This window comes from Agrobacterium sp., from assembly GCF_032092815.1.
Classification (GTDB): domain Bacteria; phylum Pseudomonadota; class Alphaproteobacteria; order Rhizobiales; family Rhizobiaceae; genus Agrobacterium.
Genome location: NZ_DAMDBP010000002.1, coordinates 19926 through 77596 on the forward strand (window position 1 = coordinate 19926; position 57671 = coordinate 77596).

The 57671-nt window shown below is 56.3% G+C and carries 48 protein-coding genes and 2 riboswitches (1 of these 50 only partly in view); of the genes, 22 read left to right on the forward strand and 26 right to left on the reverse strand.

What is annotated here, in order from left to right:
* The 3 genes from RT613_RS01095 to RT613_RS01105 all read left to right on the forward strand — a co-directional run.
* Window positions 1-1371, forward strand: a 1371-nt coding sequence (locus RT613_RS01095; protein WP_313612284.1) for an aldehyde dehydrogenase family protein, incomplete at its 5' end; no start/stop codon positions are given.
* A 164-nt stretch (window positions 1372-1535) separates the two neighbouring features.
* Window positions 1536-2510, forward strand: a complete 975-nt coding sequence (locus RT613_RS01100) for a threonine/serine dehydratase (RefSeq protein ID WP_313612286.1) — start codon at window positions 1536-1538, stop codon at window positions 2508-2510.
* A gap of 220 nt (window positions 2511-2730) precedes the next feature.
* Window positions 2731-2874, forward strand: a complete 144-nt coding sequence (locus RT613_RS01105; protein WP_250984215.1) for a hypothetical protein — start codon at window positions 2731-2733, stop codon at window positions 2872-2874.
* A gap of 79 nt (window positions 2875-2953) precedes the next feature.
* Here RT613_RS01105 and RT613_RS01110 read toward each other — a convergent pair whose 3' ends face one another.
* Window positions 2954-4090 carry a M20 aminoacylase family protein gene (locus tag RT613_RS01110; protein ID WP_409558740.1) on the reverse strand — a complete coding sequence of 379 codons (1137 nt, stop codon included), beginning with the start codon at window positions 4088-4090 and terminating at the stop codon, window positions 2954-2956.
* A 662-nt stretch (window positions 4091-4752) separates the two neighbouring features.
* On the opposite strand from RT613_RS01110, the gene RT613_RS01115 reads away from it, so the two are divergent.
* Entirely contained in the window at window positions 4753-13236 is an 8484-nt protein-coding gene (locus tag RT613_RS01115) for a GH36-type glycosyl hydrolase domain-containing protein (protein WP_313612290.1), read from the forward strand.
* 276 nt (window positions 13237-13512) lie between these two features.
* On the opposite strand, the gene RT613_RS01120 is transcribed toward RT613_RS01115, so the two are convergent.
* Entirely contained in the window at window positions 13513-15273 is a 1761-nt protein-coding gene (locus RT613_RS01120; protein ID WP_313612292.1) for a glucan ABC transporter ATP-binding protein/ permease, read from the reverse strand.
* Window positions 15274-15598: 325 nt separating this feature from the next.
* On the opposite strand from RT613_RS01120, the gene RT613_RS01125 reads away from it, so the two are divergent.
* From RT613_RS01125 to RT613_RS01140, 4 genes are all read left to right on the forward strand, one after another.
* Window positions 15599-16336 (forward strand): LuxR family transcriptional regulator, encoded by a 738-nt coding sequence (locus tag RT613_RS01125; RefSeq protein WP_313612294.1) that lies wholly within the window; start codon window positions 15599-15601, stop codon window positions 16334-16336.
* Between the two features lie 126 nt (window positions 16337-16462).
* Window positions 16463-19924 (forward strand): pyruvate carboxylase, encoded by a 3462-nt coding sequence (gene pyc, locus RT613_RS01130; protein WP_313612295.1) that lies wholly within the window; start codon window positions 16463-16465, stop codon window positions 19922-19924.
* Between the two features lie 121 nt (window positions 19925-20045).
* Window positions 20046-20852 (forward strand): DeoR/GlpR family DNA-binding transcription regulator, encoded by an 807-nt coding sequence (locus tag RT613_RS01135; RefSeq protein WP_313612296.1) that lies wholly within the window; start codon window positions 20046-20048, stop codon window positions 20850-20852.
* A 26-nt stretch (window positions 20853-20878) separates the two neighbouring features.
* On the forward strand, window positions 20879-22054 hold the full coding sequence (locus RT613_RS01140; RefSeq protein ID WP_313612298.1) for an MFS transporter: 1176 nt from the start codon (window positions 20879-20881) through the stop codon (window positions 22052-22054).
* 84 nt (window positions 22055-22138) lie between these two features.
* Here the strand turns inward: RT613_RS01140 and RT613_RS01145 are convergent, their stop codons facing one another.
* Window positions 22139-22741: a cytochrome b gene (locus RT613_RS01145; RefSeq protein WP_313612300.1), complete on the reverse strand. Its 603-nt coding sequence runs from the start codon at window positions 22739-22741 to the stop codon at window positions 22139-22141.
* Between the two features lie 335 nt (window positions 22742-23076).
* On the opposite strand from RT613_RS01145, the gene ispG reads away from it, so the two are divergent.
* Complete coding sequence (gene ispG / locus RT613_RS01150) at window positions 23077-24327, forward strand: flavodoxin-dependent (E)-4-hydroxy-3-methylbut-2-enyl-diphosphate synthase (RefSeq protein WP_313612302.1); 1251 nt, start codon at window positions 23077-23079, stop codon at window positions 24325-24327.
* A gap of 68 nt (window positions 24328-24395) precedes the next feature.
* Window positions 24396-25064 carry an OmpA family protein gene (locus tag RT613_RS01155; protein ID WP_192490513.1) on the forward strand — a complete coding sequence of 223 codons (669 nt, stop codon included), beginning with the start codon at window positions 24396-24398 and terminating at the stop codon, window positions 25062-25064.
* Window positions 25065-25119: 55 nt separating this feature from the next.
* Here the strand turns inward: RT613_RS01155 and hisC are convergent, their stop codons facing one another.
* Window positions 25120-26184: a histidinol-phosphate transaminase gene (gene hisC, locus RT613_RS01160; RefSeq protein ID WP_313612303.1), complete on the reverse strand. Its 1065-nt coding sequence runs from the start codon at window positions 26182-26184 to the stop codon at window positions 25120-25122.
* 1 nt (window position 26185) lies between these two features.
* Entirely contained in the window at window positions 26186-27100 is a 915-nt protein-coding gene (locus tag RT613_RS01165; protein ID WP_313612305.1) for a farnesyl diphosphate synthase, read from the reverse strand.
* A gap of 128 nt (window positions 27101-27228) precedes the next feature.
* On the opposite strand from RT613_RS01165, the gene mtgA reads away from it, so the two are divergent.
* On the forward strand, window positions 27229-27984 hold the full coding sequence (gene mtgA / locus RT613_RS01170; protein WP_409558735.1) for a monofunctional biosynthetic peptidoglycan transglycosylase: 756 nt from the start codon (window positions 27229-27231) through the stop codon (window positions 27982-27984).
* Between the two features lie 4 nt (window positions 27985-27988).
* Here the strand turns inward: mtgA and RT613_RS01175 are convergent, their stop codons facing one another.
* Both RT613_RS01175 and metA read right to left on the reverse strand, forming a co-directional pair.
* The gene (locus RT613_RS01175) at window positions 27989-29011 is read right to left on the reverse strand and encodes an aldose epimerase family protein (RefSeq protein WP_313612307.1); all 1023 of its coding nucleotides are present in this window, start codon (window positions 29009-29011) and stop codon (window positions 27989-27991) included.
* 74 nt (window positions 29012-29085) lie between these two features.
* Window positions 29086-30003 carry a homoserine O-succinyltransferase gene (metA, locus tag RT613_RS01180; protein WP_313612309.1) on the reverse strand — a complete coding sequence of 306 codons (918 nt, stop codon included), beginning with the start codon at window positions 30001-30003 and terminating at the stop codon, window positions 29086-29088.
* Window positions 30004-30101: 98 nt separating this feature from the next.
* A riboswitch (SAM riboswitch) is annotated at window positions 30102-30178 on the reverse strand.
* Window positions 30179-30267: 89 nt separating this feature from the next.
* Between metA and RT613_RS01185 the strand changes: the two genes are divergently transcribed.
* The 7 genes from RT613_RS01185 (at window position 30268) to RT613_RS01215 (ending at window position 38684) form a co-directional block, all read left to right on the forward strand.
* The gene (locus RT613_RS01185; RefSeq protein WP_313612310.1) at window positions 30268-30921 is read left to right on the forward strand and encodes a thiamine diphosphokinase; all 654 of its coding nucleotides are present in this window, start codon (window positions 30268-30270) and stop codon (window positions 30919-30921) included.
* Window positions 30922-30924: 3 nt separating this feature from the next.
* Window positions 30925-32751, forward strand: a complete 1827-nt coding sequence (locus RT613_RS01190; RefSeq protein WP_313612312.1) for an ABC-F family ATP-binding cassette domain-containing protein — start codon at window positions 30925-30927, stop codon at window positions 32749-32751.
* Window positions 32752-32847: 96 nt separating this feature from the next.
* The gene (locus tag RT613_RS01195) at window positions 32848-33240 is read left to right on the forward strand and encodes a VOC family protein (protein WP_313612314.1); all 393 of its coding nucleotides are present in this window, start codon (window positions 32848-32850) and stop codon (window positions 33238-33240) included.
* Window positions 33241-33317: 77 nt separating this feature from the next.
* Window positions 33318-33428: riboswitch (TPP riboswitch) on the forward strand.
* Window positions 33429-33510: 82 nt separating this feature from the next.
* Window positions 33511-34491, forward strand: coding sequence for a thiamine ABC transporter substrate binding subunit (gene thiB / locus RT613_RS01200; RefSeq protein ID WP_313612524.1), 981 nt, complete (start codon window positions 33511-33513; stop codon window positions 34489-34491).
* A gap of 34 nt (window positions 34492-34525) precedes the next feature.
* A complete protein-coding gene (gene thiP / locus RT613_RS01205; RefSeq protein WP_313612315.1) occupies window positions 34526-36160 on the forward strand; it encodes a thiamine/thiamine pyrophosphate ABC transporter permease ThiP in 1635 nt (544 codons plus the stop codon).
* A complete protein-coding gene (locus RT613_RS01210; RefSeq protein ID WP_313612317.1) occupies window positions 36160-36879 on the forward strand; it encodes an ATP-binding cassette domain-containing protein in 720 nt (239 codons plus the stop codon). The genes thiP and RT613_RS01210 overlap by 1 nt, the downstream gene beginning before the upstream one ends.
* A 278-nt stretch (window positions 36880-37157) precedes the next feature.
* On the forward strand, window positions 37158-38684 hold the full coding sequence (locus tag RT613_RS01215) for a M48 family metalloprotease (protein ID WP_409558736.1): 1527 nt from the start codon (window positions 37158-37160) through the stop codon (window positions 38682-38684).
* 123 nt (window positions 38685-38807) lie between these two features.
* On the opposite strand, the gene leuC is transcribed toward RT613_RS01215, so the two are convergent.
* From leuC to rplU, 17 genes are all read right to left on the reverse strand, one after another.
* Window positions 38808-40217 carry a 3-isopropylmalate dehydratase large subunit gene (gene leuC / locus RT613_RS01220; RefSeq protein ID WP_313612319.1) on the reverse strand — a complete coding sequence of 470 codons (1410 nt, stop codon included), beginning with the start codon at window positions 40215-40217 and terminating at the stop codon, window positions 38808-38810.
* 261 nt (window positions 40218-40478) lie between these two features.
* Entirely contained in the window at window positions 40479-41294 is an 816-nt protein-coding gene (locus tag RT613_RS01225; RefSeq protein ID WP_313612320.1) for an amino acid ABC transporter permease, read from the reverse strand.
* A 49-nt stretch (window positions 41295-41343) separates the two neighbouring features.
* The gene (locus RT613_RS01230; protein ID WP_313612321.1) at window positions 41344-42141 is read right to left on the reverse strand and encodes a transporter substrate-binding domain-containing protein; all 798 of its coding nucleotides are present in this window, start codon (window positions 42139-42141) and stop codon (window positions 41344-41346) included.
* Between the two features lie 110 nt (window positions 42142-42251).
* Entirely contained in the window at window positions 42252-42761 is a 510-nt protein-coding gene (locus tag RT613_RS01235) for an RNA pyrophosphohydrolase (protein ID WP_313612322.1), read from the reverse strand.
* 47 nt (window positions 42762-42808) lie between these two features.
* On the reverse strand, window positions 42809-44005 hold the full coding sequence (locus RT613_RS01240; RefSeq protein ID WP_313612323.1) for a divergent polysaccharide deacetylase family protein: 1197 nt from the start codon (window positions 44003-44005) through the stop codon (window positions 42809-42811).
* Between the two features lie 66 nt (window positions 44006-44071).
* Window positions 44072-45400, reverse strand: a complete 1329-nt coding sequence (locus RT613_RS01245; protein WP_313612325.1) for a S41 family peptidase — start codon at window positions 45398-45400, stop codon at window positions 44072-44074.
* A complete protein-coding gene (locus RT613_RS01250) occupies window positions 45390-46796 on the reverse strand; it encodes a murein hydrolase activator EnvC (protein WP_313612327.1) in 1407 nt (468 codons plus the stop codon). The genes RT613_RS01245 and RT613_RS01250 overlap by 11 nt, the downstream gene beginning before the upstream one ends.
* A gap of 101 nt (window positions 46797-46897) precedes the next feature.
* Window positions 46898-47380, reverse strand: a complete 483-nt coding sequence (gene rlmH / locus RT613_RS01255) for a 23S rRNA (pseudouridine(1915)-N(3))-methyltransferase RlmH (protein WP_192490532.1) — start codon at window positions 47378-47380, stop codon at window positions 46898-46900.
* A 161-nt stretch (window positions 47381-47541) separates the two neighbouring features.
* Window positions 47542-47973: a ribosome silencing factor gene (gene rsfS / locus RT613_RS01260; protein ID WP_313612330.1), complete on the reverse strand. Its 432-nt coding sequence runs from the start codon at window positions 47971-47973 to the stop codon at window positions 47542-47544.
* A gap of 102 nt (window positions 47974-48075) precedes the next feature.
* On the reverse strand, window positions 48076-48729 hold the full coding sequence (locus RT613_RS01265; protein WP_313612332.1) for a nicotinate-nucleotide adenylyltransferase: 654 nt from the start codon (window positions 48727-48729) through the stop codon (window positions 48076-48078).
* Window positions 48704-49990, reverse strand: coding sequence for a glutamate-5-semialdehyde dehydrogenase (locus tag RT613_RS01270; protein WP_313612334.1), 1287 nt, complete (start codon window positions 49988-49990; stop codon window positions 48704-48706). The genes RT613_RS01265 and RT613_RS01270 overlap by 26 nt, the downstream gene beginning before the upstream one ends.
* Window positions 49983-51152: a glutamate 5-kinase gene (gene proB / locus RT613_RS01275; RefSeq protein ID WP_313612335.1), complete on the reverse strand. Its 1170-nt coding sequence runs from the start codon at window positions 51150-51152 to the stop codon at window positions 49983-49985. Before proB ends, RT613_RS01270 begins: the two co-directional genes overlap by 8 nt.
* The gene (obgE, locus tag RT613_RS01280; RefSeq protein WP_313612337.1) at window positions 51149-52219 is read right to left on the reverse strand and encodes a GTPase ObgE; all 1071 of its coding nucleotides are present in this window, start codon (window positions 52217-52219) and stop codon (window positions 51149-51151) included. Before obgE ends, proB begins: the two co-directional genes overlap by 4 nt.
* 145 nt (window positions 52220-52364) lie before the next feature.
* Window positions 52365-52958: a GNAT family N-acetyltransferase gene (locus RT613_RS01285; protein WP_313612338.1), complete on the reverse strand. Its 594-nt coding sequence runs from the start codon at window positions 52956-52958 to the stop codon at window positions 52365-52367.
* Window positions 52955-53590, reverse strand: a complete 636-nt coding sequence (locus RT613_RS01290) for a GNAT family N-acetyltransferase (RefSeq protein WP_313612340.1) — start codon at window positions 53588-53590, stop codon at window positions 52955-52957. The genes RT613_RS01285 and RT613_RS01290 overlap by 4 nt, the downstream gene beginning before the upstream one ends.
* Before the next feature lie 128 nt (window positions 53591-53718).
* Window positions 53719-53988 carry a 50S ribosomal protein L27 gene (rpmA, locus tag RT613_RS01295; protein WP_313612342.1) on the reverse strand — a complete coding sequence of 90 codons (270 nt, stop codon included), beginning with the start codon at window positions 53986-53988 and terminating at the stop codon, window positions 53719-53721.
* Between the two features lie 41 nt (window positions 53989-54029).
* Window positions 54030-54344 carry a 50S ribosomal protein L21 gene (rplU, locus tag RT613_RS01300; protein ID WP_313612344.1) on the reverse strand — a complete coding sequence of 105 codons (315 nt, stop codon included), beginning with the start codon at window positions 54342-54344 and terminating at the stop codon, window positions 54030-54032.
* A 333-nt stretch (window positions 54345-54677) separates the two neighbouring features.
* Here rplU and RT613_RS01305 point away from each other — a divergent pair, with 333 nt between their 5' ends.
* Entirely contained in the window at window positions 54678-55118 is a 441-nt protein-coding gene (locus tag RT613_RS01305; RefSeq protein ID WP_313612346.1) for a metallopeptidase family protein, read from the forward strand.
* 10 nt (window positions 55119-55128) lie between these two features.
* On the opposite strand, the gene RT613_RS01310 is transcribed toward RT613_RS01305, so the two are convergent.
* A complete protein-coding gene (locus RT613_RS01310; protein WP_259148994.1) occupies window positions 55129-55335 on the reverse strand; it encodes a DUF1737 domain-containing protein in 207 nt (68 codons plus the stop codon).
* Window positions 55332-56243 (reverse strand): CoA ester lyase, encoded by a 912-nt coding sequence (locus tag RT613_RS01315; protein WP_313612348.1) that lies wholly within the window; start codon window positions 56241-56243, stop codon window positions 55332-55334. Before RT613_RS01315 ends, RT613_RS01310 begins: the two co-directional genes overlap by 4 nt.
* Before the next feature lie 111 nt (window positions 56244-56354).
* Between RT613_RS01315 and RT613_RS01320 the strand changes: the two genes are divergently transcribed.
* From RT613_RS01320 to leuB, 3 genes are all read left to right on the forward strand, one after another.
* Complete coding sequence (locus RT613_RS01320; protein ID WP_313612350.1) at window positions 56355-56591, forward strand: hypothetical protein; 237 nt, start codon at window positions 56355-56357, stop codon at window positions 56589-56591.
* 165 nt (window positions 56592-56756) lie between these two features.
* Entirely contained in the window at window positions 56757-57362 is a 606-nt protein-coding gene (gene leuD / locus RT613_RS01325) for a 3-isopropylmalate dehydratase small subunit (RefSeq protein ID WP_313612352.1), read from the forward strand.
* A gap of 230 nt (window positions 57363-57592) precedes the next feature.
* On the forward strand, window positions 57593-57671 hold the start of the coding sequence (gene leuB, locus RT613_RS01330; RefSeq protein ID WP_313612354.1) for a 3-isopropylmalate dehydrogenase. Its footprint extends 1034 nt past the window's final position; 79 of the gene's 1113 nt are visible here — the first part of the coding sequence; its start codon is at window positions 57593-57595; its stop codon lies beyond the right edge, outside the window.

The following is a 57671-nucleotide window of genomic DNA, read 5'->3' on the forward strand; positions in this document are numbered from 1 at the left end:
AACCCATCCGATACCAATGAAGTTATTGGCCTTTACGCTCAGGCATCTTCCGAAGATGCCCAGTCTGCCATCGCAGCGGCAAAAGCAGCATTCCCGGCATGGTCGCGTTCCGGCATTCTGGAGCGTCACAGCATTCTGAAAAAGACTGCAGACGAAATTCTTGCGCGCAAGGAAGAGCTCGGTGCACTTCTGGCCCGTGAAGAAGGCAAGGTTCTGGCCGAAGGCATCGGCGAAACCATCCGCGCTGCACAGATCTTTGATTTCTTCGCTGGCGAAGCACTGCGTCTGGCCGGTGAGGTTCTGCCGTCTGCCCGTCCAAACATCGGTGTTGAAATCACCCGCGAGCCGCTCGGCGTAATCGGAATCATCACACCGTGGAACTTCCCGATCGCCATTCCGGCCTGGAAGATTGCGCCTGCACTGTGCTACGGCAACACCATCGTCTTCAAGCCTGCCGATCTGGTTCCAGGTTGCGCATGGGCAATCGTTGACATTCTGCACCGCGCAGGTCTGCCAAAGGGCGTTCTGAACCTGGTCATGGGCCGTGGCTCGGTTGTTGGTCAGGCCATGCTCGACAGCAAGGACCTCGCCGGCATCACCTTCACCGGCTCGACCGGCACCGGCCAGCGCGTTGCAGCATCTTCGCTGCCGTTCAACCGTAAGTTCCAGCTTGAAATGGGTGGCAAGAACCCATTCGTCGTTCTTGACGATGCTGATCTCGGCGTTGCCGTTGAAGCAGCTGCCAACTCCGGCTTCTACTCCACCGGACAGCGTTGCACGGCATCTTCGCGTATCATCGTGACCGAAGGTATCCACGACAAGTTCGTGGCCGCCCTGACCGAACGTCTTGCCAAGATCAATGTTGGCAACGCGCTCGACAAGGACACCCATGTTGGTCCGGTAGTTGACGAAAAGCAGCTCAAGCAGGACACCGATTACATCGAAATCGGCAAGAAGGAAGGCGCAAAGCTGGCCTTCGGCGGCGAAGTGCTCAAGCGCGACACCCCCGGCTTCTTCCTGCAGCCTGCGCTGTTCACCGAAGCAACCAATGACATGCGTATTTCGCAGGAAGAAATCTTCGGACCGGTTGCTGCCGTTATCCGCGTCAAGAACTACGACGAAGCGCTGGCTGTTGCCAACGACACGCCGTTTGGTCTGGCATCCGGTATCGCCACCACCAGCCTCAAGCACGCCACCCACTTCAAGCGCAATGCTGAAGCCGGCATGGTCATGGTCAACCTGCCAACCGCAGGCGTGGACTTCCACGTGCCGTTTGGTGGCCGCAAGGCATCGTCCTTCGGTCCTCGCGAGCAGGGCAAATATGCATCCGAATTCTTCACCACCGTGAAGACAGGTTACACGCTGGCATAACTCGTCAGACGACACCAAATAATACGGATCCCCGGCCTTGTGCCGGGGATTTTCGTTTCAGGCCACAGAAATCAAGGTATCTTTTTGCAGTTTCACGGACTGAAAAACCCATTATGGTTTGACTGACCCGCCCTCGCATCAGCCTCACCGAAAAGGAATGCCGCATGACCAATATCGCCATGATTGAAGCCGCACGTCAGCGTATTGGAGATCAGGCCCGCCGCACGCCCCTGCTGTCATCGCCGTTTCTGGACGAGATTGCGGGACGCAAGATTTTCCTGAAAGCCGAATGCCTGCAACGTACCGGATCGTTCAAGTTTCGTGGCGGATGGTCAGCGGTTTCAGCACTTGAACCAGAGATCAGAAGCCGTGGCGTGATCGCCTTTTCCTCCGGCAACCATGCCCAGGGCGTTGCCCATGCCGCAGCCCTGCATGGTGTGCCCTCGGTGATCATCATGCCGGCAGATGCCCCCAAGATCAAAATAGACAATACCAGGGCGTTTGGCGCCGACGTGGTGCTGTTTGACCGCGCCAAGGACGATCGTGATGCGCTTGGCGCACGTCTGGCGAGCGAGCGCCAACTGACGCTGATCAAACCCTTCGACGAACCTCAGGTGATCGCAGGGCAAGGCACGGTCGGTCTCGAAATCGGGGAGCAGGCGGGCGAACTGGGTATCACAAAAGCCGATGTCCTGATCCCCTGTGGTGGTGGCGGCCTGACATCAGGCATTGCGCTGGCTCTGGAGGCCAAGGCACCGGGTCTGACCGCACGACCCTGCGAACCCGAAGACTTCGATGACACCACACGGTCGCTGAAAAGCGGCCAGATCGAACGAAATGCCAGATTGGCCGGTTCTCTGTGTGACGCCATCATCACACCGCAGCCAGGCAACATTACCTTCCCGATCATGAAAGCCTTATGTGGCGAGGGCATTGTGGTGAGCGAGGAAGAAGCCCTGAAAGCCATGGTTCTGGCCTTTACCCGGCTGAAAATCGTGCTGGAACCGGGCGGTTCCGTGGCGCTGGCAGCAGCACTTTTCCACGGCAATGCTGTTTCTGGCGACCAGGTGATCGCTGTTGGATCCGGCGGCAATGTGGAGCCAGAGATCATGCGTGAGGCCCTCTCCAGATATGCCTGACGCTCAGACGGTTTGAAGGGAACGAAACAGCGCGGTGGAACCCGTCTGACGGCACCGCGTTGTTCACGGCAGGAAAGAGACAGGCTTTCTTGGTATGGGCCGATAAAGGCGAGTATTTTTCTGAAGAGGCCGGGTGGTTGAAAATTTATCTCTACACAATTGGTCGAGATAGGATTAATCTTCATTAATAATCGGTAAAGCCACAACGGAGGAGATTACGATGACCTACATGAAGGCAGAAAAAGTGAAGACTTTTTCGACATCGTCCACACCTCGCAGCACATGGAGCAGCACGCTCAACAGTGCACTTGTCGGCGCAAGTTTTCTGTTTGTCGCGGCAGTCGTCTGCGGACTGTTTGCCTGATAATCGCTTTTAAAGGTCCTCCCCCTGACCAAAAAAGGCCAGTCAACCGACTGGCCTTTTTGTTTACCGAGAGAGCGCTTTACGCCTTGAGATAATCTTCGACCAGCTCGGCCCAGAATGCCGTGCCAATTGGCAAGATGTCATCGTTGAAATCATAACGCGGATGATGAAGCGGCGGATCGTTTTCCGTGCGAGCACTGCCGAGGAAGAAATAGGCGCCGGGGCGTTTTTCCAGCATATAGGCGAAATCCTCCGCCCCCATGGACGGACGCGGCATCTCAGCAACATTGTCCTGACCGGCAAAACGTCGTGCCAGGTCAAAGATATAGTCGGTCTCTGCCTTGTGGTTGATGGTGGCGTTATAACCGCGCTGATAATCCAGTTCGACACTCATGCCATAACTTGCCGCCTGGCCTTCCGCGATCAGGCGAATGCGCTTTTCCAGCTCATCACGCACACCGGCATCGAAGGAGCGGATTGTCAGCAGCATTTCCGCCGTTTCAGGAATGACGTTGCTGGCCATGCCGGCATGGAAAGCACCGACAGTAACAACGGCCGACAGCTGCGGGTGAATGTTGCGCGACACGATGGTCTGCAGCGCCATGATGATGCTGGCACCAGCAACAATCGGATCCGAGGCATCCTGCGGTTCGGCACCATGTCCGCCAAATCCCTTGACGGTGATCTTGCATTCATCGACGGCCGCCAGAAGCGGTCCTTCACGCAGGATGAACTTGCCGAAAGGCTGGCCGGGATCATTGTGCAGTCCAAACACCGCATCACAGGGGAACTTTTCGAACAGGCCGTCCTCGATCATGATGCGCGCACCACCGAAATTTTCTTCGGCCGGCTGGAAAATCAGATGTACGGTGCCGTCAAAATTGCGGCGCTCGGCAATGATCTTGGCCGCGCCCAAAAGCATGGCCGTGTGACCATCGTGACCGCAGGCATGCATGACGCCGGGATGTTCGCTGGCATAATCAGCACCGGTTTCCTCATGGATCGGCAGCGCATCAATATCCGCCCGGATACCGACCGAACGCGTGGAGCTGCCATTGCGCAAGGTCGCCACAACACCAGTGCCGGCCAGACCACGCGTCACCTCATAACCCAGCGCAACAAGCTGCTCGGCAACAAAATCCGATGTCTTGAACTCCGAAAGTCCGATTTCAGGAAACCGGTGCAAATGCTGTCGCGTGGCAACCACATCAGGCATGTGGTTTGCAAATTTTTGCGAAACGGAGAATTGTCGCGTCATGATCTGTTTCCGGTTTACTCAGACTTTCGAGAATATGCTGAACAATAGACATCAGGCACATTGAAGCATGAAGCTTTAGCAGCATCCGGACAGGCTTGTAAGGCCTCAACTCGGCCCTTGAATTTCATAAAAGCAATGGGGCAAAAATGTCTTTGCGACCCCGGCCAGGATTTGTCGTGCAAAAGGGCCAAGGCCATTGAAATGATTCAACTCTTGCATCCAAACGCAACAGGTGGCATGGAACTGTAAATGGTCCGGTTTGGTCTTTTGCTACAGGCGGTTAAACGCCCTTACGAGTGAAATGATGATCACGAAGGTAAAACCGGAAAACCATGTTGGCTTGGGGGGAGTTCGCCAGATCGCACGCGATTGCCGGGGCAGTTTGTCCTGAGGAATGTGCTTATCCCAAACGACTGATATTCAACGATTTCCGACACTGCGACCCAAAAATGCCACTATCATGGGAAAGCAGGGTTGTAGTGAATAAATGCCTGTCTGAACAAAAAATCACTATTTTCGTTCAGACTATAGACTGGCCTGCCCAAGCAACGCCGAAAGTCCTTTTTGGTGTTGCGAAGCGGGTAAACAATTAGATCTTTCATCACACAGATTACGAGCCGATGTCCTTCCATATCACGCCGAAAGCCGCCGCCCGTGAAGCCGAGAGCAAGCAGATCGATCACAATGATTCGATCCGCTCTGACTATCTTGCCATGGAGGAGCTGAATGCATATGGCGCCTCCCTGTCGCGGGACGGTGCAAGCGACCTCCCCGGATTCATGAGCTTCGATTTCTTCGCCCGCCACCGGGAGAATGAAAAGGAAATCCTGCGCGTTTACCGGGCCACGGCTGCCGATGTTGAAAACGGCGCAACGATTACACCGGCTGCCGAATGGCTGCTCGACAACCACTACGTCATCGAAGAGGCCATTCAGGAAGTACGGCGCGATTTTCCGCGCCGCTTCTACCGCCAGCTTCCGACCATGCAGGTTGGCGATGTCACCATTCCACGCGTCATGGCGCTGGCCTGGCTTTATGTCGCCCATACCCACAGCACGGTTTCGCGAGAAAGCCTGACGGCACTGGTGGATGGCTACCAGACCACCCACACATTGCAGATCGGTGAATTGTGGGCGCTGCCGTCCATCCTTCGTTTTGTGCTGATCGAGAACCTGCGCCGCATCGCCTTCCGTGTGGATCGTTCGCGCCGCATGCGCCAGAAGGCCAATGAGGTTGCCGACGAAATCATTCGTCTGAACGATCCGGAAGCCTCGGTCGAGGTCCTCAAGCGCATCGACAGTTTTGCCGAGGATCGCACTTTCGCGACCCAGTTCCTTTATCGCCTGCGCAACGGCTCGCAGACCTCGGGTTTTGCCGTTTCCTGGCTGGAAGAACGCCTGATCAGCGCCGGCACAGACGCCGAAGAAGTGATGATGGCGGAACATAACCGCCTCGCCTCCGGCAACGTGACGATGGGCAACATCGTCAAGAGCCTGCGCGAAATCGATGATACCGAATGGTCGGTCTGGTTCGAAGAAGTCAGCCATATAGACAAGGTGCTGCGCGAACATACCGATTACAGCGTTCTCGATTTCGGCTCGCGCAACACCTACCGCAACACAATCGAACTCCTGGCCCGCCGTTCCGGCAAAACCGAAGTGGAAGTGGCGCAGCTGGCCGTCGACATGGTCACGGCAGCGGAAAAAGCCAATGAACACCATCCGCATGTTCCCAATGTCGGAACATTTCTGGTCGGACGTCGTCGCAAGGAACTGGAAGAGGCGATTGGGTATCGCCCCCTGATTGCCCAGCACGTCGTGCGATCGGTGCGCAAGTTCCACTGGATGGCGGTTGCCGTTCCAGTCGTGCTGCTGACCGTGCTGGCAATGACCGTGGCCGGTTGGCTGCTGGGACGTGCCGGCATGGAATGGTACGTCATTCTCGCCTTCCTGTTGATGTTCTCGCTGCCAGCATCCGAAGGTGCAACCGGCCTGTTCAACACACTGGTGACGCTGTTCGTCAAACCGTTCCGGCTGGTCGGATATGAATTCAAGGAAGGCATTCCGCAGGATGCGCGCACGCTTGTTGCCGTCCCGTGCCTGATCACCAACCGCGACAGCGTTGATGAACTGGTGCGCAATCTCGAGGTCCATTACCTCGCCAATCCGCATGGCGCGATTTCATTTGCACTGATCAGCGACTGGCGTGATGCAAAGACCGAGGAAATGGCCGGCGACCAGGAAGTTCTGGACTACGCCCGCAAGGAAATTGCACGGCTTAACGCGCGCTATCCTTACAGCGATGGCCAGCGTTTCCACATTTTCCACCGCCGTCGCCTCTACAATCCGTCCGAAGGTGTTTGGATGGGCTGGGAGCGCAAGCGCGGCAAGCTGCATGAGCTGAACCTTCTGCTGCGCGGCGACAAGGACACCAGCTTCATTGCCGGCCTCGACAATGTTCCGCTTGATGTGCGTTATGTCATGACGCTTGACGCCGACACACGCCTGATGCGTGAAGCGGTGACCAAACTGGTCGGCAAGATGCACCACCCGATCAACCGCCCGGTACACGATCCGGAAACCGGCCGTGTCATCTACGGTTACGGCCTTCTGCAGCCGCGTGTGACGCCATCGCTGACCACCGGCAAGGATGCATCGGTCTTTCAGCGCGTTTATTCGATCAACCGCGGTATCGACCCCTATGTCTTCACGGTGTCCGACGTCTATCAGGACCTGACCGCCGAAGGCACATTCACGGGCAAGGGCCTTTACGACATCGATGCCTTTGAAACTGCCCTCAAGGGTCAGGTGGATGAAAACGCCGTTCTCAGCCACGACCTTCTCGAAGGTTCCTTTGCGCGCTGCGCGCTGATCACCGACGTTGAACTGGTTGAGGATTTCCCGACCCGTTACGAGGTGGAAGTGTCGCGCCAGCATCGCTGGGCGCGTGGCGACTGGCAGCTTCTGCCTTACATTCTCGAAGCCAAACGCGGTGTCACCGCCATTGGCCGCTGGAAGATGATCGACAACCTGCGTCGCTCGCTGACGCCGATCGCATGGTTCTTTGCCTCCGTTCTCGGCTGGTATTTCATGGACCCGCTTGGCGCGCTGATCTGGCAGATCCTGCTGATCTTCTCGCTGTTTGTGGCACCAACCCTGTCGATCCTGTCCGGCATCGTGCCGCCAAGCACCGACATCATTCCCCGTGCGCATTTCCACACGCTGTGGTCTGAAATTCGCGCCACCAATGCCCAGGTTGCGCTGCGCATCGTGTTTATTGCCGATTCCGCCTGCATGATGACCGACGCGATTGGTCGCTCTCTTTACCGCCTCTTTGTCAGCCACAAGCTGATGCTGGAATGGAAAACGGCGGCAAGCGTGCAATCCAGCGCGCAGGGCAGTATTACCGACTACTACCGCACCATGTGGCATGCTCCGGTTATCGCGCTTTTGGGTCTGCTGTTTGCAGCCCTTCCGGGCGACAATGCGTTCCTGGTCGGCATTCCGTTCGCCGTTCTGTGGGTACTGTCGCCTGTTGTGGCCTGGTATGTGAGCCAGTCGGCTGAAACCGAAGACCGCCTGTTCGTGGCCGATCACGTCTCCGACGAGTTCCGCAAGATTGCCCGCCGCACCTGGCGTTATTACGAAGAGTTTGTCACACCGGAACAGAACCACCTGCCGCCGGACAACTTCCAGGAAACGCCGCAGCCGCTGATCGCCGCAAGAACATCGCCCACCAATATCGGTGTGTATCTTCTGTCGGTTATCTCCGCCCGTCATTTCGGCTGGATCAGTTTTGCCGACACCATCGACCGGATGGAAAAAACCATCACCACAGTCGAAAGCATGGAGAAGTTCCGTGGCCACCTGCTCAACTGGTACCACACCGATACGCTGGCACCGCTTGGTCCCCACTACATTTCGGCAGTGGACAGCGGCAACCTCGCAGGCCACCTGATTGCCGTTTCTTCGGCATGCCGCGAATGGTGTGAAGCACCGTCTGCCCACCTTCAGGGCAACCTTGACGGTATTGGCGACGTGGCCGGCATTCTGCAGGAATGCCTGAAATCCTTGCCGGATGATCGCAAGAACCTCCGCCCACTGCACCGCCGCCTCGAAGAGCGCATCACCGGTTTTGCCAATGCGCTGGCATCTGTAAAACGCGAGCACGAGTTTGCCTCAATCCGCGTTATCAACCTTGCCGTTCTGGCACGCGATATCCAGAAGCTCGCCTTCAACCTCGATCACGAGGTCAAGTCGACACAGAGTTCAGAGGTCACCCACTGGGCGGCGCTGCTGGTCAATGTCTGCGAAGCGCATATTTCCGACAGCGCCTTTGACCTGACCAATATCGAACCGGTACGCCAGCGCCTTGCCGCACTGCGCGACCGTGCCCGCGATCTTGCCTTCTCGATGGACTTCACCTTCCTCTACCGCAAGGACCGCCGACTGCTTTCGATCGGTTACCGCGCCGACAGCAAGGAACTGGACGAGGCCTGCTACGACCTCTTGGCGTCCGAGTGCCGCCTGACCAGCCTCTTTGCCATCGCCAAGGGTGATCTGCCCACCGAACACTGGTACCGCCTCGGCCGTCAGGTCGTTCCGGTCGGTTCGCAGGGTGCACTGGTCTCCTGGTCCGGCTCGATGTTCGAATATCTGATGCCACCACTGGTCATGCAGGAGCGTCAGGGCGGTATTCTCAACCAGACCAACAATCTGGTTGTCGTCGAACAGATGAACCATGGTCGCCGCCTTGGTACGCCATGGGGCATTTCCGAAGCAGCCTTTAATGCCCGCGACCACCAGATGAACTACCAGTACACCAATTTTGGTGTGCCGAGCCTTGGTCTGAAGCGCGGCCTTGGCCAGAACGCGGTGATCGCGCCTTATGCCTCGATCCTCGCCAGCCAGTACAACCCGGAAGCAGCCCTCGAAAACCTCGAAAAGCTGCGCAAGCTGGGGGCACTTGGCCAATATGGTTTCCACGACGCCGTCGACTTCACACCGACCCGCGTTCCGGACGGCAAGACCTGTGCTGTGGTTCACAACTATTATGCCCACCACCACGGCATGTCGATTGCAGCCATTGCCAACGTTGTGTTCGACGGACGCCTGCGCGAACTCTTCCACTCCGATCCTGTTATCGAAGCGGCCGAATTGCTGTTGCAGGAAAAGGCACCACGCGAAATTCCAGTGATGAGCGCCAAGTACGAGCCGGAAACACCCGGCAAGGAACAGGCAGACCTGTTGCGTTCGGAAATCCGCACCATCGCCGACCCGGCAACCAAGGACCGCGAAGTCGTGTTCCTGTCCAACGGCCATTATTCGACCATGCTGACTGCCACCGGCTCGGGCTACTCCCGCTGGAATGGTCTTGGCATTTCGCGCTGGAAGGCCGACCCGACCGAAGACCGTTGGGGCACATTCATCTTCCTGCGTGATACGACATCGGGCGAATGGTGGAGTGCCACCGCCGAGCCGAGAATTGCCGAAGGTGAAAAGACCAAGGTCGTGTTTAGCGACGACAAGGCCGAGTTCCACAAGACCACCGGCGATCTCACCAGCACCGTCGAGTGCATCGTGGCGACCGAACATGATGCCGAAGGCCGTCGTGTCACCCTGCTGAACGTCGGTTCGGAAGACCGTTACATCGAAGTGACCTCCTATATGGAGCCGGTCATTGCCGCTGAAGACGACGACAATGCCCATCCGGTGTTCTCGCGCATGTTCCTGCAGACCGAGATCGGTCGTCGCGGCGATGTTATCCGCGCATGGCGTAACAAACGTAACCCGAATGAACCGGGTACCGTGATTGCGCACCTGACGGCCGACAATTCAGGCACATCGCGCCCGACCGAGTTCGAAACCGACCGCAGACGCTTTATCGGCCGTGGCCGAACCCTTGCCGAAGCTGCCGCTTTCGATACCGGCGCAAACCTCTCGGGAACCGACGGTTTCACACTGGATCCGATCCTGTCACTGCGTCGCGTCGTGCGTGTTCCAGCGGGCAAAAAAGTCAGCGTCATCTTCTGGACGATTGCTGGCCCAAGCCGCGAGGAAGTCGACAAGGCGATTGACCGTTACCGTCACCCGGATGCATTTGCGCATGAGCTGGTGCATGCCTGGACGAGAACGCAGGTGCAGATGCGCCATGTTGGCGTAACCTCGCAGCAGGCAGCGGCATTCCAGCATCTCGGCCGCTATCTCGTCTATCCCGACATGCATATGCGCATTGATGCAGCGACTGTTCAAAACACGCTCGCATCACAACGCAAGTTGTGGCCGCTGTCGATTTCCGGCGATTACCCGATCTTCAGCCTGCGCATCAACGACGATATGGACATGGAAATTGCGCGCGAAGCGCTCAGTGCCCATGAATATCTGCGCTCACGCGGTGTGCTGTTCGATCTGGTCATCGTCAACGAACGTGCCACATCCTACGCACAGGACATGCAGCATGCGCTGGATGTCATTTCCGAAGGTCAGCGCCGCATCAACCCGGCAGATGGCGGCAAACCGCATGTCTTCTCGGTCCGCAAGGATTTGACGGATGAGGAAACATGGGCTGCCCTTCTGGCCGCGTCGCGCGTCGTTCTGCACGCCCGCAATGGAAAGATCGTCGATCAGGTAAACCGTGCGGTTTCGCTGTTTGCAGCACACCGCACACCTGATGGCAGCGAAAACATCGTGCCACTGCCAGCCGATCAGTTCCCGACCGCCCACGCAGTCGAGGACAAGGGAGATCTGGACTTCTGGAACGGTTTTGGCGGCTTCAACAAGGATGGCGATGAATATATCGTGCGTCTGCGGGGTGGCCAGTCAACACCACATCCGTGGATCAACGTCATCTCCAACGAGAACTTCGGTTTCCACATTTCTGCCGAAGGGGCCGGTTTCAGCTGGAGCCGCAATTCCCGCGACTACCAGTTGACGCCATGGTCCAACGATCCGGTCAGCAACCGTCCCGGTGAAGCCTTCTATGTAACCGATCTGGACAGCGGCAAACTGCACAGCCCGCTTGCGACATTGTCGCGTGATCCTCAGCTTGAGTTCGAGGCGCGCCATGGCTTTGGTGTGTCGAGCTTCAAGGTTGACGACAACGGTCTGGCACTGTCCCTTACTCAGACGGTTGACCGCGAACAGCCGGTCAAGCTGTCCCGCCTGACCATCAAGAACACAGGCACGGAAACCCGCCGTCTGCGGACCTATGGTTACGTTGAATGGGTGCTTGGCAACAATCGCCAAAAAACCGCGCCGTTCATCCTCAGCTCGCATGACGAGGAAACCGGTGCACTGCTGGCAACCAACGCCTACAGCATCGACTACAGCGGCAACTATGCGATCTTTGCGTCCGACAGCGTCAATGCCGGTTTCTCGACCAGCAGACGTGAGTTCATTGGCCGTCATGGCAGCATCGTCAGACCGAAAAGCGCCGCAGCAGGCGCGACCCTGTCCGGCAGCATCGAGCAGGACGGCGATCCATGCGCTATCCTTAGCCAGGATCTGACCCTGGCACCGGGTGAAGAAAAGAGCGTTCTGTTCTATCTCGGTGATACCGACAGCGCAGATGCAGCCAAGGCCCTCGTCAAGGATATTCGCAAGACGGATTTCGACGCGACGGTCAAAGCCAACCGTGATTTCTGGAATGACTTCACCGGTCACCTGCAGGTGCAAACGCCTGACAAGGCGTTCAACCACATGGTTAACCGCTGGCTGCCCTATCAGGCCTTGTCCTGCCGTATCATGGCACGCACCGCCTTTTACCAGTCGAGTGGCGCCTTCGGTTTCCGTGACCAGCTGCAGGATACGCTGGCCTTCCTCATCCAGCAGCCGGAACTGGCCAGAGGCCAGATTGTTCGCGCCGCAGGACGGCAATTCGCCGAAGGTGACGTACAACACTGGTGGCTGCCAAACAGCGGCGCCGGCGTGCGTACCCTGATCTCGGATGACGTGGTCTGGCTTGGTTTTGCCATCAACCAGTATCTCGCAGCCACAGGCGATACCGCGATCCTTGAAGAACAGATTCCGTTCCTGAAAGGTCAGCAGTTACTGCCAGGTCAGCATGATGCGTTCTTCCAGCCTGACGTTTCAACCGAAACGGTTAGCCTGTACGAACATGCAGCACTGGCACTTGATCTGGCGATTGCGCGGACCGGCGAAAACGGCCTGCCGCTCATTCTTGGCGGCGACTGGAATGACGGCATGAACCGTGTTGGAACGAGCGGCAGAGGCACCAGCGTGTGGCTTGGCTGGTTCCTGGCTGGTACGTTGCGTGACTTCATTGGCATTGCCGAACAGCGTGGCGACAACAAACGTGCTGAAAAGTGGAAAACGCACCGCGAAAGCCTGCGTTCTGCCCTAGAAACAGCCGGTTGGGATGGCAGCTATTACCGTCGTGGATATTACGATGACGGCACGCCGCTGGGTTCGTCTGAAAGCGATGAATGCCGTATCGATTCTCTTGGTCAGAGCTGGAGCGTTCTTTCCGGCGAAGGCGAGGACGGTCGTTCGCAGCAGGCCATGAACGCGGTGCTTGAACAGCTGGTGGATAATGAAAAGGGCATCATTCGCCTGTTCACACCACCGTTGTCGAACACCGATCAAGACCCCGGCTATATCAAGGCTTATCCGGCAGGTGTGCGTGAAAATGGTGGCCAGTACACCCACGCAGCGACTTGGGTGGTCATGGCACTTGCCAAACTTGGCCGCACGCAGGATGCATGGAAATGCTTCTCGCTGCTGAACCCGGTAAACCACGCGAAGGACGCGACATCTGCAGAACACTACCGTGTTGAACCTTATGTCATCGCGGCTGATGTCTATGGCGAAGGCGATCTTGCCGGCCGGGGTGGATGGAGCTGGTACACCGGATCTGCCGGTTGGCTTTATCGCGCTGCCGTCGAAAGCATTCTCGGCTTGAAGCGTGAAAACGGTGCGCTGCACATCAACCCCGCCATTCCACAGGAATGGGACGGCTTCTCTGCCGAAATCAAGGTTGACGGAAAGGCGCGCCAGATCACGGTCAAACGCTCTGGTGAAACAGTGACCGTGCTGGTTGATGGCAAACCGCTTGATGATGCTGACCGCTCAATCAAGCTGAGCTGAGAGGCCAGCCCCGCCGGAACTGAAAGCCGGTTCTGGGCGGGCCACTTCGCAGAAGACTGAAAACAATAATCGCCACCTTGAAACAGGGTGGCGGTTATTTTTTTGCCCACGCCAGCAGTCGATAAGCAAACCTGCGCCCTAACGTGCCTCATATGAATGAAAGCAAATCAGACCAGTTACGTATGGCAAGCCGTGGTCACGGCATAAAAAAACCTCCGTTCAGAAACGGAGGTTTTTTCAGATCAGGTCACGGATGGTTGCCTATAGATTTGCCCGTCAGGTCAAGGCCGGCACCGATTGGCGGTTGCCTTCCTCGGACAGAATACCGCTGGTGCGCAACAGTGAGGCAAAGCGGCCATCCCGCGCGCTCAGCTCATCAAAGGTGCCCATCTCGACAATACGTCCGTGATCAAGGAACAGTACAAGGTCGGCATCCCGCACCGTCGACAGGCGGTGGGCGATGATGAAGGTCGTGCGGTTCTTGCGCAGCGTGTCGACCGCCGCCTTGACGCGGGCTTCGGTTTCGACGTCAAGCGCGCTGGTCGCTTCGTCCAGCACCAGAATAGGGGCATTCTTCAAAATGGCACGTGCGATCGCCACACGTTGGCGCTCACCGCCGGAAAGACGGTTGCCACGTTCACCCACATGGGTGCCATAGCCCTCAGAACGTCCCTCAATGAAGTCCGTTGCGGCAGCAGCCGTAGCAGCCTCAATAATCTCCGCTTCCGTGGCATCCATGCGGCCGAGACCGATGTTGTCGCGAATGCTGCGATTGAGAAGACCGGCATCCTGGAACACGGTGGCAATGTTATTGCGCAGCGATTTGCGCGTTACCGTTGAGATGTCAGTGCCATCGATCATGATTTGGCCGTCGCCAGGATCATAAACACGCTGCAACAGATTGATGAGCGTGGTTTTACCGGCACCGGTTGGTCCAACGATGGCAACCGTCTGACCGGCCTCGGCAACAAAGGATACGTTGCGAACGCCCTGTGTCGTATTGGCAAAATCAAAGGAAACTTCGCGGAATTCGACCTTGCCAGCGGCATGACCGAGATCCTTGGCGTCCTGTGGCTCCTCGCGGTCCTTCACGCTGTCTTCCAGCGTAAAGAAGTCTTCGAGCTTGGAACGTGCCTCAAAAATCTGCGTCGCAAAGGCACGCATCTGGTCAAGACGGCCAATCAGCAGGTTTGCAAAGCCGATAAAGGCAATCACGTCACCGACGCGCAATTCGCCACTACGCACCAGAAGAGTGCCGATGATCAGGATGATCATCATCGAGACGGTCGATGCCGTGCGGTTCAGCGCACTGGCAAGCGCCCACCAGTCAAGAACCGGATACTGTGCGCTCAACAGACGCTCGGTAAAACCTTTCAGCGCCTTGGTTTCCGCCTCGATGCGGTTGTAACTATGCAGGACGGAGACGTTGCTGATCGAATCGCTGACATGCGAAAAAACCGTGTGGTAGTGCTTTTCAACGGCCGCCTGACCATCCTTGGTGCGCTGCATGACCATCCGGCCAATGATCCAGTAGACAACCCCCAAGGCAATCAGCACGAAGCTGAGACGCAGGTCCATGGAAATGGCGGTTGGGACCAGAAGCACAAGCGCAACGGCGGTTGCCAGGTGGGTGCGCATGAACTCCAGCCACAGGCCAAACAGCGTTTCACTGGCACGCAACAAGGTGTGCAACGCATTGGACGTGCCGCGCTGCTGATGCCAGGATAGCGGCATGGAAATGATACGACCGAATGCTTCGGTCAACAGCGTTGCCCGGCGGCCGTGCGCAAGGCGGTCCGCCTCACGTGCCACAAGCACATAGGCAATGGTGTTGAAAACACCGAAAGCGGCCCAGACCAACAAGATGACGGTGGCATCACTTCCGGTTGATATTGCATCGATGATGCGACCAAACAGAATGGGTTCGGCAATGCTGATTGCCGCCAGTATGACGTTGGCGATCACAACAATCGCGACCCGCAAACGGTTTTCCGCGAGATAACGAAGTGCTCTTGTGTAGACCTGAAACAGTGTCAATTTCGTATCCAATCTTCATAAAGCCGGCTTGAGAATTCCGGTAGTCATCTTTCGGCTCCAGGTGGGTGCACAAATCACACCTGAAGTTCAAAAAAAGTCCCTATGCTGAACTATCAAATAAACCGCACAACTCCTAGCATTTGATGGTTCAGTGGTTTGTATTTCCTGGAGAGCATGGCAAGATTTAGCCGTCGTGTTTTAGGTATTGATAACGAAATGCGGTGAAATCTGATCGCGGTCTAACCTGCGTAACATGACGTCACCACAAAACGGTTCGGGTCCATAGTTATGTAGGATTTATGCCAATTTCAGGACGTGCATCGTCATGCGTCATATAAATGAGTTTCTTTTCATCTGCTCGGAAGCTGGCACGAGAGAAGAACTTCTGACCGGTTTCGAGCGTCTGCTCGAACATTATAATTTCCCTTATTTCATCTTTTTCAAGCGTTCGCAGAACGATGGAGATGATCTGGGCACCCCCATTGGCGAGAAACTGCCGGATGGATGGCGTGACTATTATTACACCCGCAAATACCCGCTGATCGATCCGACCCGCAAAATGCTGGCATCGGCAAATCGCCCGTTCAGATGGCAAAACGCGGTCGGTCCGTTCAAGCCGACCGCCTATCGCAAGCGCATCGCCAGACTGTTTCAAGACAGTGCCCGTTATGGCATGGAAGATGGCTACGTCTTCCCGATCCACGGTCGCGGTGGATTGCTGGGCAGTGTGTGGATCGGTGGCGAACCTTACGAATTCGCGCCATCGGAACTGGCTCTATTCGACACGGCGGCACGCGCCGCCTTCTGGCGCATTCTCGAACTGTCAAAAGATGATGACACGCCGGTCGATATGCCGCTGCCGCCGGAAATCCGCCTGACGCAAAGAGAGATGGATATTCTGATCCTGCTGTCCAAAGGCATGACATCGCCGGAGATGGGCAAGGAACTGTCGATATCCAGCCATACGGTGGACTGGTACATCAACGGCATTCAGCGCAAGCTGCATGCCCGAAATCGCCAGCATGCCATTGCCCTTGCTTTCCGATACGGACTTATTTCCTGATTTCAACCGATTGGTCTTCGGCCAAGCGAACGCTTTGGCGCTGAATAGCCCTTCCCAAGACGTGGTTTTGCTGCTTAATTTCGCGGTGCAACATATATGCATCTGTGACGATTTTGGGAGACCGTCTTGAAGATATCGAAAATTCTTGTAGCGAACCGATCCGAGATAGCGATCCGTGTATTCCGTGCAGCCAACGAGCTGGGAATAAAAACGGTGGCGATCTGGGCTGAGGAAGACAAACTTTCGCTGCACAGGTTCAAGGCGGATGAGAGCTATCAAGTTGGCCGTGGTCCGCATCTGGCCAAGGATATGGGACCAATCGAAAGCTATCTGTCGATCGAGGAAGTGATCCGCGTCGCGAAGCTTTCGGGCGCAGATGCAATTCACCCCGGTTACGGTCTTTTGTCGGAAAGTCCGGAGTTTGTAGAGGCCTGTAACGATGCAGGCATCATTTTCATTGGCCCGACAGCCGATACGATGCGCCAACTTGGCAACAAGGTGGCAGCACGTAACCTGGCCATCTCAGTGGGTGTTCCAGTTGTTCCGGCAACAGAACCGCTGCCGGAAGACATGGCAGAGGTAGAGCGCATGGCCGAAGAAATCGGCTATCCGGTGATGCTGAAAGCGTCCTGGGGCGGCGGCGGACGCGGCATGCGCGCAATCCGCAAAAAGGAAGATCTGGCCCGCGAGGTGATGGAAGCCAAGCGCGAAGCAAAGGCTGCCTTTGGCAAGGACGAAGTTTACCTCGAAAAACTGGTCGAGCGTGCGCGCCACGTTGAAAGCCAGGTTCTGGGCGATACGCATGGCAACGTCGTGCACCTTTTCGAGCGTGACTGCTCCATCCAGCGCCGTAACCAGAAGGTCGTCGAGCGCGCGCCAGCCCCTTACCTCTCGGAACAACAGCGCCAGGAACTGGCCAGCTACTCGCTGAAAATTGCCGCTGCGACCAATTACGTTGGCGCAGGGACCGTCGAGTATCTGATGGATTCCGACACCGGTAAATTCTACTTCATCGAGGTCAATCCGCGCATTCAGGTGGAACACACCGTCAGCGAAGTCGTGACCGGCATCGATATCGTCAAGGCGCAGATCCATATTCTCGAAGGTGAATCCATCGGCACGCCTGAATCCGGCGTACCAAAGCAGGCTGACATTCGTCTGAACGGTCACGCCCTGCAGTGCCGCATCACCACCGAAGATCCGGAACACAACTTCATTCCTGACTACGGCCGTATCACCGCCTACCGTTCGGCAGCCGGCTTCGGCATTCGTCTCGATGGCGGCACGGCTTACACCGGTGCGATCATCACCCGTTATTACGACCCGTTGCTGGTGAAGGTGACAGCCTCTGGCGGAACACCGCAGGAAGCTATCAGCCGTATGGACCGCGCGCTTCGCGAGTTCCGTATTCGCGGCGTTGCAACCAACCTGACCTTCCTTGAGGCCATCATCGGCCATGAAAAGTTCCGCAACAACACCTACACCACACGTTTCATCGACTCGACACCGGAACTGTTCCAGCAGGTCAAACGTCAGGACCGTGCCACCAAGCTGTTGACCTATCTGGCCGATGTGACCGTCAATGGTCACCCGGAAACCAAGGGTCGCGCCAAGCCTTCGGAAAAGGCCGCCAAGCCGATTGTGCCTTACATCGACAAGGCCATTCCCGACGGCACCAAACAATTGCTCGACAAGCTGGGTCCGAAAGGTTTTGCCGAATGGATGCGCAATGAAAAGCGCGTTCTGGTGACCGACACGACCATGCGCGATGGCCACCAGTCCTTGTTGGCAACACGCATGCGTACCCATGACATTGCCGGTGTTGCCAATGTATATGCCAAGGCCCTGCCACAACTGCTGTCTCTGGAGTGCTGGGGCGGCGCGACATTTGACGTGTCGATGCGCTTCCTGACCGAAGACCCGTGGGAACGCCTGTCGCTGATCCGCGAGGGCGCACCAAATCTGCTGCTGCAAATGCTGCTGCGCGGCGCCAACGGCGTTGGTTACAAGAACTACCCGGACAATGTCGTCAAATATTTCGTGCGTCAGGCGGCCAAGGGCGGCGTCGATCTGTTCCGCGTGTTCGACTGCCTCAACTGGGTCGAAAACATGCGCGTTTCGATGGACGCGATTGCCGAAGAGAACAAGCTGTGTGAAGCGACCATCTGCTACACCGGCGACATTCTCAATTCGGCACGTCCGAAATACGATCTGAAATATTACACCAATCTGGCTGGCGAACTGGAAAAGGCAGGCGCCCATATCATCGCCGTCAAGGATATGGCAGGCCTGCTGAAGCCTGCTGCGGCAAAGGTTCTGTTTACCGCACTGCGTGAAGCAACCTCGCTGCCAATCCACTTCCACACCCATGACACATCAGGCATTTCGGCTGCGACGGTTCTTGCTGCTGTCGATGCAGGGGTCGATGCGGTGGATGCGGCCATGGATGCACTGTCCGGCAACACATCCCAGCCATGCCTTGGTTCGATTGTCGAGGCCCTGTCCGGCTCCGAGCGCGATACCGGCCTTGATCCGGAATGGATCCGCCGCATTTCCTTCTACTGGGAAGCGGTGCGTGGCCAATATGCAGCCTTTGAAAGCGATCTCAAGGGACCGGCATCGGAAGTCTATCTGCATGAAATGCCGGGCGGACAGTTCACCAACCTGAAAGAACAGGCCCGTTCGCTCGGGCTGGAAAGCCGTTGGCACGAAGTGGCGCAGGCCTATGCCGATGCCAACCGCATGTTCGGTGATATCGTCAAGGTGACGCCGTCTTCCAAGGTGGTTGGCGACATGGCCCTGATGATGGTCAGCCAGGACCTGACCGTGGCCGACGTCGAAAATCCTGAAAAGGATATCGCTTTCCCGGACTCGGTTGTGTCCATGCTCAAGGGCGACCTTGGTCAGTCGCCAGGCGGTTGGCCGGAAACCTTGCAGAAGAAGGCGCTCAAGGGCGACAAACCCTACACGGTCCGACCCGGCTCGTTGCTGGAAGAGGCCGACCTTGATGCCGAGCGCAAAACCATCGATGCCAAGATTGGCCGCGCGGTCAATGACTTCGAGTTCGCCTCCTATCTGATGTATCCGAAGGTCTTCACCGACTTTGCCCTGGCGTCCGAGCAATATGGCCCGGTCTCGGTGCTGCCAACCCACGCCTATTTCTACGGAATGGCCGATGGTGAGGAGCTGTTTGCCGATATCGAACGCGGCAAGACGCTTGTCGTCGTCAATCAGGCAATGAGCGGTACGGATGACAAGGGCATGGTCACCGTGTTCTTCGAAATCAACGGTCAGCCACGCCGTATCAAGGTTCCGGATCGTGCCCATGGTGCCTCCGGTTCTGCGGTTCGTAAAAAGGCAGAAACAGGCAATGGCGCACATCTCGGCGCACCGATGCCGGGCGTCATCTCGCGCGTCTTTGTCAATCAGGGGCAGACGGTCAAGGCTGGCGACGTGCTGCTGTCCATCGAAGCCATGAAGATGGAAACTGCGCTGCACGCCGAAAAGGATGGTGAAGTGAAGGAAGTTCTGGTGCGTGCTGGCGACCAGATCGATGCCAAGGACCTGCTGATCATCTACGGCGAATAATCACCGCGCTCATGTGGTTCCATAAAAATCATGCCCGCTGAAAAGCGGGCATTTTTGTTCTTGCTGTTTTTACGCAATCAAATTACGCATGTTTATGCACGTTTTTTCACGATTGATGTAAATGTCCAAAACAGATCATTTTGTCAGCGAAAGACAGGCTTTCATTCTCTCCGAACTGGAGACAAAAGGCCGTGTCATTGCGCAGGAACTGGCGCAGACCTTCAACACCTCCGAGGACACCATCCGCCGCGACCTGCGCGAAATGGCAGCCCGCGGTGAATGCGAGCGCGTCTATGGCGGTGCTTTGAAGACAACAGGCGTGACCACGCCACTTCAGACGCGGCTGACCGAAAAAACAGATCGCAAGGCGGTTCTTGGCCAAAAGGTTGTGTCACTGCTGGAAGAAGGCATGGTGGTGTTCATTGATGCCGGTTCGACCAATCTGGCGATCGCACGACAGATCCCGCAGAATTTTCGCCTGACCGCCGTCACCAATACCCCTGTAATCGCCGCAGAACTAGCAGCAAAACCGGGCGTTGATCTCATCGTGATAGGTGGCAAAGTGGATGCCAATGTTGGCGCTGCCATCGACGCAAGCGCCTTGAGACAGCTGGAAAAAGTGCGGCCTGATCTCTGCATTCTCGGCGCATGCGGTGTGACGCTGGAAAACGGACTGGCGGCCGATATTTATGAGGATGCGGTTTTCAAGCGTCTGGCCTGTGAGGCAAGTAATAGGGCGCTGACTGCCGTCACCCGCGAAAAACTTGGCCTGAAGGCCGCTTTCCATGTCTGCGATCTCGACAATTCCCTGTCGCTCATAATGGAGCAGCAAACAGACCAGGCCTTCCGCCAGGCTTTGACGGCCCGTGGCGTGGATATCCACATCACCGGATCCAGCTCTCCAGAACAACTCGTTTCCATTTCCTGAGGCTCACTTCAATGTCTGGCTCTGCCATGAACGTCACTTCCCCTGTCCGCACGCCGTACATGACCACAACGCGGCTCGCCATTTCACTGCTGTTCCTGATGAACGGTTTCATGATGGGCTCCTGGGCGCCGATGATCCCGGAATTTGCCCACCGGCTTTCCTTGAGTGAAAGCCAGCTGGGCCTGGTGATCTTGATGTTTGGTGTTGGGTCGTTGCTGATGATGCCGGTTGCAGGTGCCAAGATCGCCCGCCATGGCTCCAGAACCGTTGCGCTGGTTGCCGCTGCGTTGTTCGTGCCAACACTGCTGCTGATTACCTTGACCAACGACATATGGACTGGCGTTGCTGCCGTGGTGCTGTTTGGTGGACTGACCGGCGCCATGGATGTGGCCATGAACGCCAATGCCGTTGTGACCGAACGCAGCATGCGCCGTGCCATCATGTCGTCCTGCCATGCCTTCTGGAGCCTTGGCGGTCTGCTTGGCGCGGGCCTTGGCGGTCTGTTGATCAAACAGGTCGGTGTCTACGGTCACGCTGTTACTCTGACAATGTTCGCCGCTATCCTTCTGGCCATCGCATGGCCGCGTGTTCTGGCTGATCCTCCACACCCGGAAGAACGCCACGAAAAACTGCGCCTTCCGATGACGCCACTGCCATGGATCATTGGCATCATGGCGCTGTTTTCCATGGTGCCGGAAGGTGCCATCCTCGACTGGGGTGCGCTCTACCTGCGCAATGAACTTGGCGCTTCGGTCACCGCCTCCGGTTTTGCCTTCGCAGCCTTTTCGATGACCATGGCCGTCATGCGTTTTGCCGGTGATCTGGTGCGTGACCGCTTCGGCGCGGTCAACACGCTACGGGTCTGTTCGGTGATCTCGATCATTGGTCTGCTGATCGCCGGTGTCGCCACCAGCCCGGTTGTCGCCATCATCGGATTTGCCTTCGCCGGCATCGGCATTTCCAACATGGTACCAATTGCCTTTTCGGCGGCGGGCAATATGCCCGGCCTTGCACCGGGCATTGGCCTCTCCGTTGTCACGACGATGGGTTATTCCGGCATTCTCGTTGCACCATCGGCGATCGGTTTCATTGCCGAACATATCGGCCTTGGAACGGTGTTTATTGGTCTGCCGGTTCTGCATGGCGTCGTGTTTCTTCTGTCGCGCCTGGCCCGCCATGCCGACGGTGCCGGACGACACTAAGACATCTGCGATAGGCGCCAATGCCTACCGCACTCAAAAATTTCCCGCCAGACTGCCTGGCGGGAAATTGAAATCATCAGGCCTTTATTTGCTGAGCAACCAGGCGCTGACCCGCTCCGGCAACATGCGCGTCAGCACCGTGTCATGCCGTACAAAGTGGTGGTAGAAAGCGGCCGCGACATGCAGCACGACCACCAGCCAGGCGACCCATTTCCCGATGAAATGATGGAAACCATCCATAACAGGCTCGAAGGTTGCCCAGTTGATGTTCAGCCACTGGAAAAGCTGGGTATTAGGGAAACGCGGGATCGTGAACAGATAGAGGTCGATCACACCATTGCCGCCGGTTCCGAAATAACCGGTAAAGGGCATTGAGATCATCAGGCCATAAAGCCCCCAATGCGCCAGTTTCGACAGGATATGCTCAACCCGCGTGCCGGGCGCTTCTTCGGGTTCGACGCTGAACAACCGCCAGATCAGGCGGGGAACAACAAACACGCCAACAATGATCCCAAGGAACCAGTGGACGTTCAAGACCGGAAGAAACAGAGGATCCTTGCGGTTTGATTCAAGAATAAACACCACATAGTAGACAAATGGGTAGCTCAGGATAAATGCCGTGGCGATAAGCCAGTGATACATTCCCGCGACGGCACCGAAACGTTCTTTCGTATTCATTAGCTGCATGACACACCCCATGTTCATGCCCTGCCATAAATGCTTCACGGCCAGTTATGGCTTAGGCTTTGTGCAGAAACAGAATAGGAAAGACCAAAATTTTGCGGTTGATCTCAATCAACGATTGAAAAACAGATTGCTCGTGCCCTATTCGTGTTTTTCTCTGAAGATCGCAGCGATATTTCGTGGCTATGATCATCAAAGCGCCTGAAATGAACGGCAAATCAACCGATGTCAGCGACTTGCAATGCCAGTCAGAGCAAAACGTGATAGGTATAATATTGACAAGGCTCGCGCCTTGATCCACCTGAATAGGCGCATTTGTCGCAAGCGTAGAGATAACGATGTCATCACCCTCTGATTTTGATCCCAAGCCACGCCGTGCCTCGGTCGCCGTCGATGTGGGGGGCGTTATTGTTGGGGGTGGAGCGCCTGTTGTCGTTCAGTCGATGACCAACACCGACACAGCAGATATTGACGCGACAGTCGCGCAGGTTGCCGCCCTTTACCGCGCCGGTTCTGAAATCGTACGCATCACGGTTGACCGGGACGAAAGCGCCGCTGCCGTGCCAAAGGTTCGCGATCGTCTGTTGCGCCTTGGCCTTGATGTTCCACTGGTTGGCGACTTCCACTACATCGGCCACAAGCTGCTTGCGGATCATCCTGCCTGCGCGGAAGCGCTGGCAAAATACCGCATCAATCCTGGCAATGTCGGCTTCAAGGATAAAAAGGACAAGCAGTTCGGCGATATCGTCGAAATGGCGATCCGTTACGACAAGCCAGTGCGAATCGGCGTGAACTGGGGTTCGCTCGATCAGGAATTGCTGACAACGCTGATGGACAAGAATCAGGCCGAGGGTTTCCCCCTGTCTGCCCGTCAGGTTACCCGCGAAGCCATCGTTCAATCTGCGCTGATCTCGGCTGAACTCGCCGAAGATATCGGCCTGCCGCGCAATCGTATCATCCTGTCGGCCAAGGTCAGCCAGGTGCAGGACCTGATTGCCGTTTATTCCATGCTTTCCGAGCGCTCCGACCACGCCTTGCATCTGGGCCTGACGGAAGCTGGCATGGGATCCAAGGGCATCGTCGCCTCGTCCGCCGCCATGGGTTATGTGCTGCAGCACGGTATTGGTGACACGATCCGTGTATCGCTGACGCCAGAACCGAATGGCGACCGCACCCGTGAGGTGCAGGTGGCGCAGGAACTTCTGCAGGTCATGGGCTTTCGCCAGTTCATTCCGGTTGTTGCGGCATGTCCGGGATGTGGTCGCACGACATCGACTGTGTTCCAGGAACTGGCCCAGAACATCCAGAACGACATTCGCAAGAACATGCCGATCTGGAAGGAAAAATACCCCGGCGTTGAAGCGCTCAACGTTGCGGTCATGGGTTGCATCGTCAACGGCCCAGGTGAAAGCAAACATGCCGATATCGGCATTTCGCTGCCTGGCACCGGCGAAAGCCCGGCGGCACCTGTCTTTATTGACGGTCAGAAAGCCCTCACCTTGCGTGGTCCAAACATCGCTGGAGACTTCGAAGCCCTGGTTATCGACTACATCGAAAAACGCTTTGGACATAAACACGCAGCAGAATAATCAACACCCGCCGGGATTTTGCCGGATTCGTGGTATTTCAGGTCCATCAATCAAGGAGCCATGATTCGATGATCAAAAAGTTTGCAATCCTCGCGCTTGCCGCAACATTCCTTTCAGCCTGCACCACGACGGACCCCTATACTGGCGAACAGAAGATGTCCAACATGGCAGGCGGTGCCGGCATTGGTGCTGTTGCAGGCGCGCTCGGCGGTTTGGCTGTGGGCGGTGGCTCGGGCAAATCCGGCCGTAATGCCATCCTGCTGGGTGCCGGTATCGGCGCGCTGGCTGGCGGCATGGTTGGCAACTACATGGACAATCAGGAAGCCGAACTGCGTCAGCAGCTTCAGGGAACCGGCGTTTCGGTGACCCGCCGTGGCGACAGCATTGTTCTCAACATGCCATCCAACATCACCTTCGCGACCGACCAGGATCAGGTGATCCCGCCATTCTACGACACGTTGAACTCGGTCGCCATCGTGCTGAACAAGTTCAACCGCACACTGATCGATATCAACGGTCACACCGACTCGACCGGCAGCCTTGCCCACAACCAGGGTCTGTCCGAGCGTCGTGCTGCCTCCGTTGCCAACTACATTGGCGCCCGTGGCGTCGACCAGCGTCGTATTTCCACACTCGGTTACGGTCCGTCGCAGCCAGTTGCCTCCAACGCAACACCAGATGGCCGCGCGCAGAACCGCCGCGTCGAAGTGCTGATTTCTCCGCTCACACAGAGCTGATAGATTTAGAACGGACACCAATTGAAAAACGCCGCTTCATGCGGCGTTTTTTATGTCAGGCAGATACAAAGACCTGATCCAGCGCTGTGATCAGCGCCTGGCACTGTTCTTCCGTGCCAATGGAAACGCGCAGGAAATCCGAAATACGCGGTTTGTCGAAGTGGCGCACCAGAATGGCGCGCTCACGCAATGCCAGGGACAAATCCTTGCCGGTCCAGCCAGGTTTGCGGGCAAAGATGAAATTGGCCTGCGATGGCAAAATATCAAAACCACGTTCGCGCAGTGCCTGTTCCAGCCTCTGACGATTGTCGATCAGCTTCTGGCGATGGTCCATGAACCAGACGTCATCCTCGATCGAGGCAACAGCCGCGACCTGTGCCAACCGGTCGAGCGGATAGGAGTTGAAACTGTCTTTCAAGCGTTCCAATGCGTCGATGAGCGGGCGCTGGGCGATTGCATAACCGACCCGCATCCCCGCCAGCGAACGAGACTTGGAAAAGGTCCTGATGACAATCAGATTGTCATGGTCGCGGACAAGCGGAATGGCGGTTTCGCCGCCAAAATCAATATAGGCTTCATCAATCGCCACCACCTGATCGGCGTGAGAGCTGACCAGTTTCTTGATATCGGCAAGCGACAATCCGATGCCGGTTGGCGCATTGGGGTTTGGCAGAATGATCGCGCCACATTCACCTTCGTAATCCTCCAGACGAATCTGGAAATTGTCGTCCAGCGGCACGGTTATGGTTTTAACGTCGAAAAACCGGCTGTAGGTCGGATAAAAGCTGTAGGTGATATCTGGATAAAGCAGCGGCTTTTCATGTTTCAGAAGGCCGGCAAAGATGAAGGCCAGAACCTCATCCGAGCCGTTGCCGACAAAAACCTCATCCGGCGACACACCGTGATAGGCGGCAATCGTCTCTCTCAGCTTTTTGGCGGAAGGATCAGGATAGAGCCGCAAATCATCCGTCGCAGCATCCTTGATGGCTTCCACAACACGTGGAGAAGGACCCCACGGGTTTTCATTGGTGTTGAGTTTGACGAGATTGGCGATGGCTGGCTGCTCCCCCGCCACATACGGATGAAGCGATGCAACGATAGGGGACCAGAATTTGCTCATCTCAACTCTTTCTTTCTGCAATAAATCGCGCTGCGGCAACCAGCACACCAGCACGCTCACCGTAAGGCTCCAGAAGCTCCGACGCTTCCGCCACCAGCTCGCTAAGCCGTTGCTCCGCCCATGGCTGACCACGCAGGGCAACCAGCGTACCTTTGCCGCGTGCCGCATCCTTGCCGGTTGCCTTGCCCATGGTCGCCGCATCGGCCGTCAGGTCAAGAAGGTCATCCGCCAGCTGGAACGCAAGTCCAACACGCTCACCGAAGGTTCTGAGCCGCAAACGGGTCTCGGCATCGGCGCCGGCAATAATCGCACCGGCTTCACAGGCAAAACGCAGCAGTGCGCCGGTTTTCATGGCCTGCAAGGTGATGATACCCTGCTCGTCCGGTGCCTGCTTTTCGGCTGCCAGATCAAATGCCTGCCCACCGGCCATGCCACCAATACCGGCGGCTCTCGCCAGCGCCAGCACCAAGGCAGTCTTCGAGGCATCGGGAAGCGGTGTGTCCGGATCGGCGATAATATCGAACGCCATCGTCAACAGGCTGTCGCCAGCCAGAATGGCGGTTGCCTCATCAAACTTGCGATGCACGGTTGGCTGACCACGACGCAAATCATCGTCATCCATAGCCGGAAGGTCGTCATGAACCAGCGAATAACAATGCAGGCATTCCAGCGCCGAACCGACACGCAGCGCCGCGACAGCATCGCCACCCAGCATCTTGCTGCTCTCGATCACCAGAAACGGTCGCAACCGTTTGCCGCCATTCAACACACCATGACGCATCGCAGCCAGAAGATTGTCCGGCCTGGTGATTTCATCACTGCGATGGGTTGGGGAAAGAACGCCATCCAGCAGATTTTCCACCTGCTGCGCGTTTTCACGCAATGCGTGTTCGAATAAGGTTGTCTCTGGCTTCATGGCCGCTCTTTGCCATGAGAAGTGAACACAGGCAATGAAAATCAGGCTTTTTGCGGTATCTGCTAGGCTTGATAGCGCTCGGACAATGTGAAACGGTTCGGCGAACAAGAAGGCGCAGGTTTGAGAGATTGGCAATCGCACCTGAAAACCAGAATGAGGATGTTACGCTGTCGCAGGATGAGGATGCGCAGGATACTCCCATGCTGAAAGAGCGCAGTCTCTGGCAGCGGCTGGTTCTTGCTGTCATCATCTTCCTGGCCCTGCCCTATTTTCTCATTCTGGTCTACGCGCTGCCCTTCATGCGCCCCGTCTCCACCCTGATGCTGGCCGATCTGGTGACCTTTCAAGGCTATGACCGGCAATGGGTATCGATTGACGACATTTCACCCAATGTCGTCCGGTCCGTCATGATGTCGGAGGATGGACAGTTCTGTTTCCATGGCGGCGTTGACTGGAACCAGATGCGCAGCGTGATTGAAGGCACACTGCAGGGTGATACCACCCGTGGCGCCAGCACCATTCCCATGCAAACCGCCAAAAACCTGTTCCTGTGGAACGGTCGTTTCTTCGTTCGTAAAATTCTGGAAATTCCGCTGGCCATGACCGCCGACTTCGTGTGGTCAAAAAAACGGATGATGGAAATCTATCTGAACGTGGCCGAGTGGGGACCGGGCATCTACGGCATCGAGGCCGCAGCCCGTCATCATTTCAAGACATCGGCATCGAAGTTGAGTTCCCGGCAGGCTTCACTGCTGGCCGTCAGCCTGCCGAACCCGATTGAGCGTGTCGCTTCCAAACCGGGACGCGGCACACAGCGGCTTGCGACGCTCAACGAGCGCCGCGCCCGTGCATCCGGCGGTTACGTCGGATGCGTTCTCGATTGATCGCTTAACCGCGCGTGAAGATATAATCGGTTTCCTGACGCAGAACCTCGCCCGGGCGCAAGACGCCATTGGGGAAATCCGCATGATTGACGGCATCCGGCCAGATCTGTGTTTCTAGGCAGAAGCCTGCAAAGGCACCGTAATGACGTCCGTCCAGACCTGGAACCGGCGTGTTGAGCTTGAAGCCTGAATAGAACTGCACGCCTGGCTCTGTTGTATGCACCTCAAGCGCCACACCTGAGGCAGGCGCAAAGACCCGTGCCACCTTCCGCTTTTCGCGGCGCTCCGGCGACAGGCAGAAATTATGATCATACAGAACCTGTGCGCCATCTTCCTCACGCTTCATCGATGTCGATGAGCGCAGATCAAAGGCAGTCCCCTCAACGGCGCGAATTTCACCAGTCGGGATCTGCCGTTCATCGGTTGGAAGATAGTGATTGGCGGCAATCATGATTTCATGACCGAGTGCGGTCTCTGCACCATCCAGATTGAAATAGGAGTGCTGGCAGATATTGGCGATGGTCGGCTGGTCGGTGCTGGTTTCATAAAGAACCGACAGCACACCGCCCTCACGAATGGTGTAGGTCACGGTGATCGTGCAATTGCCGGGATATCCCGCGCGGCCATCCGCATCAATGATCTGCAAAACCACGTGGCTTGGACCATGTTCCATGATCAGCCAGTTGCTTTTACCGATCCCGTCGCTGCCACCATGGATGTGGGTGATGCCTTTTTCGTTCAGTTCGAGCTGGTACTCTTTGCCATCGATCGAAAACCGTCCGTTGTCGATGCGGTTCGAATTGCGGCCCGGCGTTGCGCCAAAATAGGAAGAATATTTTGGATAGTCCTCAAACTTGTCGAAGCCGAGGACCAGAGGAGCCTGATGCCCCTCAAGGCGCAAGTCCTGAATGACGGCGCCCCAGGTGATGATATTGGCCGTGAGCCCGCCTGCCGAAATGGTGACGCGCTCCACTTTTTCGCCAGTCGGCGTTACGCCGAAGTTTTCCCGTGCGGCACCATCGGTCATTGTATTCATCTCCGTTTGCAAGAATGACGGGCCAGACGTTGCGTCATTTCCCGTCACTTCGCAATCGGCAAATTTCACTTTCCGATTTCGTTCAGATCGTAATAGGTCGTCTGATAGATCTCATTGATCCAGTTGCCAAAGAACAGATGCGCATGGCTGCGCCAGCGGTTTTGTGGCGTGATTTCTGGGTCGTTATGCGGGAAATAATTATGCGGTACCTTGATTGGAATGCCGGCATTCACGTCCCGGAAATATTCATCGGAAAGCGAGGTGGAATCATATTCCACATGGTTGAACATGTAGAGACGGTTGCCCTTCTTTTCATGCACCAGGCACACACCCATCTCGTCGGATTCCATCAGGATATCAAGCTCAGGGTGTTTTTCAATGTCTTCACGACGCACTTCCGTCCAGCGTGATACAGGGACCTGAAAATCATCGGAAAAGCCATTCAGGTAAATCGAAGCTGGGCACAGATTGCGGTGACGGTAAACACCGAACGCCTTTTCTTTCAGCGGATGTTTCGGCACACCATGGAAATGGTAGATGGCCGCCATGGCACCCCAGCAGACATTCAGGGTCGAATGAACATTGGTCTGCGTCCATTCGAAGATCTTCTGCATCTCGTCCCAATAGGTCACATCTTCGTAAGGTATGGTTTCAACCGGCGCGCCGGTGATGATGAAACCGTCAAACTTGCGATGTTTGACCTCTTCCCAGGTTTCGTAAAACGACAAAAGATGTTCTTCCGAGGTGTTCTTGGCGCGGTGCCCGCCAATACGCACCAGAGAAAACTCCACCTGCAACGGTGATGCGCCGACCAGGCGCGCCATCTGCACTTCTGTTTTGATCTTGTTCGGCATGAGGTTCAGAAGCCCGATCTGCAACGGACGGATATCCTGACGGACAGCCGCCGTTTCGGTCATCACTCGCACACCCTCATTGATGAGGGTTTCGAAGGCAGGCAGTGTATCGGGTATCTTGATGGGCATATTGGAACACTCTCATCCGGTGGGCAACTCGGGACATGTCCCAAGACAACCGCACAAAACAAAAAAACCGGCACGAAATCGCAACCGGTTCTTGGAAAATCCACGTTTCCTCGACCCTTTAGCGACTTCTTTAAAGTGGCTGCAAGCCGGTCGGCAAATCACCACTGGGCATCTACATAATCCCGCATGTGCCGAAAATCAATATAGGCGTATTTGCTGGCCTCGACCGTTCCCTTGCGCGAACATTTGGGCTATTGGCGGGGCATGGAGAAAACAGGCTTTACAATTCTGCTGGGCGGCACCCTGTCGGTGACCGAGCGCGTGCGCGAAGCCGCAAGCGGAACACGCGTCATTGCAGCAGACAATGGCATGCGTCATGCAAAGCCCCTGTCTCTCGTTCCTGAGCTGTGGGTGGGAGATTTCGATTCCACCGACACCGCCCTTCTCGCTGAATGGCAAGATGTGGAACGCCACACCTTTCCGGCCAGCAAGGCAGCAACAGATGGCGAGATCGCTGTCTCGCAGGCGATTGAGCGTGGCGCCCAAAACCTGGTGCTGATTGGTGCATTGGGTGGCGACCGAACCGACCACGCCTTTCAGCACATGCTGAATGCCATCAGCCTCAAGGAAAAAGATTACGACGTCACCCTGCTATCGGGTGAAGAAGAGGCCTATCCCTTGGTTTCCGGTGGCAGCAAAAAACTCGATCTGCCAGCTGGTTCGCTGTTTTCCGTTCTCGGTTTCAGTGATCTTGACGGTCTGGATATCGAAAACGCCCGTTATCCGCTGAAAGATTTTTCGCTGACCTTCGGCACATCCCGTACCATTTCCAACGTTGCGGAAGGCCCGGTGCGCTTCTCCCTGAAAAGCGGTAGAGCCATCATCCTTGCCCGCCCCTATGACATGACTGGAGCCTGAGCCTTGGCGCCTCCCATTCTCAAACTCGACGATATCAAGCTGACCTTCGGTGTCACACCTCTGCTGAATGGTGCAAACCTGCAGGTGGAACCGGGCGACCGCATCTGCCTTGTGGGCCGTAACGGTTCCGGCAAATCCACGCTGATGAAAATTGCAGCCGGCCTGGTCGAGGCCCAATCGGGCGAGGTGTTCAGACACCCCTCCTCGACCATCCGTTATCTTGAGCAGGCACCTGATTTCAGCGGTTACGACACCGTACAGGCCTATGCCGAAGAAGGGCTTGGACCGGGTGATGACCCTTACCGGGTGACCTATATTCTCAACCACCTTGGCCTGACGGGTCAGGAAGACCCGAAAAGCCTGTCTGGTGGGGAAGCCCGCCGCGCGGCTCTGGCACGGGTGATGGCGCCGGAACCAGACATTCTGATGCTGGACGAGCCGACCAACCACCTTGACCTGCCAACCATCGAGTGGCTGGAAGGCGAACTGCAGAAAAGCCGCAGTGCACTAGTGCTGATCTCGCACGACCGTCGGTTCCTTGAAAAAGTCTCCAATGCCACGGTCTGGCTCGATCGCGGTACCTCGCGTCGTCTCAGCCGCGGTTTTGCCCATTTCGAGGAATGGCGCGACAAGGTGCTGGAAGAAGAAGAACTTGAACAGCACAAGCTCGGCAAGGCAATTGAGCGCGAAGAACACTGGATGCGCTACGGCGTGACCGCCCGCCGCAAGCGCAACATGCGCCGCGTCGGCGAACTTCAGGCCATGCGTGCGCAATATCGCGGCCATAAGGGTCCGCAGGGTTCCGTGCAGACCACCGCCGTTGATGCTCGTGAATCCGGCAAACTGGTGATCGAGGCCGACAGCATTACCAAGGCCTATGGCGATCGCACCATCGTATCGCCCTTCTCACTGCGCGTGCACCGTGGCGATTGCATCGGTCTGGTTGGGCCAAACGGTGCAGGCAAAACCACACTTTTGAAAATGCTGACCGGACAACTCAAGCCTGACAGCGGCACCGTCAAGCTTGGCACCAATCTGGACATCGCAACGCTGGACCAGAAGCGTGAAGAGCTGAACCCGGATGACACGCTGGCCCATTACCTGACCGACGGACGCGGTGAAAACCTGCTGGTCAATGGTGAGGTCAAACATGTAACCGGCTACATGAAGGATTTCCTGTTCCAGCCGGAACAGGCCCGTACACCCATTCGCAATCTGTCGGGCGGCGAACGTGCTCGCCTGATGCTGGCGCGTATCCTTGCCCGCCCGACCAACCTTTTGATCCTCGACGAACCGACCAACGACCTCGACCTCGAAACACTGGATCTGTTGCAGGAAGTGGTTGCCGGTTTTTCCGGCACCGTAATTCTCGTCAGCCACGACCGTGACTTCCTTGACAGGACGGTCACCTCGACCATTGCCCCGGCCAATCCCGATGCGCCGGATGGCCGCTGGATCGAATATGCTGGCGGTTATTCCGACATGATGGCGCAGCGCAAGGGTGCCGCTGACGAAAAGCGTCGGGTGGAAAAGCAGGAGAAGGCCAAAAACACCTCCGCTTCTGCCGCCTCTGACGACGCCCCCAAAGCCAAGGGCAAACTGTCCTTCAAGCAGAAATTTGCGCTGGAGAACCTGCCCAAGGAAATGGAAAAGGCTCAAGCCGAAATCGCCAAGCGCGAAGAGAAGATGGCTGATCCCAACCTCTTTACCAAGGATCCGACCTCATTTGGCAAATTGGCCGATGAGATGGAAAAGTTGCGCAACAAGCTGGTGGCCATGGAAGAAGAGTGGCTGGAGCTGGAAATGTTGCGCGAGGAACTGGAAGGGTAAAATTCCTTCCGCCTTGCCGGAACTTCTGATCTCCTCACTTCTTTGACAGGAAAGCAAATTTACGTTTTTCTTGGCAAAGATGGAGGAGTTCAGCAAATGCGCATGATTTTCGTCAACCTGCCGGTTCGCAACATCGAGACCACCAAGGCATTTTTCACCGCCCTCGGTTTCAGCTTCAATCCCGAATATTCGGATGAAAAGACGCTGTGCATGATCGTGGAGAAGAACATATTCGTGATGTTGCTCCAGGAAGAACGTTTCCGCGATTTCATCAATGGCGATATTGCCGACGCCACCCGCACCACCGAAGTGCTGACCTGCCTGACGGCAGACAGCCGCGAAGACATCGACAAGATGATTGCGACAGCCCTTTCCTCGGGCGGTCGTGAATGGAAACCGGTTCAGGACCACGGTTTCATGTATGCGGGCAGTTTTCAGGATCCGGACGGCCATGTCTGGGAACTGGTGCATATGACCGGTCAATCCTGATCAACACCTGCATACAAACCGCAACAACGCCTGCATTGGCCATCTTGCCAATTTGTGACGGCGGGATTACACCTTGCCTTGCTCTAACGGGGTGCTTTGTCCTTTTCGGACAGGGCTGAGAGGCTTTTAGCCAACCCGAAGAACCTGATCCGGTTAACACCGGCGGAGGGATTAGACGGCTCATACCAGCGCCCTATTCCCATTCAACACATGAAAGAGGAGGCGCGGATGCGCGAAATTTTGAACAAGTCTCTGATCGCCAAAGCCCTGATGCTGGCAGCCATCGCCCTGCCCGGTGCTGCTTTTGCCGCCGACAAGACACTGACCGTCTATACCTATGAGAGCTTGGTTTCCGAGTGGGGCCCAGGCCCCAAGGTCAAGGAGGCCTTTGAGAAGAATTGCCAGTGCACCGTCAATTTTGTGGGCGTTGCCGATGGCGTTGCGCTTTTGACGCGCCTCAAGATGGAAGGCGAGACATCCAAGGCAGACGTCGTGCTTGGCCTCGACACCAACCTGGTGGCAGAAGCCAAGGCGACCGGCCTGTTTGAGCCAAGCGGCATCGACACATCGGCTGCCACGGTGCCGGGTGACTACAAGGACGATGTTTTCGTGCCTTATGACTACAGCCATTTCGCCATTATCTACGACACCCAGACCATCAAGAACCCGCCGCAGAGCCTGAAGGATCTGGTTGACGGTGATCCGTCACAAAAGATCGTCATTCAGGACCCACGTACCTCGACGCCTGGCCTCGGCCTGCTGTTGTGGGTCAAGTCCGTTTATGGCGATCAGGCCCCGGAAGCCTGGGCAAAACTGAAAAACCGCATTCTGACGGTAACCCCAGGCTGGTCGGAGGCCTACGGCCTGTTCACGAAGGGTGAAGTGCCAATGGTGCTGTCCTACACCACCTCACCTGCCTACCACATGGTTGCCGAAAACAGTGATCGCTACCAGGCAGCCAGCTTCTCGGAAGGTCATTACATCCAGATTGAAGTGGCCGGCCTGTTGAAGAATGCGCCGGAGAAGGATTTGGCCAAGTCGTTCCTCTCCTTCATGCTGACCACTGGTTTTCAGGACGCCATACCGGAAAACAACTGGATGATGCCGGTTGCTGCGACAAGCGCACCGCTGCCGGAAGCGTTTTCCAGGCTGGTTGTTCCCGCCAAGACCTTCCTGATGTCACCAGAAGAAGTCGCCAAGAACCGCAAGGCTTGGATCGATGAATGGCTGGCCGCCATGAGCATCAACTAACAGGTTTTCAGAGCGGAAATTCCAGGCCAGCGCCATGATTTCAAAGGCTGAGAAACGGCGATCGATAGGTATCGGAACGGTGGCGTTTGCCGCCGTTCTGGCCTTTATTGCCCTTGGCACACTGGCCCTGCTTTCCTTTGATACCGGTGCCGCCAGCGATGAGCTGTTCGGCACCTATACCTGGCGCATTTTGCGGTTCACCCTCTATCAGGCAACATTGTCGACCGGGCTTTCGATCCTCTTTGCCCTGCCTGTGGCATTGGCACTGGCAAGACAGCCCCGTTTTCCCGGCCGCATTTGGATTATACGCCTGATGGCGGTTCCCATGGGATTGCCGGTTATTGTCGGTGCACTCGGCCTCATTGCCATCTGGGGCAGACAGGGATTCCTCAACACGGCTCTGACGTCGTTTGGCGTGGAACACCCTTTCAGCATTTACGGCCTGTCCGGCATTTTGCTGGCGCATGTGTTCTTTAACCTGCCGCTGGCCACGCGCCTGTTGCTGGCCGGGCTGGAACGCATTCCCGGTGAATACTGGCGTATCGCTGCCAGTCTCGGCATGCCGTCGCTGTCGATCTTCCGTTTCATCGAATGGCCAGCTCTGGTCAAACTCATTCCCGGCATTGCCGGGCTGATCTTCATGCTTTGCGCAACCAGCTTCACACTTGTACTGATGTTGGGCGGCGGACCGGCGGCTACAACACTTGAGGTGGCCATTTACCAGTCGCTGCGTTTCGATTTCGATCCGCCACGCGCCATTGCCCTGTCTGCGCTGCAGATTGCCATGACGGGCCTGTTGCTGCTTTTATTGAGCTGGCTTCCCAAACCCGATGAAGAGGGTTTGACGCTTGGTCGCACCGTGCATCGTTACGATGGCAAAACCATAGTGTCCCGCAGCCTCGATATCGTCTTCCTATCGGCAGCCGTCGTATTTCTGGTCGCGCCACTGGCAAGTGTTGCTCTGTCGGGCTCGAGCGCCAATTTGACCCGTCTTCTGGCGGCAGAGGTGTTTTGGCGTGCAGCAGCAACCAGCATGTCAATCGCACTTGTCTCGGCAAGCATTGCGGTGACCGTTGCCGTGGCGCTGATCAGAGCACGTTCCACCATTGCCTCCGACCGCAAGGCAAACCGACCACTGCGCCTACTGGCATCTGCCATGTCTGGCTGTGCCTCCCTCGTTTTGCTGGTGCCACCGGTGGTGCTGGGTAGCGGCTGGTTTTTGCTGCTGCGCCCATTTGGCGATATATCGGCTTTCGCACCGTTGCTCGTCGCCTGCATCAACATGCTGATGGCCCTGCCCTTTGTCATGCGGGTGCTTGAACCGGCCTTCCAGACACATGAGGCACGCACGGCGAAGTTATCTGCAAGCCTTGGCATGCATGGCTTTGCGAGGCTGCGATACATTCATTGGCCGGTGTTGCGCAGACCGCTGGCAACTGCCTTCAGTTTTGCCATGGCGCTGTCGCTGGGCGATCTCGGCGCAATCGCCCTGTTCGGCTCACAGGATTTCATCACCCTGCCCTGGCTGGTCTACAGCAATATGGGCAGCTATCGTACCAATGACGCCGAAGGTTACGCGCTGATCCTCGGGACGATCTGCCTGATATTGGCAATGGCAGGCGCTGGGGGAAGCGCAGGCACCTCACAAAAACGCCGGGAGCAACACTGATGAACAACACCGCCCTCTCAGGCGTCCGTTTCGACAAGGTGACGCTGCGGTTGGGAAAGCAGGATTTCGCTTTCGATCTTCGGCTGCCACAAGGCATCATTACCGCCGTCACTGGCCCGTCAGGCTCCGGCAAGTCCACGCTGTTGAACCTGATTGCCGGGTTCGACACACCGAATAGCGGACGCATCCTGATCCATGACCAGGACGTCACGGAACTGGCACCGGCAGACAGGCCGGTTTCGGTGATCTTCCAGGACAACAATCTTTTTTCACATCTCGATGTGTTCACCAATATTGCGCTTGGCATAGACCCGTCGCTGAAACTGTCAAAAGACCAGCGACAATCCGTATCCGGTGCGCTGGAACGGGTTGGGCTTGCCGGGTTTGAAGCACGCTCTCCCATCACCCTCTCGGGGGGTGAACGCCAGCGTGTTGCCATGGCACGGGCACTGGTGCGTCACCGCTCTGTGCTATTGCTGGATGAACCCTTTGCCGCTCTCGACCCGGGTTTGCGCGCCGGCATGGCAGAACTCTTGTCCAGCCTGCAGCGCGAAAACGACAACACGGTGCTTCTGGTCACCCACCAGCCTGAGGAAGTTCAGCTTCTGGCGAAACATGTGGTGTTTCTGGACAAGGGCAATATCCTGTTTGAAGGGTCTCCGGAAATTTTTGCCGAAAACGGGAACATTCCTCAAATCCGCAGGTTCCTGCGGGGGTAGCCGTGACAGAAGCACGGTTCTTCGCCACAATTTCGACTTGCGCAAATGGCAATCGGCTTTAGGACGGCTTCAACAGGGGATTGAGTGTATTTGATCGTCTTTTTGCTAATTTACTTTGATTGCCTGATGAGCCATGCAGGATATTCAAGAATATTGAAAAGATTCGTCATCGATAATAGCACTCGGCATAACGCAACAATTTGTGTCCATTGATGGACAGTATTCGCACAATAAACTAGCAGTGCGTAATATCAGGGGCACAGGAACTGACCAATAAGATGACGATTTCCATGATAGCAAGGCAGGCAAGGACATCAGCTCCGCGCGCGCGGCGTTATGGCAAACTTGCGCGCTCTGTTGCGATCCTGACGATAACAGGCATGACGCTGAGCGCCTGCCAGTCGCTGTTCAGCCAGTCCTACCAGGCAAGCGTGCGTCCATCTGACAACCCGCAAACGGTTGAAGAAGTTCAGAAAAACGACCCGCGTGCTCAGATGGGTGCCCGTGAACATCCCCGTATTGTTGCAAGTTACGGCGGTGAATATCGCGATGAAAAGACCGAAAGGCTGGTCGCCCGGATCACCGGTGCGCTGACCGCTGTTTCGGAAAACCCGCAACAATCCTACCGCATCACCATTCTCAATTCCCCGGCGATCAACGCCTTTGCGCTGCCCGGCGGTTATCTCTACGTCACCCGCGGACTGTTGGCGTTGGCCAATGATGCCTCGGAAGTGGCCGCCGTGTTATCGCATGAAATGGCTCACGTGACCGCCAATCACGGCATCGAGCGGCAGCGTCGCGAAGAAGCGGAAGTGATTGCAAGCCGTGTCGTGGCGGAAGTGCTGTCCAGCGATCTGGCTGGAAAACAGGCACTGGCGCGCGGCAAGCTGCGACTGGCGGCGTTCTCCCGCCAGCAGGAGTTGCAGGCCGACGTGATTGGTGTGCGCATGCTGGGCGAGGCGGGTTATGATCCCTACGCCGCGGCGCGCTTCCTCGATTCCATGGCCGCTTACGCCCGCTACACATCTGTTGAGCCGGATAGCGACCAGAGCCTCGACTTCCTGTCCAGCCACCCGAACGCGCCACAGCGCGTTGAACTGGCGCGCCGCCATGCCCGTGCCTTCGGGCAGGAGGGCAGCGTTGGCGACCGTGGACGCGACTGGTACCTGAACGGCATTGATGGCCTGCTGTATGGTGACAGTCCGCAAGAAGGTTATGTGCGTGGCCAGACCTTCTTGCATGGCAGCCTCGGCATTCGGTTCGATGTTCCGGAAGGTTTCCAGATCGATAACAAGGTCGAAGCCGTGTTGGCAACCGGACCGGGCGAAATGGCCATCCGCTTCGATGGCGTGGCAGATGCCAAACAGACAGATCTTGGCAACTACCTGACCAGCGGTTGGGTGGCGGGACTTTTGCCCAACACCGTGCGCAAGACGCAGGTCAATGGTCTGGAAGCCGCCACAGCCCGTGCAACGGCCGAGAAGTGGGACTTTGACGTGACGGTGATCCGTCAGGGTCAGCAGATTTTCCGCTTCCTGACGGCCGTGCCAAAGGGCAACCCGCAGCTTGACACCGTGGCAAATGTGCTGCGTACCAGCTTCCGCCAGATGACAAGCGATGAGATCGCGTCGCTGAAGCCACTGCGTGTGCGCGTGGTGACGGTAAAGCCGGGTGAAACCATGGCGACCATGGCAGCCCGCATGATGGGCACCGACCGCAAACTTGATCTGTTCAAGATGATCAACGCGCTTGGCGCAGGTGCTGCCCTACAGCCCGGCCAGCGGGTCAAGATCATCGCAGAATAATCAGACCCATTTTCACACATCAAAAAGCCCTCGGAAACGTCAGTTCCCGAGGGCTTTGTTTTGTCAGATGCCTCTCTCAAAATCCGCGCCCGTCTAAATGGGCGCGGTTTGAAACGTCCGACCTCAGTTCCAGTCGCGCACATCCACGAAGTGACCGGCAATTGCTGCAGCCGCAGCCATGGCAGGCGACACCAGATGGGTACGGCTCTTGTAGCCCTGACGGCCCTCGAAGTTGCGGTTCGAGGTCGATGCACAACGTTCACCCGGCTTCAAACGGTCGTCATTCATGGCAAGGCACATGGAACAGCCTGGTTCGCGCCACTCAAATCCGGCATCGAGGAAGATCTTGTCGAGACCTTCGGCTTCCGCCTGCTCCTTCACAAGGCCAGAGCCCGGCACGATCATCGCCGAAACGGTTGGCGCAACCTTGCGGCCACCAATCATCGCGGCAGCCGCCCGCAAATCCTCGATACGGCCGTTGGTGCAGGAACCGATAAACACCCGGTCAATGGCAACATCGGTCATTTTGGTGCCTGGCTGCAGGCCCATATATTCCAGAGCGCGCCACTTGGAATTGCGCTTGTTTTCATCGGCAATGTCATCGGGATTCGGAACGATGCCCTGAACCGACACAACATCTTCAGGCGAGGAGCCCCAGGAAACGATTGGCGGCAGGTTTGCACCATCCAGCACGACAATCTTGTCGTAATGTGCGCCTTCGTCCGACTTCAGGGTTTTCCAGTAGGAGATAGCCTGCTCGAGCGTTTCACCTTCCGGCGCACGCGGCTTGCCCTTGATATACTCGAAGGTCGTTTCATCCGGAGCAATCAGACCGGCGCGGGCACCGCCCTCGATCGTCATGTTGCAGACGGTCATGCGACCTTCCATCGACAGCGCCTGAATGGCTTCACCGGCAAATTCGATAACGTGACCGGTACCACCGGCCGTGCCGATTTCACCGATAATCGCCAGAATGATGTCCTTGGCGGTCACGCCTTTCGGAACCTTGCCATCAACACGCACCAGCATGTTCTTGGCCTTTTTCTGGATCAGCGTCTGGGTCGCCAGAACGTGTTCCACTTCCGAGGTACCGATACCATGCGCCAGAGCGCCAAACGCGCCATGCGTCGATGTATGGCTGTCACCGCACACGATGGTCATGCCAGGCAGGGTGAAACCCTGTTCCGGACCAACGATGTGAACGATGCCCTGACGTTTGTCGCGCTCGGAATAATATTCGACACCAAAATCCTTGGCGTTCTGCGCCAGTGCTTCCACCTGGATGCGGCTTTCCTCGTTCTTGATACCTTCAAGACGGTCGGCGGTGGTTGGAACATTGTGGTCCACCACGGCCAGAGTGCGGGTTGGCGAATGCACAGGACGACCAGCCATACGCAGTCCCTCAAAGGCCTGCGGCGACGTCACCTCGTGAACAAGATGACGGTCGATGTAGAGAAGACAGGTTCCATCCGGGTCGCGATTAACGACGTGATCATCCCAGATTTTATCATAAAGGGTGCGGGGTGCGCTCATGGCTCTATCCATTGGATATTGAAAAAGGGAAAATGGGCTTCGCAAAAAGGCTGACAGCCTTGAAGGGCTATCAGGCGAGCGTAAGTCGGCTGTTGAGCGCCCCGGATATACGCGCGAAGAAACGTGCCGGCAGACGCTTATGATCCTGCAGCACGAAAATATTTTGCGCGAGACATCCGAATTTCGATCCCATGGCAATTTCATTAGCAGATTGCGGCTCTCGCTTCAATATCAATGAAGCAGCGCAATTCAGCATCTGCCTTAACCGGCAGGAGTGCGGCGCATCGACTTTTCTATGCGCCGCAGAATAAGCGACAAACCAACCGTCAGGATCAGATAGACGTAAGCAACGATCGAATAGGTCTCGAAAAACCGGAATGATCCTGCCGCATAGACCTTTGCCATCTGGGTAATATCGGTGACCCCGAGCACCGAGACGAGAGAACTGTCCTTCACCATCGACACAAAGTCGTTGGAGAGCGGCGGGAACACCGTTCGGATGGCCTGAGGCAGAATGATCAGCCGGAAGCGCTGGAAGCGGTTCAGACCAAGAGCCTTCGCCGCCTCGATCTGCCCCTCATCAACCGACTGGATGCCCGCGCGGAAGATTTCCGCCAGAAACGAGGCGTAACCGATGGTCAGTGCGATGATTGCCCGCCAGACCAGCGAGAAATCGCGCACCATGACGGGTTCAATCCAGCCTGCCGAGACCAGCGGCGTAATTATCCAATTGTAGAGAGCGACAAGCGCCGGCGCCCCGACAAAGGCAATGTAAAACAGCAAAACCAAGATCGGAATGCCGCGGATCACCTCGATGTAAAACCGGGAGATCTGGCGCAACACCACATGATCAGACAGACCAAGCAGTGCGATGCCAAGGCCGAACAGCAAGGCCAGGGAAAAGGCGGCAAGTGTCACGAAGACCGTGATGCCAATGCCTTTGACGACGGTGGAAAACACCTGCGTGTAGAGATCATTGGCGACAATGGTGATCGCCAGTCCAATTCCGATCAAAACAAGCACAACAAGCCACCACGGAAAGTCCTTTTCCGTGGTGCTGCGTTTGATCACACTCATCTTGTTATGGTCCGCAGAAGAAGGACCACTGCGGGAAAGGCGACGTCACTCATTCGCCAAGCTTGTAGTCAAGGAACCACTTCTTATCGAGCGCAGCAATGGTGCCATCGGCCTTGAGGGCGTCAATGCCTGCATTGATCGGAGCAACGAGGTCCGAGCCCTTTTTGAAGATGAAACCGAAGTCATCGCCGCCCAATGGCTCGCCGATCAGTTTCAGCGTGCCGTTGGATGCCGCAACGTAACCATTGCCAGCCACACCATCCGTTAACACCAGATCGACGTCACCGGTCTTGAGTGCCTGAACACTGGCACCAAAGGTTTCGAGCAGCTTGACGCGCGGGTTCTGTTCGTTGCCATCGAGCACATCATAAACGGCCGTGTAAAACGGTGTTGTACCGGCCTGCGCGCCAACAAGGCCTTTTTCAAAGGCGGCAAAGCTCTTTGCATCGGTGAAGCGGTTTTCGTCTGCCAGCACCAGCATGAACATTTCAGAGCGCATGTAGGGATCGGAGAAATCAACCTTCTCCTTGCGATCGTCCTTGATGCTGATGCCGGTCATGCCAATGTCGTACTGACCATCCGATACCGCCTGGATCATCGCGTCCCAGGAGATGTTCTGGTATTCGACCTTGAAGTTCAGACGTTTTGCGAGCTCGGCAACCGCATCATATTCCCAGCCAATGGCCTTGCCTGATTTTGGGTCGACAAATTGCAATGGCGGGTAAGCGTTTTCCGTCACCACCACGACCGTACGTCCTTTCAGATCGGGCAGATCAGCAGCAAAACCCGTGAAGGGGGCAAGAGTTGCGGCCATGATGCCGGCAAGCAGCGTACGTCTGAAATACATGTCTTTCTCCTGTGGCGGGAGCGGTGAAAATGTCACATTTCAAAGTAGAAAGACAAGCAACAAATTGGCTTGAAATTGACTGGCTTTAAAACGTTCCGGTTAAATCAGTTTCAGGCAACCAGGTGCCTGAACTCGGCAACAACCTGCTCATAGACACCGCGTTTGAACGGCACGATCAGCTCAGGCAGGCTCTCCATCGGCTTCCAGTCCCACGCATCGAATTCCGGATGATTGCCGGTTGGCGGCGGATTGATCGCAATCTCGCTTTCATCGCCGTCAAAACGAAAGGCAAACCAGCGTTGTGCCTGGCCACGGAACTTGCCCTTGAGGCCAATGCCAAGCAGGTGAGGCGGCAGATCGTAATGGATCCAGTCACGCGCCTCGGCCAGCAGGGTGACATTGCGCATGCCGGTTTCTTCGTAAAGCTCGCGAATAGCAGCATTCAACGGCTTTTCACCGTCATCGATACCGCCCTGGGGCATTTGCCACAGTTGCCCGGAGCCATCATATTCGGAGTTCAGTTCAGGAATACGTCGCCCGGCCCAAACCAGACCTTGCGCGTTCAAAACCATAATCCCCGCGCAGGGGCGATAAGGCAAATCTTCAGCCTTGACTGTCATGAATAGTCCCCATGGAAAGCGGCACCCGGTAGCCGCAGCAGCGATCTTTACTGTCCCGGCCTGTCAGAAACAAGCGCCGAAACAGCCACGATCTCAATGCCGCGCGATGTCGCTTCCGACACCCAGTCAGACACGGCAGTGATGCTTTCATCGAATGCCGAGGCAACACCAATGGCAGAGCCGTTGCGGCGGGCCAGACGCTCAAGATCGTCAAGCCGTGTCATGATCGCTGAGCGATTGACCTGCTCATCGATCTGAATGTCCCCAAAGGCATGTGGCATGGCCAAGGTCTTGGCAATCATGCCGGCCTGTGACTGCGCCGAAGAACCGTCATCCAGAAACAGCAGACCACGGTCATTGATGTCGCGTAGAATAGGCTCCAGCATCTTGGCATCCGACATGTAGCGGCCACCGAGATAGTTCATGACACCGGTGTAATTGGTAATCTTGGCCATGGAGCGATGCAGACGCTCCATATTGACCTTCTGGCTATCGCCAACCAGCAAGGTATCGGGACCGGGATTGTTGTTCGGATAACCAAAGGGTTCGAACGGCACCTGCAGCAAAATTTCGTGGCCCTCGCGCCGCGCTTCCTGCATCCATCGCTGCAGGCTGTTGCCGCTGGCGGCAAAGGCAAGAGTAATTTCCGGCGGCAATGTGCGGATGGCGTTCTGGGTGCCGGTCTGGCTGAGCCCAAGCCCGCCGATCACGATGGCAATACGCGTGCCCCGTGCGCCAGACCATGGCCGGGCATATTGCTCCAGCGGACGCAATCCGTCGGCACCGGTCTGTGGCAATTTACCGAAAGCGGAATCTTCGAGCAGTTCCTCATTGGGCATGGTCGCCATGCGTGGATTTTGGCCATAGGTCTGGCCACTCATCAGCACAGGCCCATCACCCTCACGCGGTCGTGGCGAAAATACCGAAACGACATTGCCATCCTGCATCGTCTGATGGCGCACATTGGCACCTGAGCGGCCGCTGCTGACGGGAAGACTGCCATTGTCTTTTTCAGCTGCGGCCGGAGAAGGGGCTTCTGTCTCAACCCGAGCAACGTCGATCGGTGCTTGAACGGTAGAGCCGGGTCGTTCCAGATTGTCAGGGGTAATTGCGGTATAGATCGACAGTCCCAGCACCACACATGCCGCAACGCCTCCGGCAAGAGCAGCAACAGAAAAACGCCGGCTTTTGCCGGCGCTTTCCTTACGATCTTGCCCCAAGGGTTTGCGCAGTTCAGATACCAAAACGCGGCCTATCCCGTATTATTTCATGAAGGGGTAGGGAAAGCGCCGGGAACCCGGCGCCCCTTATTATTGCTTGGTCACAACCGCTTTTTCAGGGTTCGGCGGGAAAGACGGATCCGTCTTGTCGCCACGCAGCAGGTCGAGCGCGTAGTTGAGCTGGATATCATCCTTGGCTTCCGGCGGTACATAGGCTGCAGAACCCGAACCTTCTTCTGTCTCGCTCTGGCCCTGGATGTGACCTGGCAGGCTGGATTCGCCTTCCGAGCGAACGCGACCCTGAAGTTCTTCCGGCAGCGGCTGGTCAACCTTGATATCAGGCTCGATGCCCGTACCCTGGATGGATTTGCCCGACGGCGTGTAATACAGCGCCGTTGTCAAACGCAGCGCACCGGTCTCACCCAGCGGAATGATCGTCTGGACCGAGCCCTTGCCGAAGGAACGCGTACCGACAACCGTGGCACGACGCAGATCCTGCAGCGCACCGGCAACGATTTCCGATGCGGATGCCGAACCACCATTGACCAGCACGATAACCGGCTTGCCATCAGCCAGATCGCCAGCAGTGGCGTTGAAGCGACGGGTTTCTTCCGGATTACGGCCACGGGTCGAAACCACTTCACCTCTTTCAAGGAAGGCGTCGGACACATTGATCGCTTGGTCAAGAAGACCGCCTGGGTTCAGACGAAGGTCAAGCACGTAGCCCTTCAGCTTGTCAGCCGGGACCTCAGCCTTGATCTTCTTGATCGCAGCTTCGAGATCGTCATAGGTCTTTTCGGTAAAGGAGATAACGCGCAGATAACCGACATTATCACCTTCAACACGCGACTTGACGGCCCGAACGGCAATGATGTCACGCATGACAGTGATATCGAGCGGCTTGTCCGCACCCTGACGAATAATCGTCAGCTTGATTGGTGTCTTGACCTCACCGCGCATCTTTTCAACGGCCTGTTCAAGCTTGAGACCACGAACCGGCTGACCATCGATTTCGGAAATGAAGTCGCCAGCCAGAATGCCGGCCTTGGAAGCAGGTGTGTCATCAATTGGCGCGATGACCTTGACCAGTTCGTTCTCCATCGTCACTTCGATGCCGAGACCGCCAAACTCACCCTTGGTCTGGGTACGCATGTCGCTGGCGTCTTGTGCATTGAGGAAGCTGGAATGCGGATCAAGCGAGCTGAGCATGCCGTTAATGGCGTTTTCGACCAGCTTCTTGTCATCCGGTGGCGTTACATATTGTGCGCGTACCCGTTCGAATACGTCACCAAAAATCGACAATTCCTTGTAGGTAGACGGTCCGGCAGCCTGCGCCGGGATGCTCGCAGAATAAATGACGCTCATCGCCGTGGCACCCATGAGACCACCGACAAGCAGAAGCGAAACCTTACGAATCATTGTGCGCCCTTCCGGTATTTTTCGCGGCCCACCAGGGTTGGGAATCAACCGGTACACCGTCTTTTCTGAATTCTATGTAAAGCGTTGGCCTGTCAGTTTCCAGCGCCAATGCTGCTGCACTCGCCACTCTTTTTGCTCCCATGGAAGCAATTGGCTCACCCGAAAACACGAACATCCCCTGCCGGGTTCTGATCGTGTCCATGCCCGTGAGCACGAGATGATAGCCGTCACCTGCGTTGAGAATAATCATTCGGCCATAGCTGCGGAATTCTCCAGCGAAAACAACATACCCGTCTGCGGGGGCTGTTACCAGTGCGCCGGGACCGGTTGCGATCACAACACCGCGAGAGTTATGGCCGGTTCCATCGGCATCGCCGAACTTTCTCAGCACGTCACCCGTTACCGGCATATCCAGTTTGGCCTTCAGACTTGCGAAGGGATATGCGGGCGCAATACGGTTTTTATCGGGCATGCCAGCATCGGCATTTGCCCTTTCGCGCTCGCGCTCATCTTCGGAAAGTCGGCGCACACGCTCTTCTTCGGCACGCATCTTTTCCTGCGCTTCACGAACAGAAAATATTTCGTTTTCCAGAGACGCAACAAGGCTTTCGAGGCTGGTTGCCTTGGAGGCAAGCTCTTCAGAACGTTTGCGTTCTGCTTCCAGATCTGCGGCGGTACGGGTGCCCTGACGATCATTTTCCGCCAGAAGCAGGTCGAGGCGTTTTTCTTCCTCAAGCCGTGCCGTCATCATCGCCGTCAGATCAATACGCTCGCTGGCAATGGCAGTGCGCACATCAGTCAGCGTCTTGAGATCAGCAATCAACTTGTCCGTCTCATGCCGGATACCCGGCACAACCGCACCAAGCAGAATGGCGCTGCGCACGGATGCCAGAGCATCTTCCGGTGAAACAAGCAGGGCAGGCGGTGGATTGCGCCCCATGCGTTGCAAGGCCGCCAGAACCTCTGCCAGAACGCCACGGCGTTCCCTGAGCGAGGCTTTCACGCCATCTTCCTGCTGACCAAGCTTGGCAAGCCGGTCTTCACCATCAGCGATCTTGCCTTCGAGGTCTTTTCTGCGAGAGGCAGAATCAATCAGTTCCTGACGGATACGGCTGCTGTCCTGATTGAGCGCAGCGATGCTTTGTTCCAACTGCCGGGCCTTGTCTTCAGACAGGCCAATACTGTCGACCAGTTCCTGCAAATCTTCACGATTGCGGTCACGTCGTGTTTCGAGATCGGTCAGCTCATCCGGCTTCGCCGGCTGCATGTTTTCAGGCGGAAAGGGGGCAGCCGTTGGTTCCTGCGCAAAAACGGCAGGTATGGCCATGCACAGAGAGACAGCCAGGGCTGCTCCCGCAGAGATGATGCGTGTGGTGTGGCCGCGTTTCCGGTTCATGCCGCTTTCTGGAAAATCAAAATCAAGCGATCAACATACTCTGCTTCGGGATCGCCAGCCAACTACATCCTGTCATTCAGGCAACACAAAGGCGTGTTTCTTCATACCCTGTGGTAAGGATGTCCCGAAAGAATGGTGACGGCCCGGTAAAGCTGCTCGGCGATCAATATTCGTACCAGTTGATGTGGCCAGGTGAGTTTGCCGAGGCACAATACCGCAGAAGCCTTCTCATAAAGAGCAGGGTCAAGACCGTCGGCACCGCCGATGGCAATCACCAGGTCCCTTTTGCCGCCATCACGCAGATTGCCGATGGCATCGGCAAAGGCCGGGCTATCAAGCGCTTTGCCCCGCTCATCCAGCAAGATGAGGGCTGCGCCGTCTGTCAGATGTTTTTCAAGAAGTGCTGCTTCTTCCCGCTTGCGGGTTTCGGCGTTTGACGCACGGCTTTCAGCAACTTCGATCACGCGCGAAAATTCAAGGCCGATCGCCGGCCCACTTTTGGCAAAACGGTCGAGATAACGCGACGCAAGATCCTTCTCAGGACCGGATTTGAGCCGCCCCACCGCAAAAATCGCAACCCGCATGCCCGCTCCACATTGTTTGATAATCAACGGTAGCAAGGGTCAGAACGCTGAACAATGACATGACCGCGGAATTTTTCCGGCCAGACGCCCATCGTCCGGCCGCTGATGACGACACTCAAGAAACCTCCAGGTCTGAAATCGAGTTCAGAGGGAGCTTTCGTTCAGTGCAGCGTTTCTTCCTCGATATCCGGCGTCGCCCACATCTTTTCGATGTTGTAGAACACACGAATTTCCGGACGAAACACATGCACGATAATGTCACCCGTGTCGATCAGAACCCAATCACCGGTTTCCAGCCCTTCTACGCGGGAGTTACGGAAACCATCATCCTTGAGGTCTGAAATGAGGTGTTCACAAATAGCCGAGACATGCCTGCTCGATCGCCCGGAAACTACGACCATGTAGTCCGCGAGCGCCGATTTCCCGGCAATATTCAAGGTAACGATATCTTCTGCCTTGGAGTCATCGAGGCTGGCGATGACGGTTTCGAGGGCAAGTCTGGCGGCATCGGCGCCGCTGTCATGACCCTTCGGGATAGCAACGGATGCTCTTCCCTTGGCGTGTACTGTTGTCAGAGGTTGTGTCCTTTCCATAAATGACAAAACAGGCACAAAACGAACCGATTCTTTTTTCGATCCGCCTTATGAAGGTGGCATCAAAGCCACCGGTTTTCAAGGGATTGCTCAGATCACCTTTTATCTCTTCACTGAATTGCGCAGTGCAGTCGAACTCAAGGTGGAACGGGGGCCGTGGACAAAGGTCCAGGCCGGAGCGCGCTTGGTCCACAACACGCCGGCATCATCTTCATCGACGCGCGCATGGCTGTAGGCCTGCGCCATGGTGGACGACAAATAGGACAGGGTGGCACCCGGCCGGTCGATAACCGCAATCGGGAATGTGCCGGCAATATCGTGCCATTTCTGCCAGCGGTGAAAACTCTTTAGATTGTCTGCCCCCATGATCCAGATGAACCGCACACCGGGGTTTCGCGCCTTGATCTTCTTGAGCGTATTGGCGGTGTAGCTGACACCAAATGACTTCTCAAACGCTGTGATCTTGATGCGCGGATCATGGACCAGTCTTTCACAGGCACTGATGCGCTCGGAAAGTGGTGCCAGTTCCTTATGGTTCTTGAGCGGGTTACCAGGGGTTACCATCCACCAGAGTTGATCAAGACCCAAACGACGCAGGGCAATTTCCGCGACAAGCGCATGCCCGCCATGCGGAGGGTTGAAAGACCCGCCAAACAGGCCCACCACCATGCCGCGCTCCACATGCGGCATGGTCAGATAGCGCCGGTTGACAGGGTCTGCGATCAAAACATCAGGTCCGTATCTGCCCGGTGCCATGCACGCGATATTTGAACGATGTCAGTTGCTCGACCCCGACAGGGCCACGCGCATGCATCTTGCCCGTGGCAATGCCGATTTCCGCACCCATGCCAAACTCACCGCCATCGGCAAACTGTGTCGAGGCATTGTGTAACAGAATGGCCGAATCGATCTCGTTGAAGAACCGTTCGACAACCGCACCGTCTTCGGCAATCACCGCTTCGGTGTGATTGGAGGAATAGGTGCTGATATGTTCGATGGCACCGGAAATTCCATCCACCAGGCGGACCGAGATGATCGCATCGAGATATTCGGTGCGCCAGTCTTCCTCCGTGGCGGCTTTCACGCCAGAAACGGCCTTTTCAACGGCTTCAGAGCCGCGAACTTCACAACCAGCCTCCAGCAGAACCTTGACCAGCGGCTCCAGATGCGTGGCAGCAACGGCCTCGTCGACCAGCAGGGTCTCGGCAGCACCACAAATGCCCGTCCGGCGCATCTTGGCGTTGACAACGATCCGCTTGGCCATTTCGAGATCAGCCGACTTGTCGACGTAGATGTGGCAGATGCCTTCCAGATGCGCAAAAACCGGTACTCGGGCCTCTGTCTGTACCCGTGAAACAAGGCTTTTTCCGCCACGAGGCACAATCACATCCACCGTACCATTGAGGCCACCCAAAAGCGCGCCAACGGCTGCACGGTCCGCCACCGGAACAAGCTGGATGGCATGTTCAGGCAGGCCGGCAATCTTCAAACCTTCAACCAGGCAGGCATGAATAGCCTGCGAGGAATGCAGCGAGTCCGAACCGCCACGCAGGATAACCGCGTTGCCAGCCTTGAGGCAAAGCGCGCCAGCATCCGCTGTCACATTGGGACGGCTTTCATAGATCACGCCGATGACACCCAGCGGCGTGCGAACCCGTTCGATCTGCAAACCATTCGGGCGATCCCAGGCAGCAATGACCTGGCCGACAGGATCTGCAAGCCCGGCAATGGCACGAATACCCTCGGCAATCCCGGCAATACGGGCGTCATCAAGGGTGAGGCGATCCATAAAGGAGGCAGCAAGGCCTGCCTTTTTACCAGCCTCCAGGTCTTTGGCATTGGCCTGCAGAATCTTGTCTTTCGATGCCTCGATCGCAGACGCCATAGCCAGCAACGCACGGTTTTTCTGATCCGTGGTTGCCACGGAAAGCGGTCGTGCAGCAGCTTTCGCCTGAAGACCGATCGTATTCATCAGTCCATCAATATCAGGGCTACGGCTCACGGCCTGCTCAGGCATGGATTTCATCCTTTTTTACGGCTGCTACGGTCACACTTGCGCCGGTCATTACCAGATCGTCGCGATGGATCATGGCGGAACGACCGACATAACCCAGAATGGCTTCAATTTCCGAGGACTTGTGTCCAGTAATCTGACGGGCTTCTTCGGCATCGTAACCGGCAAGGCCACGGGCGATTTCGCGCCCATCCACACCGATGATGGCCACGGCATCACCACGTCCAAAATTACCGCTGATACGCCGAACACCGGCAGGCAGCAGACTTTTGCCTGCATACAACGCGGTCTGCGCACCGGCATCAACATGCAGTTCGCCAGCGGGCTGCAACTGCCCGGCAATCCAGGTCTTGCGCGCCGTCACCGGTGTACCGGACGGTGCAAACCACGAAGACCGAGCCCCGGCATCGATGGCCCGAAGCGGATTCAGTGTCTTGCCGGAAGCGATAATCATGCCGCAGCCTGCAGCCGTCGCAATCTTGCCAGCATCAATCTTGGTGCGCATGCCGCCACGCGACAATTCAGACGCTGCACCACCTGCCATTGCCTCGATTTCAGGCGTGATGGCGGCAATACTCTCGAGAAACCTGGCGTCGGGATCAAGATGTGGCGGAGCTGTATAAAGCCCGTCAATATCCGACAACAGCACCAGGAGATCGGCACCGGTCATTGTTGCAACACGTGCTGCCAGACGATCATTGTCGCCATAGCGGATTTCGGTGGTCGCAACGGTATCGTTTTCGTTGATGATCGGAATGGAGCCGATCTTGAGCAGCTGGTTGATGGTTGCACGAGCATTGAGATAACGCCGACGTTCTTCCGTATCAGACAAGGTCAGCAAGATCTGACCTGCAATGATGTCATGCCGGGAAAGGCTTTCAGACCATGCACGGGCCAGAGCAATCTGGCCAACGGCTGCCGCAGCCTGGCTTTCTTCCAGCTTCAATGCGCCGGAGGGCAAACCAAGCACTGTTCGTCCCAGTGCGATAGCGCCCGATGATACTACCTGGACATCCGCGCCTTTGGCTTTCAGCGCGGCAATGTCCTCACAAATCGCGTCCAACCAGTCTTTTTTTAAGCCACTCTTACGGTCGACAAGCAGCGCAGAACCGATCTTGATGACGATGCGGTGATGGCTTGAAACAGGCTTGCGCGATGCGCTCATAACCGGTCGTCTCCATCATCCTCAGCGCTGTTATCCTTGATCGGCATGGAGCGGTCTGGCAGCGCCGTTTCACCACCTGCTGCAGAAACGATAATATCACGCAAGGAACGCAGCACTTCCGTCATACCGGAATGCGTGGCGGCTGAGATGAGAAGCGGCGGACGTCCGCAGGCTTTCTCCAGCTCCTTCGCCTTTTTCTTCAGTTCTTTTTCATCGAGAACGTCGATCTGCGAAAGCGCAACAATCTCGGCCTTGTCGGTCAATCCGCCGCCATAGGCTTCAAGCTCAGCCTTGACAGTCTTGTAAGCTTGGCCAACTTTCTCTTCCTGTGCCGAAACCAGATGCAGCAATACGCGTGTACGCTCGACGTGACCGAGGAAACGATCACCGATGCCAACACCTTCGTGGGCGCCTTCAATCAAGCCCGGAATGTCGGCCAGCACGAATTCACGGCCATCAATGGTGGCAACGCCAAGATTGGGGTGCAGGGTGGTGAAGGGATAATTTGCAATCTTCGGACGCGCACGGGTAACTGTTGCCAGGAAGGTGGACTTGCCGGCATTTGGCAAACCGACCAGACCAGCATCAGCGATCAGCTTCAGACGCAGCCAGATGGTTTTTTCTTCGCCAGGCAGACCAGGATTTGCCCAGGTCGGAGCCTGATTGGTCGAGGATTTGAAATAGGCATTGCCGAAACCGCCATTACCACCGGCGGCCAGACGGAAACGCTGGCCTTCCTTGGTCAGGTCGGCAATCAGCGTTTCATTGTCTTCTTCAAAAATCTGCGTACCTACCGGCACTTTCAACGTTACGTCGGAACCCTTGGCACCGGTACGGGTCTTGCCCATGCCGTGCTGGCCGATCGACGCCTTGAAATGCTGCTGGAAACGGAAATCGATCAGTGTATTGAGACCGTTGACCACTTCCACCCAGACGTCACCGCCACGTCCGCCGTCACCGCCATCCGGGCCGCCGAACTCAATGAACTTTTCACGCCGGAAGGATACGGCACCTGCACCGCCATCACCGGACTTGATATAGACTTTCGCTTCATCGAGAAATTTCATTGTAGTGCCGTTCTGTCAGCCGTTTACGCAACATTGCTTTTGTCGCTTGGAATATAGGCGCTTTGCCCGCACGTCAAAGATTATCGTGACGGGCAGTGCCGTGTAAAACAAGGCCGGCTTCGCACGAAACCGGCCTCATGTCTGGTTATCTCGGTCGTGCAGGCACGAAATCCTCCACGCGCAACACGGTATCCAGATGGGGAACCATGGCTGCACGGGACACGGCATATGTCTCATGGCAGCCGGTAATCCGGAAACCGAGTTTCTCCTGCACCCGCAAGGAGGCAGGGTTGTCAGCAAACACACCGGAATGCAGCGTTGCATCCGGCATGCGGCGGAAAAACCGCTCGATGACGCCGCTGACCGCCTCGCTCATGTAACCCTTGCCCCAGTAGAAGCGGTTGAGCCAATAACCGAGGTGCCATTCACCATGCCGGAACTCCACCGACACGACACCGATCAGGGTATCGTCATCGCAGGTAATGGCGAAATCCCAGTCCGGCAACGTGCCCGAGGTCCGCAGGATCAGCCATTCCAGGGCATCCTGCCTGTAATAGGGGGCAGGCACTCTGGCCAGCATGCGTGTTACCGCAAAATCGCTGAGCGATTCTGCAATGCTGCCCGCATCGGCAAGGCGCTGCGGACGCAGCACCAGCCGGCGCGTCTGGATCGTCGGGCAGGGGCCCGGAGGGGGTGCCGTCTCAACCTGTCGGCTTCGCAACAGTTCAGCGCTTGTCATCGCATATCCCCCCAGCTTCTGAGAGAAACCCAGGTCTTGCGATCCAGCCGGAACCATTCAACCGGAACCATGCCGCCAAGCGCCAGAGAGCCAACCATGCCGGAACTCTGGAACTGGAAACCGCACTTCTGGATAACACGGCGCGATGCGACATTGGTGACCCGGCAACGTGCATCGATGAATTCGATGTCACGGGTGCGAAACGCCATGTCGATCAAGGCATGCGCTGCCTCCGTGGTATAGCCCTGGTTCCAGTAGGGTTCACCCAGCCAATAACCAAGTTCCACGGTTGCGGGATCATCCGGGTCGGGCTCCAGACCGCAGCACCCCATAAACTCGCCATTGTCCATGCGGGTAATCGCATAGACGCACTTGCCAATCTCGCCAGCTTTCGTACGTCGCACAAAATCAGCGGCATCTTTGGCCGTATATGGGTGCGGCATACGCGACACCATGGTCGCAATATTGGCGTTGTTGGCGAGATGGGCAAGGGCGTCAATGTCTTCTTCGTGTGGCGCGCGCAAAACGAGTCGTTGCGATAACAAGACAGGGCAATCGGTCCTTGACCGTTGCGGCCTCAGCCGTTCTTCGGGTGACCGCGACTGGTCAACCCTGATCAATTCATCCTGCATGGTTCAGTCCTCCTGTTGGGATAAAGAAAAAGGGGAGATGGGTAGTGCCCCATCTCCCCTGTTTTCTGACTGAACCTTAAGCGTCAGCCGGGTCGATGAGACACCGGCTGCATATAACGCTTACCGGCTTATTCCGCGGCTTCCGCTTTCGGTGCCACAGACACGTATACGCGGCCGTTAGCCTTCGTACGGAAGGATACGTTACCGGCGGTCAGCGCAAAAATCGTGTGGTCCTTGCCGAGGCCAACATTGGCGCCCGGATGCCACTGCGTGCCACGCTGGCGCAGGATAATGTTGCCTGGAATGACAGCTTCGCCGCCGAACTTCTTTACGCCAAGGCGCTTGGAATTCGAATCGCGACCGTTACGCGATGAACCGCCAGCTTTTTTGTGTGCCATTGGAGTGCTCCTTTAAAACCTAGTTTCCCGTGACGCGCCGATTAGGCAGCAACGATGTCCGTGATACGAACAACAGTGTGATGCTGACGATGACCGCGAATACGCTTCGAGTTCTGACGACGACGCTTCTTGAAGGACAGAACCTTCTTGCCGCGGTTGTGTTCAACAACTTCAGCCTTGACGGTCGCGCCCTTTACGAAGGGTGCACCGAACTTTGCGTCAGCGCCTTCGCCGATAACGAGAACTTCGGTGAATTCTACAGTTGCGCCAGCTTCGACTTCCAGCTTTTCGATGGTCAGTACGTCGTTGGCGGCCACGCGGTACTGCTTACCGCCGGTCTTGATGACTGCGAACATTTTTTATCCTTTCATGTTCGTTCCGGCTCTGATCACTTGAAACCAAGTGTCCGGCCGTCTTTTTATCAGTCGGAGTAGTGAAAACCCTGAGCCATATGGCGTCAAAATCCTCACCGGTGAAGCCTGCCCGAATAGGCAGAAGCAAACAGAAGGCGCATTACGCCCCTTCAATTCGCGTGCCGAGATACTTGAGCACCTTTGATCTGTCAAGGCACAAACCACGCAAAACCCCTTGTCAGCCATGCCATTTGCTATGATTTTTCATGTTCTTGCAAACGGCCCTCGAAATTTCTGCTTCAAGCGTCTATATGAGCGGCAAGGCAAGGAGTAAAAATGGCCCGCATAGACCAGACAGACGATTGGCGGGACCGCCATGCACCGACAATTTCCAGCTTTGAATCGCTGGCTATCGAGGCCTACGGCCATTTGCCGGAAGAATTCCGTGCGCTGACCACCAATCTCATCATAGAAATCGCCGATTTTCCGACCGACGAAGTGTTCGAGGACATGGCGCTTGAAACGCCTTTCGACCTTCTGGGACTGTTTGAGGGCAGGGGCATTACCGAGCGCTTCACCATGGAAACCGGTGAGATGCCAAATCGCATCACCCTCTACCGCCGGCCGATCCTGGATTACTGGGCAGAAAATGAAGAGACGCTGGGTGACATCATCACCCATGTCCTTATTCATGAAATCGGCCACCATTTCGGTCTTTCGGATGACGACATGGAACGCATCGAGGAAAGTGCCGAAGCAGCCGCTTCCGAGCGGTAAACGCCGTTAATTATTGCTCACCGAGCTTCATGTCCGGGTGGTAGTCCTTGCCCTCAACGGTCTTGGTGACCGGCTGTCCGCAATGCATGACACCGGTTGCGGCATTGAAGGCATAGGTTGGAGAACCGGCAAGTTCCCAGCCCTTGTTGAGCGCGTCGGTCACGCGATGGCAAAACTTAGCATCGTCAGGACCAGTGATAAAACGGTAGAGTTTCATGGATTTTCTGCCTTTCGTGCATCGATGGCCTGCGCCATCCGCAACAGTTTTTCAGCACCTGTTACATGCAGGCGCTCAATCATGCGACCATTCGCGTTGATTATGTTCAGACCAGCCGCTTCCGGCGCGGCAAAAGCATCAACGATGCTGCGCGCTTCGTCGAGTGCCTCGGGGCTTGGTGCAAAATGCTGGTTAGCCGCAGCAATTTGAGCCGGATGGATCAGCATCTTGCCATCAAAACCCATTGCACGGCCCTGCTCACATTCATGGGCATAGGCGTTTAAATCTCGAAAATCATTGGACACACTGTCGATGACATCAAGACCATAGGCGCGGGCTGCCAGCACGATCTGCATCAGCCACGGCACCAGATAGGTGCGGCCGGGAAGATTTGGCACACCGGTTTCCTTGCGCAGGTCATTGAGGCCAACCACAAAGGCAGACAAACGCGAATCCGGCGTATGGGCGGCCTCCGAAATAGCAGCCGCATTCAAGACACCGCGCGGCGTTTCAATCATTGCCCAAATGCGCATGGTCTCCGCGCCATCCTTTTCGGAGAGAATGTCCGAGATATCATGGATGTCCGAGGGCTGATCAACCTTGGGCAACAAGACCGCGTCTGGCCCGCAACGCAAAACAGTCTGGAGATCATCAGAGCCAAAGGCGCTATCGAGAGAATTGATGCGGATAATGGTTTCACGCCCGACAAGCGGCGTTTTCTCAAAAAACCGCTCCAGCGCCTCACGCGCCGCCTGCTTGGCATCAACAGCGACAGAATCTTCCAGATCGAAAATCACGGCATCACAGTCGAGATCCGGTAATTTTTGCAGTGCACGGTCATTAATGGCGGGTACGCAGAGTACCGAACGGCGCGGTCGGACAGTATTTTCCGGCTTAAAATTGTTCATGCCGCACTTGTGTCAAGGTTTTATGGCATCCGCAAGCACACTTCGCGTCGAATCCTCTTGCAAGCAAGGCAAACTACGCCCACATTGCTGATGAACGAAAGGTTTTGAATTATGCAAGGCATCCGCACTTTAGTCATCGCGGCTTCCAGCATCGCAATTTTGGCGCTGGCCGCTGTTTTTACTGCTTCGCTTACCGTGGCATTCGTTGGTGTGCTTGCGCTCATCAGCCTTACCCGCGCGGTGACAGCCAAGCTGAAGCCGGCTCCAATTCCGGTCAAGCGCCGCAACGACAACCAGCGTGACATGCGCGTCTGGAACGACGGCAAAGGCACAATCATCGACCTTTAATGGTTGCACAGCACGTCTGAAAAGCAGCGCTACGTCGCTGGTTTGAAATGACGTGAGCCATATGAGCTGTTTCCCCTTCAAATCTTGCTGGAATTGCTTTATTGGCGGCATTATCATGCGCAAAAGCACATTTGCCTTGCGAACACAGCCAAGCTGGAGCGAGAGATGGACAAGTTCACCAAGCTGACGGGTGTTGCTGCACCCATGCCGGTCGTTAACGTCGACACGGACATGATTATCCCGAAGGATTACCTCAAGACCATCAAGCGTACCGGTCTTGGGAAGGGTCTTTTTGCGGAATCCCGTTACCTTGAAGATGGTTCGCCAAACCCGGATTTCGTGCTGAACAAGCCAGCCTACCAGAAGGCGCAAATTCTTGTTGCCGGTGATAATTTCGGCTGCGGCTCCTCGCGCGAACACGCACCATGGGCACTGCTGGATTTCGGCATCCGTTGTGTCATCTCGACCAGCTTCGCCGACATTTTCTACAACAACTGTTTCAAGAACGGCATTCTGCCGATCATCGTCAGCCCGGAAAATCTCGAAAAGTTGTTGGACGACGCATCGCGCGGCTCCAACGCCGTTCTCAGCGTCGATCTGGAAAACCAGCAGATCAGCGGTCCTGATGGTGGCACAATCAGCTTTGAAATTGATGCCTTCAAGCGTCATTGCATGCTGAACGGCCTTGATGACATCGGCCTGACACTGGAACATTCCGCAGCCATCGATACGTTTGAAAAAACCAACGCATCCGTGCGCCCCTGGGCCTAAACATCCCTTATGCCGATCTTTGAAGCCGATTTGGCACGGTAATCCGTACCAAATCGGCTTTTGCTTTCCTTGAAATGCCCTCGTCTCGGGGATAAGACACCCTGACCCGATAGGACTGCTTCACCGTCTCACGTGAAACGTTGTCCGAGGGGATTGAGGTTTTCATGTTGTGCATGCCGTTATCGCAAAACCCGTTACGGTTTTCCGGTATGCGCCAAGGAGAGGTTACCATGACAGTTCGCACCCTGTTTCTGCTGCCCGGCGACGGCATTGGTCCTGAGGCAATGGCCGAAGTTCGCAAGCTGATCG

Coding starts and splice junctions, on each gene's coding strand:
- RT613_RS01100 (WP_313612286.1), top strand. CDS start 1,536: ATGACCAATATCGCCATGATTGAAGCCGCACGTCAGCGTATTGGAGAT.
- RT613_RS01105 (WP_250984215.1), top strand. CDS start 2,731: ATGACCTACATGAAGGCAGAAAAAGTGAAGACTTTTTCGACATCGTCC.
- RT613_RS01110 (WP_409558740.1), bottom strand. CDS start 4,090: ATGCCTGATGTGGTTGCCACGCGACAGCATTTGCACCGGTTTCCTGAA.
- RT613_RS01115 (WP_313612290.1), top strand. CDS start 4,753: ATGTCCTTCCATATCACGCCGAAAGCCGCCGCCCGTGAAGCCGAGAGC.
- RT613_RS01125 (WP_313612294.1), top strand. CDS start 15,599: ATGCGTCATATAAATGAGTTTCTTTTCATCTGCTCGGAAGCTGGCACG.
- RT613_RS01135 (WP_313612296.1), top strand. CDS start 20,046: ATGTCCAAAACAGATCATTTTGTCAGCGAAAGACAGGCTTTCATTCTC.
- RT613_RS01140 (WP_313612298.1), top strand. CDS start 20,879: ATGAACGTCACTTCCCCTGTCCGCACGCCGTACATGACCACAACGCGG.
- RT613_RS01145 (WP_313612300.1), bottom strand. CDS start 22,741: ATGCAGCTAATGAATACGAAAGAACGTTTCGGTGCCGTCGCGGGAATG.
- ispG (WP_313612302.1), top strand. CDS start 23,077: ATGTCATCACCCTCTGATTTTGATCCCAAGCCACGCCGTGCCTCGGTC.
- RT613_RS01155 (WP_192490513.1), top strand. CDS start 24,396: ATGATCAAAAAGTTTGCAATCCTCGCGCTTGCCGCAACATTCCTTTCA.
- hisC (WP_313612303.1), bottom strand. CDS start 26,184: ATGAGCAAATTCTGGTCCCCTATCGTTGCATCGCTTCATCCGTATGTG.
- RT613_RS01165 (WP_313612305.1), bottom strand. CDS start 27,100: ATGAAGCCAGAGACAACCTTATTCGAACACGCATTGCGTGAAAACGCG.
- RT613_RS01175 (WP_313612307.1), bottom strand. CDS start 29,011: ATGACCGATGGTGCCGCACGGGAAAACTTCGGCGTAACGCCGACTGGC.
- metA (WP_313612309.1), bottom strand. CDS start 30,003: ATGCCCATCAAGATACCCGATACACTGCCTGCCTTCGAAACCCTCATC.
- RT613_RS01185 (WP_313612310.1), top strand. CDS start 30,268: ATGGAGAAAACAGGCTTTACAATTCTGCTGGGCGGCACCCTGTCGGTG.
- RT613_RS01195 (WP_313612314.1), top strand. CDS start 32,848: ATGCGCATGATTTTCGTCAACCTGCCGGTTCGCAACATCGAGACCACC.
- thiB (WP_313612524.1), top strand. CDS start 33,511: ATGCTGGCAGCCATCGCCCTGCCCGGTGCTGCTTTTGCCGCCGACAAG.
- thiP (WP_313612315.1), top strand. CDS start 34,526: ATGATTTCAAAGGCTGAGAAACGGCGATCGATAGGTATCGGAACGGTG.
- RT613_RS01210 (WP_313612317.1), top strand. CDS start 36,160: ATGAACAACACCGCCCTCTCAGGCGTCCGTTTCGACAAGGTGACGCTG.
- RT613_RS01215 (WP_409558736.1), top strand. CDS start 37,158: ATGACGATTTCCATGATAGCAAGGCAGGCAAGGACATCAGCTCCGCGC.
- leuC (WP_313612319.1), bottom strand. CDS start 40,217: ATGAGCGCACCCCGCACCCTTTATGATAAAATCTGGGATGATCACGTC.
- RT613_RS01225 (WP_313612320.1), bottom strand. CDS start 41,294: ATGAGTGTGATCAAACGCAGCACCACGGAAAAGGACTTTCCGTGGTGG.
- RT613_RS01230 (WP_313612321.1), bottom strand. CDS start 42,141: ATGTATTTCAGACGTACGCTGCTTGCCGGCATCATGGCCGCAACTCTT.
- RT613_RS01235 (WP_313612322.1), bottom strand. CDS start 42,761: ATGACAGTCAAGGCTGAAGATTTGCCTTATCGCCCCTGCGCGGGGATT.
- RT613_RS01245 (WP_313612325.1), bottom strand. CDS start 45,400: ATGATTCGTAAGGTTTCGCTTCTGCTTGTCGGTGGTCTCATGGGTGCC.
- RT613_RS01250 (WP_313612327.1), bottom strand. CDS start 46,796: ATGAACCGGAAACGCGGCCACACCACACGCATCATCTCTGCGGGAGCA.
- rlmH (WP_192490532.1), bottom strand. CDS start 47,380: ATGCGGGTTGCGATTTTTGCGGTGGGGCGGCTCAAATCCGGTCCTGAG.
- rsfS (WP_313612330.1), bottom strand. CDS start 47,973: ATGGAAAGGACACAACCTCTGACAACAGTACACGCCAAGGGAAGAGCA.
- RT613_RS01265 (WP_313612332.1), bottom strand. CDS start 48,729: ATGGCACCGGGCAGATACGGACCTGATGTTTTGATCGCAGACCCTGTC.
- RT613_RS01270 (WP_313612334.1), bottom strand. CDS start 49,990: ATGCCTGAGCAGGCCGTGAGCCGTAGCCCTGATATTGATGGACTGATG.
- proB (WP_313612335.1), bottom strand. CDS start 51,152: ATGAGCGCATCGCGCAAGCCTGTTTCAAGCCATCACCGCATCGTCATC.
- obgE (WP_313612337.1), bottom strand. CDS start 52,219: ATGAAATTTCTCGATGAAGCGAAAGTCTATATCAAGTCCGGTGATGGC.
- RT613_RS01285 (WP_313612338.1), bottom strand. CDS start 52,958: ATGACAAGCGCTGAACTGTTGCGAAGCCGACAGGTTGAGACGGCACCC.
- RT613_RS01290 (WP_313612340.1), bottom strand. CDS start 53,590: ATGCAGGATGAATTGATCAGGGTTGACCAGTCGCGGTCACCCGAAGAA.
- rpmA (WP_313612342.1), bottom strand. CDS start 53,988: ATGGCACACAAAAAAGCTGGCGGTTCATCGCGTAACGGTCGCGATTCG.
- rplU (WP_313612344.1), bottom strand. CDS start 54,344: ATGTTCGCAGTCATCAAGACCGGCGGTAAGCAGTACCGCGTGGCCGCC.
- RT613_RS01305 (WP_313612346.1), top strand. CDS start 54,678: ATGGCCCGCATAGACCAGACAGACGATTGGCGGGACCGCCATGCACCG.
- RT613_RS01310 (WP_259148994.1), bottom strand. CDS start 55,335: ATGAAACTCTACCGTTTTATCACTGGTCCTGACGATGCTAAGTTTTGC.
- RT613_RS01315 (WP_313612348.1), bottom strand. CDS start 56,243: ATGAACAATTTTAAGCCGGAAAATACTGTCCGACCGCGCCGTTCGGTA.
- RT613_RS01320 (WP_313612350.1), top strand. CDS start 56,355: ATGCAAGGCATCCGCACTTTAGTCATCGCGGCTTCCAGCATCGCAATT.
- leuD (WP_313612352.1), top strand. CDS start 56,757: ATGGACAAGTTCACCAAGCTGACGGGTGTTGCTGCACCCATGCCGGTC.